This is a genomic window from Ancylobacter sp. 3268, assembly GCF_031456575.1.
GTDB lineage: Bacteria > Pseudomonadota > Alphaproteobacteria > Rhizobiales > Xanthobacteraceae > Ancylobacter.
Window position 1 is genome coordinate 113,669 of the sequence record NZ_JAVDUX010000001.1, and the last position, 54,883, is coordinate 168,551.

General features: G+C 67.5%; 55 protein-coding genes and 1 tRNA gene (2 of these 56 cut by a window edge). 28 read left to right on the plus strand and 28 right to left on the minus strand.

The genetic code is table 11. The annotated features are described in order from the left end of the window. On the plus strand, positions 1–690 hold the 3' portion of the coding sequence (locus J2X65_RS00510) for a DMT family transporter (RefSeq protein WP_310196474.1). 240 nt of this gene lie to the left of the window's left edge; only the last 690 of its 930 coding nucleotides appear in the window; its start codon lies off the left edge, out of view; it ends in the stop codon at positions 688–690. A 20-nt stretch (positions 691–710) separates the two neighbouring features. Here the strand turns inward: J2X65_RS00510 and J2X65_RS00515 are convergent, their stop codons facing one another. Beyond that, positions 711–971 (minus strand): DUF6455 family protein, encoded by a 261-nt coding sequence (locus J2X65_RS00515; RefSeq protein ID WP_310196478.1) that lies wholly within the window; start codon positions 969–971, stop codon positions 711–713. Positions 972–1,145: 174 nt separating this feature from the next. Here J2X65_RS00515 and J2X65_RS00520 point away from each other — a divergent pair, with 174 nt between their 5' ends. The 3 genes from J2X65_RS00520 to gatB all read left to right on the plus strand — a co-directional run bounded on the left by J2X65_RS00520 (position 1,146) and on the right by gatB (position 4,348). Next, positions 1,146–1,712, plus strand: coding sequence for a hypothetical protein (locus J2X65_RS00520; RefSeq protein WP_310196480.1), 567 nt, complete (start codon positions 1,146–1,148; stop codon positions 1,710–1,712). A gap of 221 nt (positions 1,713–1,933) precedes the next feature. Next, on the plus strand, positions 1,934–2,461 hold the full coding sequence (locus J2X65_RS00525; protein WP_310196483.1) for a GNAT family N-acetyltransferase: 528 nt from the start codon (positions 1,934–1,936) through the stop codon (positions 2,459–2,461). 399 nt (positions 2,462–2,860) lie between these two features. After that, entirely contained in the window at positions 2,861–4,348 is a 1,488-nt protein-coding gene (gene gatB / locus J2X65_RS00530; protein ID WP_310196485.1) for an Asp-tRNA(Asn)/Glu-tRNA(Gln) amidotransferase subunit GatB, read from the plus strand. A gap of 100 nt (positions 4,349–4,448) precedes the next feature. Here the strand turns inward: gatB and J2X65_RS00535 are convergent, their stop codons facing one another. After that, positions 4,449–4,751: a hypothetical protein gene (locus tag J2X65_RS00535; protein ID WP_310196489.1), complete on the minus strand. Its 303-nt coding sequence runs from the start codon at positions 4,749–4,751 to the stop codon at positions 4,449–4,451. Positions 4,752–5,080: 329 nt separating this feature from the next. Between J2X65_RS00535 and J2X65_RS00540 the strand changes: the two genes are divergently transcribed. The 3 genes from J2X65_RS00540 (at position 5,081) to J2X65_RS00550 (ending at position 6,967) form a co-directional block, all read left to right on the plus strand. Further along, positions 5,081–5,791, plus strand: coding sequence for a glutathione S-transferase N-terminal domain-containing protein (locus J2X65_RS00540; RefSeq protein WP_310196492.1), 711 nt, complete (start codon positions 5,081–5,083; stop codon positions 5,789–5,791). A gap of 121 nt (positions 5,792–5,912) precedes the next feature. Next, entirely contained in the window at positions 5,913–6,620 is a 708-nt protein-coding gene (locus J2X65_RS00545; RefSeq protein ID WP_310196494.1) for a hypothetical protein, read from the plus strand. A 255-nt stretch (positions 6,621–6,875) separates the two neighbouring features. Further along, positions 6,876–6,967: transfer RNA gene (locus J2X65_RS00550), tRNA-Ser, on the plus strand. A 109-nt stretch (positions 6,968–7,076) separates the two neighbouring features. Here the strand turns inward: J2X65_RS00550 and J2X65_RS00555 are convergent. The 6 genes from J2X65_RS00555 to phnA are packed head-to-tail and all read right to left on the minus strand — an operon-like array spanning position 7,077 to position 14,656. Then, positions 7,077–8,741, minus strand: coding sequence for an ABC transporter ATP-binding protein (locus J2X65_RS00555; RefSeq protein WP_310196497.1), 1,665 nt, complete (start codon positions 8,739–8,741; stop codon positions 7,077–7,079). Continuing rightward, complete coding sequence (locus J2X65_RS00560; RefSeq protein WP_310196501.1) at positions 8,738–9,661, minus strand: ABC transporter permease; 924 nt, start codon at positions 9,659–9,661, stop codon at positions 8,738–8,740. Before J2X65_RS00560 ends, J2X65_RS00555 begins: the two co-directional genes overlap by 4 nt. Beyond that, complete coding sequence (locus J2X65_RS00565) at positions 9,658–10,524, minus strand: ABC transporter permease (protein ID WP_310196504.1); 867 nt, start codon at positions 10,522–10,524, stop codon at positions 9,658–9,660. The genes J2X65_RS00560 and J2X65_RS00565 overlap by 4 nt, the downstream gene beginning before the upstream one ends. After that, entirely contained in the window at positions 10,521–12,080 is a 1,560-nt protein-coding gene (locus J2X65_RS00570) for an ABC transporter substrate-binding protein (RefSeq protein ID WP_310196507.1), read from the minus strand. Before J2X65_RS00570 ends, J2X65_RS00565 begins: the two co-directional genes overlap by 4 nt. Continuing rightward, positions 12,077–13,393, minus strand: coding sequence for an alkaline phosphatase family protein (locus J2X65_RS00575; RefSeq protein WP_310196510.1), 1,317 nt, complete (start codon positions 13,391–13,393; stop codon positions 12,077–12,079). The genes J2X65_RS00570 and J2X65_RS00575 overlap by 4 nt, the downstream gene beginning before the upstream one ends. Before the next feature lie 3 nt (positions 13,394–13,396). Continuing rightward, complete coding sequence (gene phnA / locus J2X65_RS00580; protein ID WP_310196514.1) at positions 13,397–14,656, minus strand: phosphonoacetate hydrolase; 1,260 nt, start codon at positions 14,654–14,656, stop codon at positions 13,397–13,399. Positions 14,657–14,811: 155 nt separating this feature from the next. Here phnA and J2X65_RS00585 point away from each other — a divergent pair, with 155 nt between their 5' ends. After that, on the plus strand, positions 14,812–15,711 hold the full coding sequence (locus J2X65_RS00585) for a LysR family transcriptional regulator (protein WP_310196517.1): 900 nt from the start codon (positions 14,812–14,814) through the stop codon (positions 15,709–15,711). Positions 15,712–15,911: 200 nt separating this feature from the next. Then, the gene (locus J2X65_RS00590; protein WP_310196520.1) at positions 15,912–16,817 is read left to right on the plus strand and encodes a LysR family transcriptional regulator; all 906 of its coding nucleotides are present in this window, start codon (positions 15,912–15,914) and stop codon (positions 16,815–16,817) included. Positions 16,818–16,940: 123 nt separating this feature from the next. Here the strand turns inward: J2X65_RS00590 and J2X65_RS00595 are convergent, their stop codons facing one another. After that, entirely contained in the window at positions 16,941–17,438 is a 498-nt protein-coding gene (locus J2X65_RS00595) for a lipocalin-like domain-containing protein (protein ID WP_310196521.1), read from the minus strand. A gap of 52 nt (positions 17,439–17,490) precedes the next feature. Further along, positions 17,491–18,324, minus strand: a complete 834-nt coding sequence (locus tag J2X65_RS00600) for an SDR family oxidoreductase (RefSeq protein WP_310196524.1) — start codon at positions 18,322–18,324, stop codon at positions 17,491–17,493. A gap of 350 nt (positions 18,325–18,674) precedes the next feature. Between J2X65_RS00600 and J2X65_RS00605 the strand changes: the two genes are divergently transcribed. The 3 genes from J2X65_RS00605 to J2X65_RS00615 all read left to right on the plus strand — a co-directional run bounded on the left by J2X65_RS00605 (position 18,675) and on the right by J2X65_RS00615 (position 20,094). Beyond that, positions 18,675–19,067, plus strand: a complete 393-nt coding sequence (locus tag J2X65_RS00605; protein WP_310196525.1) for a GFA family protein — start codon at positions 18,675–18,677, stop codon at positions 19,065–19,067. A gap of 85 nt (positions 19,068–19,152) precedes the next feature. Beyond that, on the plus strand, positions 19,153–19,701 hold the full coding sequence (locus J2X65_RS00610) for an N-acetyltransferase family protein (RefSeq protein ID WP_310196528.1): 549 nt from the start codon (positions 19,153–19,155) through the stop codon (positions 19,699–19,701). Positions 19,702–19,797: 96 nt separating this feature from the next. Continuing rightward, positions 19,798–20,094 carry a hypothetical protein gene (locus J2X65_RS00615; protein ID WP_310196529.1) on the plus strand — a complete coding sequence of 99 codons (297 nt, stop codon included), beginning with the start codon at positions 19,798–19,800 and terminating at the stop codon, positions 20,092–20,094. 158 nt (positions 20,095–20,252) lie between these two features. Here the strand turns inward: J2X65_RS00615 and J2X65_RS00620 are convergent, their stop codons facing one another. The 9 genes from J2X65_RS00620 to J2X65_RS00660 all read right to left on the minus strand — a co-directional run bounded on the left by J2X65_RS00620 (position 20,253) and on the right by J2X65_RS00660 (position 30,031). Beyond that, positions 20,253–20,969, minus strand: a complete 717-nt coding sequence (locus tag J2X65_RS00620) for an HAD family hydrolase (RefSeq protein ID WP_310197366.1) — start codon at positions 20,967–20,969, stop codon at positions 20,253–20,255. A gap of 5 nt (positions 20,970–20,974) precedes the next feature. After that, positions 20,975–21,655: a ribulose-phosphate 3-epimerase gene (gene rpe / locus J2X65_RS00625; RefSeq protein ID WP_310196530.1), complete on the minus strand. Its 681-nt coding sequence runs from the start codon at positions 21,653–21,655 to the stop codon at positions 20,975–20,977. 82 nt (positions 21,656–21,737) lie between these two features. Then, a complete protein-coding gene (gene cbbX, locus J2X65_RS00630) occupies positions 21,738–22,670 on the minus strand; it encodes a CbbX protein (RefSeq protein WP_310196532.1) in 933 nt (310 codons plus the stop codon). A 215-nt stretch (positions 22,671–22,885) separates the two neighbouring features. After that, on the minus strand, positions 22,886–23,305 hold the full coding sequence (locus J2X65_RS00635) for a ribulose bisphosphate carboxylase small subunit (protein ID WP_310196534.1): 420 nt from the start codon (positions 23,303–23,305) through the stop codon (positions 22,886–22,888). 29 nt (positions 23,306–23,334) lie between these two features. Next, positions 23,335–24,804 (minus strand): form I ribulose bisphosphate carboxylase large subunit, encoded by a 1,470-nt coding sequence (locus tag J2X65_RS00640; protein WP_310196535.1) that lies wholly within the window; start codon positions 24,802–24,804, stop codon positions 23,335–23,337. A 141-nt stretch (positions 24,805–24,945) separates the two neighbouring features. Then, positions 24,946–26,031, minus strand: a complete 1,086-nt coding sequence (fba, locus tag J2X65_RS00645; protein WP_310196538.1) for a class II fructose-bisphosphate aldolase — start codon at positions 26,029–26,031, stop codon at positions 24,946–24,948. A 10-nt stretch (positions 26,032–26,041) separates the two neighbouring features. Next, the gene (gene tkt, locus J2X65_RS00650) at positions 26,042–28,066 is read right to left on the minus strand and encodes a transketolase (protein WP_404977634.1); all 2,025 of its coding nucleotides are present in this window, start codon (positions 28,064–28,066) and stop codon (positions 26,042–26,044) included. A 14-nt stretch (positions 28,067–28,080) separates the two neighbouring features. Continuing rightward, entirely contained in the window at positions 28,081–28,956 is an 876-nt protein-coding gene (locus J2X65_RS00655; protein ID WP_310196540.1) for a phosphoribulokinase, read from the minus strand. Between the two features lie 10 nt (positions 28,957–28,966). After that, complete coding sequence (locus J2X65_RS00660; protein ID WP_310196542.1) at positions 28,967–30,031, minus strand: class 1 fructose-bisphosphatase; 1,065 nt, start codon at positions 30,029–30,031, stop codon at positions 28,967–28,969. Between the two features lie 184 nt (positions 30,032–30,215). On the opposite strand from J2X65_RS00660, the gene J2X65_RS00665 reads away from it, so the two are divergent. After that, on the plus strand, positions 30,216–31,157 hold the full coding sequence (locus tag J2X65_RS00665) for a LysR family transcriptional regulator (RefSeq protein ID WP_310196546.1): 942 nt from the start codon (positions 30,216–30,218) through the stop codon (positions 31,155–31,157). Positions 31,158–31,243: 86 nt separating this feature from the next. Here the strand turns inward: J2X65_RS00665 and J2X65_RS00670 are convergent, their stop codons facing one another. The 4 genes from J2X65_RS00670 to J2X65_RS00685 all read right to left on the minus strand — a co-directional run bounded on the left by J2X65_RS00670 (position 31,244) and on the right by J2X65_RS00685 (position 34,453). Continuing rightward, on the minus strand, positions 31,244–32,179 hold the full coding sequence (locus J2X65_RS00670) for a RimK family alpha-L-glutamate ligase (RefSeq protein ID WP_310196547.1): 936 nt from the start codon (positions 32,177–32,179) through the stop codon (positions 31,244–31,246). Next, positions 32,176–33,132 carry a methenyltetrahydromethanopterin cyclohydrolase gene (mch, locus tag J2X65_RS00675; protein WP_310196549.1) on the minus strand — a complete coding sequence of 319 codons (957 nt, stop codon included), beginning with the start codon at positions 33,130–33,132 and terminating at the stop codon, positions 32,176–32,178. The genes J2X65_RS00670 and mch overlap by 4 nt, the downstream gene beginning before the upstream one ends. 81 nt (positions 33,133–33,213) lie before the next feature. Beyond that, entirely contained in the window at positions 33,214–34,110 is an 897-nt protein-coding gene (locus tag J2X65_RS00680; protein ID WP_310196552.1) for a methylenetetrahydromethanopterin dehydrogenase, read from the minus strand. Between the two features lie 199 nt (positions 34,111–34,309). Continuing rightward, positions 34,310–34,453: a hypothetical protein gene (locus J2X65_RS00685; RefSeq protein ID WP_310196554.1), complete on the minus strand. Its 144-nt coding sequence runs from the start codon at positions 34,451–34,453 to the stop codon at positions 34,310–34,312. A 490-nt stretch (positions 34,454–34,943) separates the two neighbouring features. Here J2X65_RS00685 and J2X65_RS00690 point away from each other — a divergent pair, with 490 nt between their 5' ends. The 12 genes from J2X65_RS00690 (at position 34,944) to J2X65_RS00745 (ending at position 47,523) form a co-directional block, all read left to right on the plus strand. Continuing rightward, the gene (locus J2X65_RS00690) at positions 34,944–35,324 is read left to right on the plus strand and encodes a 4a-hydroxytetrahydrobiopterin dehydratase (RefSeq protein ID WP_310196557.1); all 381 of its coding nucleotides are present in this window, start codon (positions 34,944–34,946) and stop codon (positions 35,322–35,324) included. Between the two features lie 8 nt (positions 35,325–35,332). Next, on the plus strand, positions 35,333–36,568 hold the full coding sequence (locus tag J2X65_RS00695; RefSeq protein WP_310196560.1) for a formylmethanofuran dehydrogenase: 1,236 nt from the start codon (positions 35,333–35,335) through the stop codon (positions 36,566–36,568). An 89-nt stretch (positions 36,569–36,657) separates the two neighbouring features. Then, complete coding sequence (locus tag J2X65_RS00700; RefSeq protein ID WP_310196562.1) at positions 36,658–38,328, plus strand: formylmethanofuran dehydrogenase subunit A; 1,671 nt, start codon at positions 36,658–36,660, stop codon at positions 38,326–38,328. A 205-nt stretch (positions 38,329–38,533) separates the two neighbouring features. Next, a complete protein-coding gene (fhcD, locus tag J2X65_RS00705; RefSeq protein WP_310196565.1) occupies positions 38,534–39,439 on the plus strand; it encodes a formylmethanofuran--tetrahydromethanopterin N-formyltransferase in 906 nt (301 codons plus the stop codon). Further along, positions 39,436–40,230 (plus strand): formylmethanofuran dehydrogenase subunit C, encoded by a 795-nt coding sequence (locus tag J2X65_RS00710; protein ID WP_310196568.1) that lies wholly within the window; start codon positions 39,436–39,438, stop codon positions 40,228–40,230. Before fhcD ends, J2X65_RS00710 begins: the two co-directional genes overlap by 4 nt. 209 nt (positions 40,231–40,439) lie before the next feature. Beyond that, a complete protein-coding gene (locus J2X65_RS00715) occupies positions 40,440–40,838 on the plus strand; it encodes a cytochrome c family protein (RefSeq protein WP_310196569.1) in 399 nt (132 codons plus the stop codon). A 181-nt stretch (positions 40,839–41,019) separates the two neighbouring features. Further along, positions 41,020–42,009, plus strand: a complete 990-nt coding sequence (locus tag J2X65_RS00720) for a quinoprotein relay system zinc metallohydrolase 2 (protein WP_310196572.1) — start codon at positions 41,020–41,022, stop codon at positions 42,007–42,009. 440 nt (positions 42,010–42,449) lie between these two features. Beyond that, the gene (xoxF5, locus tag J2X65_RS00725) at positions 42,450–44,255 is read left to right on the plus strand and encodes a lanthanide-dependent methanol dehydrogenase XoxF5 (RefSeq protein ID WP_310196575.1); all 1,806 of its coding nucleotides are present in this window, start codon (positions 42,450–42,452) and stop codon (positions 44,253–44,255) included. Positions 44,256–44,544: 289 nt separating this feature from the next. Next, positions 44,545–45,126: a c-type cytochrome, methanol metabolism-related gene (locus tag J2X65_RS00730; RefSeq protein WP_404977647.1), complete on the plus strand. Its 582-nt coding sequence runs from the start codon at positions 44,545–44,547 to the stop codon at positions 45,124–45,126. Positions 45,127–45,247: 121 nt separating this feature from the next. Then, positions 45,248–46,045: a substrate-binding domain-containing protein gene (locus tag J2X65_RS00735; protein ID WP_404977648.1), complete on the plus strand. Its 798-nt coding sequence runs from the start codon at positions 45,248–45,250 to the stop codon at positions 46,043–46,045. Continuing rightward, entirely contained in the window at positions 46,042–46,731 is a 690-nt protein-coding gene (locus J2X65_RS00740) for a PQQ-dependent catabolism-associated CXXCW motif protein (RefSeq protein WP_310196581.1), read from the plus strand. The genes J2X65_RS00735 and J2X65_RS00740 overlap by 4 nt, the downstream gene beginning before the upstream one ends. Before the next feature lie 192 nt (positions 46,732–46,923). Then, the gene (locus J2X65_RS00745; RefSeq protein WP_310196583.1) at positions 46,924–47,523 is read left to right on the plus strand and encodes an HXXEE domain-containing protein; all 600 of its coding nucleotides are present in this window, start codon (positions 46,924–46,926) and stop codon (positions 47,521–47,523) included. Between the two features lie 17 nt (positions 47,524–47,540). On the opposite strand, the gene J2X65_RS00750 is transcribed toward J2X65_RS00745, so the two are convergent. The 5 genes from J2X65_RS00750 to J2X65_RS00770 form a co-directional block, all read right to left on the minus strand. Next, positions 47,541–48,191 carry a hypothetical protein gene (locus J2X65_RS00750; RefSeq protein ID WP_310196586.1) on the minus strand — a complete coding sequence of 217 codons (651 nt, stop codon included), beginning with the start codon at positions 48,189–48,191 and terminating at the stop codon, positions 47,541–47,543. Positions 48,192–48,217: 26 nt separating this feature from the next. Further along, positions 48,218–49,120, minus strand: a complete 903-nt coding sequence (locus tag J2X65_RS00755; protein WP_404977635.1) for an ABC transporter permease — start codon at positions 49,118–49,120, stop codon at positions 48,218–48,220. Next, the gene (locus J2X65_RS00760) at positions 49,117–49,926 is read right to left on the minus strand and encodes an ABC transporter ATP-binding protein (RefSeq protein ID WP_310196588.1); all 810 of its coding nucleotides are present in this window, start codon (positions 49,924–49,926) and stop codon (positions 49,117–49,119) included. Before J2X65_RS00760 ends, J2X65_RS00755 begins: the two co-directional genes overlap by 4 nt. A gap of 178 nt (positions 49,927–50,104) precedes the next feature. Beyond that, positions 50,105–51,109, minus strand: coding sequence for a PQQ-dependent catabolism-associated beta-propeller protein (locus tag J2X65_RS00765; RefSeq protein ID WP_310196591.1), 1,005 nt, complete (start codon positions 51,107–51,109; stop codon positions 50,105–50,107). A gap of 88 nt (positions 51,110–51,197) precedes the next feature. Further along, on the minus strand, positions 51,198–52,427 hold the full coding sequence (locus J2X65_RS00770; protein WP_310196593.1) for an ABC transporter substrate-binding protein: 1,230 nt from the start codon (positions 52,425–52,427) through the stop codon (positions 51,198–51,200). 257 nt (positions 52,428–52,684) lie between these two features. On the opposite strand from J2X65_RS00770, the gene J2X65_RS00775 reads away from it, so the two are divergent. The 3 genes from J2X65_RS00775 to J2X65_RS00785 form a co-directional block, all read left to right on the plus strand. Next, on the plus strand, positions 52,685–53,248 hold the full coding sequence (locus J2X65_RS00775; RefSeq protein WP_310196596.1) for a DUF3280 domain-containing protein: 564 nt from the start codon (positions 52,685–52,687) through the stop codon (positions 53,246–53,248). An 11-nt stretch (positions 53,249–53,259) separates the two neighbouring features. Further along, positions 53,260–54,288, plus strand: a complete 1,029-nt coding sequence (locus J2X65_RS00780; protein ID WP_310196599.1) for a transporter substrate-binding domain-containing protein — start codon at positions 53,260–53,262, stop codon at positions 54,286–54,288. Between the two features lie 85 nt (positions 54,289–54,373). Continuing rightward, positions 54,374–54,883, plus strand: partial view of an ABC transporter permease subunit gene (locus tag J2X65_RS00785; RefSeq protein ID WP_310197377.1) — the 5' portion only. It continues 216 nt past the right edge of the window; only the first 510 of its 726 coding nucleotides appear in the window; the start codon lies at positions 54,374–54,376; the stop codon falls past the right edge of the window.

The window sequence follows — 54,883 nt, forward strand, 5'->3', positions numbered from 1 at the left end:
ACCTATTTCGCCGCGATCTACTCCGCCGGCCCGCGCATCACCGCGCTGCTGTTCGCGCTCACCTCGCCCTTCGCGCTGGCCCTGGGCTATGTCGCGCTGGGCGAGACGATCAGCGCGCGGCAGGGGTTGGGCGTGGCGCTGGTGCTGGCGGGCGTGGCGCTGGCGGTGGGGGTGCCGCGGCGGCGGCGAGGCGAGGCTGAACGGCCGGCGCTTCCGGCGCCGGAAGGCGCGCCGCGCCCGAAGGGGCCGCGGGTCGGGCCGGCCTGGGCGGGCATCGGGCTCGGGGTGGTGACAGCACTCGGGCAGGCGCTCGGCAATCTGTTCGCCCGCCCGGTCATGGCGGCCGGTGTCGAGCCCTTCGCGGCGATGGCGGTGCGCTCCGGCCTCGCCGCGGCGTTTTTCGTGGCGCTGGCGGTGTTTCCCTTCGCGCGGCGCGACACCGCGCCGGCGACGCCGCGCAATGTGGCGACGGCGGTCGGCTCGGCCTTCTTCGGCACCGTGCTGGGCATGGCGCTGCTGATGGCGGCGCTGGCGGGCGGCAATGTCGGCGTGGTCTCGACGCTGTCCTCGATGGCGCCGGTGGCGATCCTGCCGATGGTGTGGCTGCGCTCGGGCGTCGCGCCGTCGCCGGCCGCCTGGATCGGCGCGGTGGTGGCGATCCTCGGCACGGGGCTGATGAGCATCGGTTGAGCGGGCGGCCCGGCGGGCGCTCAGCGCGGGGCGTCGATCTCCGCCTCGACCCATTGGCGGAACGTCGCGGCGTTGCGGCAGAACTCCGGCGGCGGGGCGTTCTCGGCCGCGCGGGCCAGCCAGTCGCGGCAGGCGGCGCCGGCGCGGCAGCCGAGGCAGCGCTCGGCGCCGGCGCGCAGTTCGCCGGGCGGGATCGCCGACGGATCGAGTTCGTGCAGGCCCATATGGCCGGCCATGTGCCGGAACAGCGTGAGCCTCTCGTCGATGGTGTCGATGCGCATCTTTCGCCTCCCTCACATCCGCCGGCAGCCTGCCGGACCGGGGGGCATCCGGCCTTGATCTGGCGCAAGTCGCTGCAACCGTTGCGCGACCGCCCTTTCCGGCGCACTCTCTCCCCGGAAACCCAGGGCGCGCGGGGGGCGCGCCGTGCCGTCGCCAAATGTGGGAGGCGTGGCATGGAGTGGTTGAATGCGCTGTTCCAGAACGGCCCGGCGATCATCCGGGCCGCGAGCGAGACGGGGCTCGGCATCGTCGCGCTGGTGTGCCTCATCATCGGCTGCGTCGGCGTGGTCTTTCTCGCCCGCACCCACAGCACCCATCCGTGGATCGGGTTCTTCACCTTCGCGCTGTTCCTGCTCGGCTCGCTGAGCCTGGCGGTGGTGGCGCTCTATACCGGCGCCAAGCGGCCGCTGGCGCTGGCCGATGCCCGCGTGATCAGCTTCAAGACCCCCTATTACAACGAGCAGACCAAGACGGTGCGACTGCTCGACGCCAGCGTGATCAATCTCGGCGACAAGGTGTGGCGCGAATTTCAGGAACGGCCGGACGGCAATGCGGAGTATTACCACCTCGTGAAGACCATCGAGCCGGACCGCATGCTGTTCATGCGCCGGCCCGGCCCGAATGGCGAGGAGGACCCGACAGAGCTGATCGTCGACCTCAGCCACAACGTGGTCTGCTGGCGCGACGGGTCGGATTCGCCGAACCTGCAATGCCCCTACGCGCTGATCTCGGTGCAGTGAGGGCGAGGGCTGCCGGCGGGGCTCCGAGGCTCCCGCCGCTCTCACCTTTCGACGCCCGAGCCGCGCTTGGGCCGCAAAGGATAGGGGCTTGTCGCGAGATGTCCCTCAGACCGAGGTGCGGAATCTTCGGCAGGGGACCCCGGTCAGCTTGATGGTCAGGACCGCATTTGGCGGACTTGCGCTGCCCAAATTCCACCCGGTGCGCAGCGTAAGTCGTTAGTATGGCAAGTGAACTGGTAACTCTCGTAACTACTCATCCCAGCGATCTCCCGACCTTCAAGAAGGAACTGCAAGACGCCTTTGCGGTGGCCGTCGTCGATGAGTTTGGAGCTCTGCCGGACGGGCCAATCCCATCCGACAAGAATCTGGAAGCCGCAATCGAAGCGCCCGGTGCTGTGGTTCTCCGCATCCTATCCGATGGTCGGAAGGTCGGCGGTGCCGTCCTGACCCTCGACATGAAAACCAATCACAACTCGCTCGATCTGTTCTTCATCAAGGTGGGCGAGCATGGCCGCGGTCTGGGCCATGAAGCGTGGCTGGCGATCGAGCGACGTTATCCAGAGACGGTCACGTGGCAGACGCATACCCCCTATTTCGAGAAGCGAAACATCCACTTTTACGTAAACAAGTGCGGCTTCAAAATCATAGAGTTCTTCAACCGGTACCATTCTGACCCGCACCAGCCGGCGGGCCAGGACGACTTACCGGGGGATGGTGACGCATTTCAGTTCGAGAAGATCATGAAGTAGCCGCAGTGGAGGCTGCGACCCTAGCTGGAGCGACCGCTTCCCTCCTGGCCGCCGCGCTGCTCGCAGAAGCGGAGGCGGTGGCCGAAGGGGTGGGGGGCCTCCATCCGCCGGCCTCAGGGCAGGGCCTCGACGCCCGACCGCATATTGGGGTTCCCCCGTGCGGGCAGTTCGGCCTTGTAGGCGGCCGGCGCCATCGCCGCGCTATGAGCATCAAGGACTGAAAACGCTCCTCCTGCAACTCGGCCAGCGCAGGAAGGCGTCCTTCGTCCTCGGCAGATCGGTACGGATGTTGATGTCCCTCCGCGCGCGCCGCCGCCGCGGCGGCTGTTCCGGTTGCCTTCCACACTGTCATGGGAGTAGTCAGGCTCCCACACGACCGCGCTGCGACGAGGCCCTCACATGAACATGCACACCCGCCCCGCCGACCCGAAGAAGCTGATCAAGGGCGCGACCGGCGATTGGGAAGTCGTCATCGGCATGGAGATCCATGCGCAGGTGACCTCCAACTCCAAGCTGTTCTCCGGCGCCTCCACCGAATTCGGCGGCGAGCCCAACTCGCATGTCTCGCTGGTCGACGCCGCGATGCCCGGCATGCTGCCGGTGATCAACGAGGAATGCGTCAAGCAGGCGGTGCGCACCGGCCTCGGGCTCAAGGCGCAGATCCACCTGAAATCGGTGTTCGACCGCAAGAACTACTTCTATCCCGACCTGCCGCAGGGCTACCAGATCAGCCAGTACAAGAGCCCGATCGTCGGCGAGGGCGTGGTGCTGGTCGACACCTCCGAGGGGCAGATCGAGGTCGGCATCGAGCGGCTGCATCTGGAGCAGGATGCCGGCAAGTCGATCCACGACCTGTCGCCGACCCAGTCGCTGGTCGACCTCAACCGCTCCGGCGTCGCGCTGATGGAGATCGTCTCCAAGCCGGACCTGCGCTCGTCGGAAGAGGCCAAGGCCTATGTGACCAAGCTGCGCACCATCCTACGCTATCTCGGCACCTGCGACGGCGACATGGAGAAGGGCAATCTGCGCGCCGACGTCAACGTTTCTGTACGCCGGCCGGGCTCCGATTTCGGCACGCGCTGCGAGATCAAGAACGTCAACTCCATCCGCTTCATCGGCCAGGCGGTTGAGGTCGAGGCGCGCCGGCAGATCGGCATCCTCGAGGATGGCGGGGTGATCGAGCAGGAGACGCGGCTGTTCGACCCCGGCCGCGGCGAGACGCGCTCCATGCGCTCCAAGGAAGAGGCGCACGACTATCGCTACTTCCCCGATCCGGACCTGCTGCCGCTGGAGTTCTCCCAGGGCTTCGTCGACGCGCTCGCCGCGCATCTGCCGGAACTGCCGGACGAGAAGAAGGCGCGCTTCGTGCGCGATTACGGGCTCTCGGCCTATGACGCCGACGTGCTGGTCGCGGAGAAGGCCACCGCCGATTATTACGAGGAGGCCGCGAAGGGCCGCGACGCCAAGGCGGCGGCGAACTTCGTCATCAACGAGCTGTTCGGCCGGCTGAACAAGGAAGGCCGGAGCATCGAGACCTCGCCGGTCTCCGCCGCGCAGATCGGCGCCATCGTCGACCTGATCGCCGACGGCACCATCTCCGGCAAGATCGCCAAGGACCTGTTCGAGATCGTGTTCACCGAGGCAGGAAACGGACCTTTGGACCCGCGCGCGGTGGTCGAAGAGCGCGGCCTGAAGCAGGTGACCGACACCGGCGCGATCGAGGCGGCGGTGGACGCGATCATCGCCGCCAACCCGGACAAGGTGGCGCAGGTGATCGCCAAGCCGACCATGCTCGGCTGGTTCGTCGGCCAGGTGATGAAGCAGACCGGCGGCAAGGCCAATCCGCAGGCGGTGAACGACCTGCTCAAGGGCAAGCTCGGCATCTGAGGCGGGCCGGGCGGCCGTGACCGCCGCGCCGCCGGGCGGCGAAGGGAAGGGCGCGCGGGGGAGGGCGCCGTTCCCTTCGCGAGCTCCGTCGGGGAAAGCGTCAGGCGCCCTTCACGCAGCTCGACAGGAACGCCTTGCGGTTCATGTCGTTGAGCTTGCCGCCCTTCTCGCCGGTCTTCCATTCCTTCTCGCAGGCCTTGAGCTTGGAGGTCTGCGCGACCTTGATCGGCTTGGCGGACGGGGTGGAGGCGGTCTGCGCCGGGGCATAGGCGCTGGCGGCGGGCGCCGGCGCCGTGCCGGCGGGGGCGGGGCTGGCGGCAAAGGCCGCGGCGGAGGTGACGACGAAGGCGGCGGTGGCGATTCCGGTGGCGAGGCGACGACCGGTGAAACGGGTGCGGTTCATGTCCTGATCCTCCATGGCGTCCGTCATCAGCGGCGGACGGTCGACAGGATAGCTCCGGCCCGATGTCGCAAATTCGGCCCGGCCAAGCAGAATTCGTGTCATTACATGAATGTAATCGACGAATACTTCCGCAGAGGCATCCCAATTCGTGGCGTTGCGGAAGGGGTGGCCGGCGGCGGCGTGGGTTTGCGCCATCAAACGCCCGCCATGCCGGTGTCTTCGGCACTGGCGGCACCCGGCGCGGCCCCGCTTGCAAGCCGGCTCGCGCGGCCCTAGTTCTGTTGGCGAGACGCCCAAAAGGGGGCGGGACTGTGGAGGGCCGCGTGCCCATGGCCGAACTTCAGACGAACCCGATCAAGCTCTATTACTGGCCGACGCCGAACGGCTGGAAGATCAGCATCATGCTGGAAGAGTGCGGGTTGCCCTATGAGGTCATCCCGGTGAACATCGCCAAGGGCGACCAGTTCAAGCCCGAATTCCTGGCGATCTCGCCCAACAACAAGATTCCCGCCATCGTCGATCCGCAGGGACCGGACGGTGCGCCGATCTCGGTGTTCGAGTCGGGGGCGATCCTGCAATATCTCGGCCGCAAGACCGGGCTGTTCTATCCCGCCACCGAGCGCGGACGGGTCGAGGTCGACCAGTGGCTGTTCTGGCAGATGGCCGGGCTGGGGCCGATGGCCGGGCAGACGCACCATTTCCGCATCTATGCGCCGGAGAAGCTGCCCTACGCCATCGACCGCTACACCAACGAGACCCACCGGCTGTACGGGGTGATGAACAAGCGCCTCGGCGACCGCGACTATCTCGCCGGCGACTATTCCATCGCCGACATCGCCTGCCTCGGCTGGGCGAAGCTGTGGGAGCGGCAGGGCCAGAACATCGAGGAATTCCCCAACCTCAAGGCCTGGCTGGCCCGCATGCTGGCCCGCCCGGCGGTGAAGCGCGGCCTCTCGGTGAACGCCGAGGACCGCAACAAGACCGACCTCGCCACCGACAAGGAAGCGCAGAAGGTGCTGTTCGGCCAGCGTGCCCGCTGACGCACCCGCAGCGGCGGATTCGGCCGTCTGCCGCCGGGGCCGGGCGAGCCGAGGTGCGTTCCGTTTTCGCACCGGATGATCTAACCTGCGGCCTGACGTGGCGTCACCCGAGGGGCGGGCGATGACGGACATGGACCCGGTCGGCGGCAGTCACGCCGCGATCTCCGACGATTATACCGAGGGAATCGTCGGCTCCATCGCCGCCGAGGCGGTGCGGCGCGCGGTGGTGGTCGCCTGGATGGCGGTGCTGCTCGGCCTTCTCGTGCAGCTGCTGATGCTCGCGCTCAATCTCGGCCTCGGCACCGGCTGGCCGGGCGTGGCGGTGCTCGGCGACGTGGCCCAGGGGGTGAGCTGGGCGGTGCTGGTGTGCATCGGCCTCGCCGTGGGCACGGTGGCCGGGCGCGACCGCGCGCTGGTGATGGGGCTGCTGGGGCTGGTCTCCGGCCCCGTGGCCTGGGGGATCGCCAAGGGCGCGCAGCGCACGGTGCAATCGGCGATGGACCTCGCCCCGGCGGGGATCGACCTGTTCTTCTATCTCGTCTGTGCCATCAAGGGCATTGAATATGCCGCTCTCGGCGCCGTGCTGGGTTATCTGTCGCAGCACGAGGTGACCCGTATCCGCAGCTATTTCCTGCTCGGCGTGGCGGTGGGCGTGCTGGCCGCCGGGGCGATGACCGGGCTGAACCTGTGGCGGGCGGCGCAACTCGGCACGGCGGTGACTCCGGCCCGGCTGATCGGCACGGCGGTGAACGAGTTCGTGTTCCCGATCGGCTGCGCGCTGGTGATCTGCATGGCGCTGAGGATGAAGCGGCTGGTCGGGCTGCGTTAGGGCGAGGGGGGCGCCGGCCGGCTCGTCGGTCGTCTCCCCGCCGAGGCGCGGAGCGTGTTGCCGCCGGCGCCCGCTCCGAGGACCGGCCTCACCTCCATGCCCGCCGGCGCGGCGGTTTGGACTTCCTGCGCGCGCATGGCGTGGGACGGGGCGGGCGAAAATGCTGTTGGGCCTTGACCAGACCCGTCGCGATACCTAGACAGGTCGCCGTCGCGGGGTGTGCTTCGTTGTTGAGGCGGGCAAGCTCGGCCGACCGGAGACGTGGCCGAGAGGCTGAAGGCACTCGTTTGCTAAATGAGCAGACCCCTAAAAGGGTCTCGAGGGTTCGAATCCCTCCGTCTCCGCCATTTCAACTCCATTTCCGCGATGGCGTCCGCTGTTGCTGCCGAATGCCGCCGGGCGTTGGGGGCGCTTGACGGCACGCCGAATGCCGATTGCCGGCATCCGGAGGTGGGATCAAACGACGGGCGTCGTTTCCGCGCCAGCCACCTCGCTGGACTGCGGGCGTTCGACCCGCGCTTCCTGCCATAAGCGCTCGAGTGGCGAGATAAGCCGGGCCGACAGCAGGCGCCGCGTGTAGGGATCGCGAACCTGCGCCAGGTTGAGGTCTTCGGGCCCACAATTCTCCACAATGCGCCCCCTGTGCATGACCAGCACCTCGTCGGAAATCCAGCGCACCGCGTCGAGGTCGTGGCCGACGAAGAGCATGGCGAAGCCGCGCTCCCCCTGCAGCCGCTTCAACAGTTCAAGGATCTGCACCTTCACCGTCATGTCGAGTGCCGAGATCACTTCGTCGCAAATCAGCACCTCGGGGTCACACAGCAGGGCGCGGGCAATGCAGGCGCGCTGGCGCTGGCCGCCGGAGAGCTGGTGCGGGTAGCGCGCGGCGTGTTCGGCATCGAGGCCGACTTCGCGCAGGCCCCGGGTAATGCGGCCAGCACGCGCGGGCGCCGGAACGCCCGCCAGAGCCAACGGCTCCGCCAGCGCCCGGCCGATGGTCAGCCGCGGATTGAGCGCGCCATAGGGATTTTGGAACACCATCTGGCAGCGGCGGCGCAGCGCGTTCGGCAGAGGCTTTCCGCCGGGCCCGATTACATGGCCAAGCAGGCGGATGCTCCCCGTGGAGGGCGTGCGCAGCCCGGCAAGAGCGGCCGCGAGCGTGCTCTTGCCGGACCCGGATTCACCGAGCAGACCGACGGTGCGGCGGGCCACGAGGAACAGCGAGGCATCCTGCACGGCGCGGAACGTGCTGCCGAACAGGCGGCGCGCGGTATAGTCGATACTCACATTCTCGGCTGTCGCCACGACATGGCGCAGCGGAATAGGCGATGCCGTCACGGCGTCGAACAGCCGCCCGGAACCGACGAGACGCGCTGTGTAGGGATGGCGCGGCTGGGCGATGATCTGCGCCGCCGGGCCGTCTTCGACGATGCGCCCGTGCTGCATCACCGCAATGGTGTGGCCGAGCGCGGCGGCAACCGCGAGGTCATGGGTGATGATCAGCAAGGCGAGGCGGCGGCTCGTCTGCAGCCGCGCCAGCAAGGCCACGATGTCGGCCTGCACGCAGGCGTCGAGCGCGCTGGTCGGCTCATCGGCGATCAGGAGGTCCGGCTCGCCGGCCAGCGCCATCGCGATCATCACGCGCTGCTGCTGCCCGCCGGATAGCTGGTGCGGGTAGCGCCGGGCGAGTGCCGCCGGATCGGGCAGCTCCACCTCGGCGAGGCCGTCCTCGATCCGCCGGCGCCGTTCGGAGGGAGACGTAATGCCGGCGCGCCGGAGCGTCTCGTCGATCTGGGCCGCCACCCGCATGAACGGATTGAGACAAGCCATCGGATCCTGGAACACCATGGCGATGCGCCGTCCGCGCAGCGCCCGCCAGCCGTGCTCGTCGCGCGGCGCGAGGGGGCGGCCCTCTATAGTGAGACGGGTCGCCGGATCGACGACGAGCTCCTCGGGCAGCAGGCCGAGCAAGGACAAGGCGGTGAGCGATTTGCCGGAGCCGGATTCGCCGATGATGGCGAGCGTGCGCCCGGCCTCGATGTCGAGCGAGACGCCGTCCACCAGGCGCCGTCCGCCCGCGCTGACAATGAGGTTGCGCAGGGAAAGAAGAGGCCCGGTCATGACGTCATCCTCGGGTCGATCAGGCGATGGAGGAGATCGGTGGCGGCATTGATCACCACCAGCGCGACGGCGATGACAAGGATCGCCGCCTGGATGACCGGGTAGTCGCGGCCATGGATCGCGTTGAGCAGCAGGCTGCCGACGCCCGGCAGGCCAAACAGTACCTCCATGGTCAGCGTGCCCGCCACGAGGCTGGTCAGCACGAGCCCGGACAGCGCGAGCATGACCGGCACGGCGGTCGGCAGCAGATGGCGCAGGGCGATGCGCCAGGGCGCCAGCCCCTTGGCGCGGGCAGTGCGCACATGGGCGGAGGTCGCCGCCTCGCGCAGCTCCTCGTGCAGCGGCTTGACGATCACCCCGGCACTGTCGATGCCGATGATGATGACCGGCAGGTTCATCGAGCCGAGGACCGGCAACCAGCCGAGCCAGACGGAAAACACCAGGATGCCGATCACGCCGACGCAGAAAGTCGGCAGGGCGATGGACCAGACGCTGAAGAGGTTGACCAGTTCCCGGAGAACGCGATTGCCGGTGGTCACCGCCCCGACCGCAAGGGCGAGGGCAAGGCCGAGACCGAGAGCGAAGCTGAGCGCGGCGAAGAGCAGCGTGGTCGGCAGGGCGGTGCCGAGCATGCCCGACACCGGGCGGCCGAAGCGGATGGAGTCGCCGAAATCGCCCTTAAGCGCCCGCCAGCTCCAGGCGACGAGCTGCTCGGGGACGCTTCGATCCAGCCCGAGCTCATGGCGCAACGCGACCTGCTGGGCGGCGGTGAGATCGCCCTCGAGGCCCTTCACGTCGACGGCGTCGCCGGGAACCAGCCGGGCGAGCAGGAACACGACGACGACGATGCCGGTCGCCTGCACCAGCATCCGCGCCAGCGCGATGGCAAAGGGCGAAAGACGGTGGAGAACGGTTTTCATAGCGCGGCCTCGTCCGCGGCGCGCAGCGGATCGAGCCTGCGGCGCACCGCATCGCCGATCATCGACAGCGACAGGGTCAGCGCCACGATGGCGAGCACCGGCGCCAGAATGGCATGCGGGGACGTCTCGATGTAATGGCTGGCATCGGCCACCATGCGGCCCCAGGTCGGCTGATCCGGCGAGGAGCCGAGGCCGAGGAAGCTGAGCACCGATTCCGTCACCACGCAGCGCGGCAGCAGGATCGCGGCCTGGGTTATGAGGCCGCCGACAAGGTTTGGCGCGATGTGCAGGCGCAGCACGTGCAGTCGTCCGCCCCCGAACAGCCGTGCGGCCGTGACATAGTCCTTCACCGCCTCGCGGTGGAAGGTGGCACGGGCGACATAGGCGAAGAAGGGGGCAAAGGCGATGCCGAGCGCGATCATCACCGGCTGCGCCCCGGCGCCCAGCGCCACGATGAGCAGCAGCGCCAGCAGGACGTCCGGCATGGCGCGCACGAGATCGATCAGCGCGAACATCGCCGTCTCCGCGGCCCGCCCGAAGGACAGCGCGACGAGGCCGAGACCGGCGCCGAGGATGAAGGCAACCAGCGCCCCGCCGAAGCCGACCACCAGCGTGGTGCGGGCGCCCATGACGAGACGGGAGAACACGTCCCGCCCCATATGGTCGGTGCCCAGCCAGTGCTCCGCGCCGGGAGGCTGGTTCAGCGCCAGCAGGTCCTGGTCGAGCGGATCGAACGGGGTGATCAGCGGCGCGGCGAGGGCGAGCGCGATGATCGCCGCCAGCACCAGCGCCGCGATCACGGTGCGCGGGGAAAGCCCCCGTCGCACCGCTCCGCCCACCTCGGAGGGGAGCGCGAGGCTCACGACCGGCCCGCGAGCCAGGTCTGGGCCACGCCGCCATCCACCCGGTTGGGCGACCAGGTGAAGCCGGGCTCATAGCCCTCGACGCCCTTGCGGATGACGATCTGGTCGGCATCCATGCCGAGCGCGACGACATAGTAGTTGTCCATCACCATCTTCCAGGCGTCGAGATAGTGCTGGCGGCGGGTGGCGAGGTCGGTTTCGGCCACAGCCTTCTTCACCAGCGCGTCGAAGGCCGAATCCTGGATGCCGCCCCACAGCACCGGGTTCGGCCCGTCGCTCATCAGCCGCACATAGCGCAGGAAGATGTCGGCGCGCGGACCTGAGCTCATGCAGTTCATGTCCCAGTCATACTGACCGAGCCGCTTCTGCGTGCCGATGTCGTCGAGCGCGACGTGGTTCACGTTGAAGCCGAGCTTGCGCACCATCTGCACCACCACCTGCGGGTAGCTTTCCTGCCAGGAGACGAACTCGATGGTTTCCTTGCTGGGATCGACGCCCGCTTCCTTCAGCAGCGCCTTGGCCTTGCCGAGGTCCGCCTTGGCATGCGGGTCGGCCTTGAACAGCGCGTCATCGAAATACAGATTGCCGGGGCCGACCATCTGGTTGGAGACCACGCCGGTGCCCGCCGAGGCGAAGTTGATGAATGCCGCCTTGTCGATCGCGTAGGCGAGCGCCTGGCGCACGCGCACATCGTTGAAGGGCGGGCGCGGCTTGCGGTTGTTGAAGGCGACGAAGTACCAGCCGGCATCCTTCAGCTGGGAGACGCGCAGGTTGGGATCCTTGGCGAGCTGCTTGGCGATGTCCGCCGGCACGCTGGCAATGTCGATCTCGCCGGCGCGCAGGGCGAGCTGACGGTCCGCACCGTCGCGCAGATCCGCCTCTATGGCGCTGAGATAGGGCATGCCGCCGCGCCAATAGGCGGGGCTGGCCGGCGCGGTCAGCTTCACCTTGGGCTGCCACGTGCCGAAAGTGAACGGGCCGGTGCCGATCGGGGTGGTGATGGTGTCGTCCCAACCCGGGGATTTCGGCGAGAGAATCCAGAGTTCGGACATCAGGTTCACCAGCGGCGCATAGGGCTCGTGCATGGCGATGACCACGGTGCGGGCGTCCTGGGCGGTCACGGTTTCCACCAGCTTCATCGCCGAGGCGAGCCAACCGCCCTTTACCTTGTCCTTGACGCGGATGATGTTGGCGACGACGTCGTCGGCGCCCATCACGTCGCCATTGTGGAACGTCACGCCCTCGCGCAGCGTGAAGGTGTAGGTCTTGCCATCCGGCGAGACGGCGAAGCTCTCGGCAAGGAAGGGCGCCGCCGCGCCGTCGTCACCGATCGAGGTCAGGGCTTCGGCATAGATCTGCTGCACCGCGATCGAGCCGGTGTGTCGGTGCGGGTCTGCGGTGTCGAGACCAAGCGTCGCGTAGCGCAGCACGCCGCCGCGCGTGGGGTCGGCGGCGGCAAGCGCGCTCCGCGGCTGGAAGGGTACAAGCCCGCCGGCAAGGCCAACAGCGGCGGTGCCGGCAAGGAAGGTGCGGCGGCTGAGACTGAGCGAGGTCATCGGCGGTTCTCCGAAACGGGGATCTGAAGGGAGAAGGGGGCGGCGGCTAAACGCGGCGCGGCCTCCTGCAGGGGCCTGCCGTCGAGATCGTTTGCCGGCAGTCCGAGATGGGCGAGCAGCGTGGGCGCGATGTCGACCACGGCGGCCGGGGCGGGCGGCGCGCCGGTGCTGAAGCCGGGCCCGTCGATGACGAGCACCGGCGACTGTTCATGGATATTCAGCCCGCCATGCTGGCCGAAGCCGAGCCGGTCGGGCTTGCCGCCCTGGGGTTTGACCGCGAGACAAGAGCCGGGAATGCCGAACGCGTTGGGAGCGTCGTCGCCCCTCATGGACACGGCGAAGGCGAGGGCGCCGACCGGGGCCTGTCCGACCTTTCCGAGCTCGTCGCCGCCGAACACCGCGCCGGCCCAGGGGCGGCTGCGCAAGAAATCGTCCAGCCGGTCGTGCCGACGGCTATGGTCGGGATGCAGGTAAACCAGCGCCGAGGTGCCGTTGGCGGCGACGACGACATCATCGGAGTGGAGTTCAGCCTTGAGGCCGGCGGCGACCAGTTCGTCCTCGATGTCGATGACGCCGACAATCGTCTCATGGCCATGGTCGGACCCGGCGATCAGCAGCACCTCGTCGCCCTGCTCCCGCAATGCTTCCACGGCGGCGATGACGCGCCCGAGATTGGCGTCGGCGGCCTTGAGCACGGCCAGATGAGGCGGCGAGCCCAGCGGCGTTTCGTGCTGGATATGGTCCGGCTCGCCCATCCACAGCACCGCCAGCGCCGGGCCACCGGGCGCCAGCGCTTCGGCGATGAAGCGGGTCGTCATGGCCGCATCGCCGGCCGCGTCCAGCGTGACATCGAGGCCGTCGGCGAGGGGCGCCCGCCCGGGGCCGAAGGAGCCGGCGCGGTGGAACACCTGGCCGTGGCCGTCCGGATCATGGGCATAGGCGGCGCCGGGCGAGACATTGTTGAAGATCATCGCCCCGCCCCGCCTCGCGACCCGCTCGGCAAGGGTGGGCATGGCGAGGGAGTGGCCGGTGACGCGGCGCTTATGCTGCAGAAAGCCGGGATGTCCGACATCGTGGCGCACCAGCCGGCCGTCCTCGACCAGCACCATGGAATTGCCCTGCAGGCCGTGCCGCGCCGGCCAGCAGCCGGTCGCCAGCGTCGAGGACACTACCCGCGTCGCGGACGGAAAGGCGGAGCGATAGCTGGGAAAGAACGTGCCGCGCTCCCGCAGCGCCGCCAGATGCGGCATGCGCTCGGCATCGACGAAATCGCGACGCAGGCCGTCGAGGATGACGAGAACGGCGCGGCGCATCGCTCAGCCCACCCTGTTCAGCGCGAAGTCGAAAATGTCGAAGTTGCGCAGGCGGCGGTTCTCGTCCGACTTCGCCACCGGGTGCGACAGCAGAAACGGCACCCGCTGTTCCGACAGGCCGCCATGGGAGCGCAGCCGCTCGCCGGCAAGCTGGCTGATGTCGTGGTCGGTCGCACAGGCGCCGAGCGCGACGCCGGCGTCGCCGACAGCGATGAAATCCGCCTCACGGTCCTCGGGCATCTCGAAGCGGGCGGCAGCCTCCGCGCCTCTCAGGACCAGCGCGACACCCGGCTGGCCGGCGAGGAGGTCCTGCACCGCCCGGTGGGACACGCTGCCATCCAGCACATGAACCCGCACGAAGCCGCCGAGGGCGCCGTGATGGCGCACGAACGGGTCGGTGATCGGGCAGATCACCCGTGTCGTCCCCTTGCCGAAGGCGGCGTCGAGCACGTCGCCGAGATAGGTCACGTGCGGCACGCCGTCGGGCCGGGACATGTCGGTCATGCCGTGATCGGCGGTAATGCCGACAACGGCGCCGAGCTCGATCAGCCGCGCCACCCGGGCATCCACCGCCGCCATGAAGGCCAGGGCTTCCGGGGCGTCCGGCGCGTGCTTGTGCTGCACATAATCGGAGAGCGAGAGATAGAGCACGTCGGCACGGCCGGCCTCGATCAGCCGGATGCCGGCATCGAGCACGAAGAGCGACAGCTCGGCGGAGTACTGGTCGGGCTTGTCGAGGCCGACGAAGCCAGCGGCATCGGCAATGCCGTGCTCCTCGTCGGTGGTGCCCTGCGCGCATTCGGCGGAGAAGGCGATGCCGTCGAGCCCGAAGGCCAGCGCCTTGCGCAGCTTGTCCTTGGCGGTGACCACGGCCACCTTGCTGCCGATCTCGGCGAGGCCGGCCAGGATGGTGGGCGCGCGCATCATGGCGGCATCGAGCATCATCACCGTCTCGCCGGTGGTGAGGTCGAGATAGAAATTGCCGGCGACGCCGTGAACCGCCGGCGGCGCGCCGCAGACGATCGACACGTTGTTCGGGTTGGTGAAGGTCGGCATGACGGCATCGGCGAGGGCGAAATGCCCGCGGCTGCGCATGGCGTCGAGCGCCGGGGTGACGCCGGCCTGTGCGGCGGTCTCGATATAGGTCGGATCGCAGCCGTCGAAGCAGATCACCACGGTCGTGCGCTGCGGCCTGTGGTATTGCCGTCCATTCACGACGATGCGGTCGCGCGGCGCGTGGGCGCCGGTCGTCATCATATTCATTTTACGCATTCCGTTATTAAATTGTCACACGCGAAAGCTATTATTTCTGTTTTGTTATTTCAAACTCTCGTCTCTATTGCCGTTATTATTTACTATCATCTGTGTGAGTAAAGCGATATTAGTTCTGTCATCGTGTGAGAATTTGGAACAGGCGCATGCGGCGTAGTCTTCCGCCTTTGAAAGCAGTCGTGGCGTTCGAGGCGGTGGCGCGTAGCGGCAGTGTAACCGCGGCGGCGGCGGAGCTCGGTGTCACCCACAGCGCCGTCAGCAAGCAGGTCGCGGTGCTGGAGGCCTGGCTCGGCACACCGCTGTTCGAAAGCAACCGGCGCCACATGACGGCGACGCCGGCGGGATTGCGGCTCGCCTCGACCACCGGCGCGGCGCTCGACCTCCTCGCATCGGCGGTGGACAGCTTCATGCCGGTGGACGTCGCGGAGGTTCTGGACGTCATCGCCCCGGCGACCTTTGCCATGCGTTGGCTCATTCCGCGCCTGCCGGCCTTCGAAGCGGAGTTCCGCCGGGTCGACGTCCGCGTGCGGCCGATCCACACCGGCGAGGAGTGGCGCGACATTCCGTTCGATGTGGTGATCCGGCGCGGAGAGGCCCTGCAAAGCGACCTGCGCAGCGCAACCTTGCTGCGCGAGGAGATCGGCCTGTTGGCGCGGCCGGAGGTTGCCGCAACCCTGAGACAGCCGGCGGATCTCGCCGGCGTGGCGCTGCTGGAGGCCACCACCCGGCCCGGAGAACTGGCGCGATGGCTGGTCGCGGCCGATATGTCGGTCGATCGCGCCGTCGAGGCTTCAAGCTTCGGCCATTTCTACATCGCGCTGGAAGCCTGCCTCGCCGGCCAGGGGGCGCTTGCCGCGCCGATCGAGGTGGTCGCGGACCTGCTGGCGCGCGGCGAACTCGTCGAGCCGTTCCGGGGCATCCGTGTCGCAGGCCCCAATTACCGGCTCGGATATGCACCTGCCGGCGCCCGCGCCGCGCTTGCCGCCTCCTTCGCCGAATGGGCCGTGCGTACGGCGGCGAGCGATCCAGGACCGCCAGCGCAATAACGGGTTTCGCGAACCCCATTGTCTTCTTTGCCTCCGCTCGCGCCAATGCTGGCGGCGGCACGAATGTTTCGCCGGTGTTGACGCCCGGATCACCGGGCGGGTGTTTGGACCGGGTGTAACCGGCGTCCCGGACCATGACGCTCAATGATTGATCTGATAATCTGAGTAGACATGATCGGGTTGATTAGGTCTGCTTCTCAATGGTTCCGGTCCGGCTGGATAGTTTTGATGTGTTCGTCGCGATCGTCCGCTGCGGCGGTTTCCGCGCCGCGGCCCTTGAGCGCGGCGTCTCTTCATCGGCGCTGAGCCAGACCATGAATGCCTTGGAGGAGGCTCTGGGTATTCGGCTCCTCAACCGGACGACGCGGAGCGTCTCGCCGACGGAGGCAGGACAACGCCTCCTCGAACGTCTGACCCCTGCATTGAGCGATATTCGGCTGGCTATCGCGGAGGTCGATGAATTAAGGGATCGTCCCTCCGGAACTCTACGGATCAATGCGCCGGCGCCTGCCGTCGATCATCTTCTCTGTCCGTTGGTGTTCGACTTCATGACCACCTATCGCCAGGTGAAGATCGAGATCGTGAGCGATGCGGCGGTAATCGATATCGTCGAGCAGGGGTTCGATGCCGGGGTCAGGTTCGGCAAGCAGCTGGCGCAGGACATGATCGCGCTCCCGCTTGGACCCGCACTTCGATATGCGATCGTCGCTTCACCGGATTACATCAGGAGGCACGGCCAGCCGCGGGTGCCGCACGATCTCGTAGGTCATGACTGCATCAAGCGCCGATTCCCCGGCGGCACTCTGGTAACCTGGCGATTTGCCCAGGGGGGCGAAGAGATCGAAATCTCACCCACGGGCCGCCTGACGGTCAGCGCGGCGCATAACGAACTGCAGGCGGCGCTGGCCGGCACGGGCATCGCACATGTCCTCGACGACTATGCCAAACCCCATGTTCTGAGCGGCCGGCTGGTGGAGCTTCTCTCCGACTGGAGTCCGATTTTGCCGCACTGGTTTCTGTATTACCCCAGTCGCCGCCTTCCGAGCGCTGCCATGCGCGCGTTCCTCGACTACATGAAGAACTATGACTGGCAGGCCAGTGACTGATCTGCACCCGCTGCGCCGGCAGGCAAGGCGGAAGCTCGGCTCACTCCGGTCGTGTCATGGTCCGCAAGGCGGAAGCTCGTCCGCGCAGGTCGGGCGGTGTCGAAACCCTCCATCCTTCCGGCCTCATTTGACGCGCTGGAATTCGATCCTGATTCTGGTCCCGTCGGGCCGCCGAAAATTTTCGGTCATGCGGTCGCCGGAAACGACCAGCGTCAGATCATCACGGGTGCGGACGCTGCCGACCCAGTTCGGAAACGTTGCCCCCTCGACGCGATTTCCGCTGAATTCGCCGTTCTCATCAACGGTGTAGGTTCCGAAAAACCCGATACTGCGTGACATGGCCAGGCGATTCTCATCATCCGTTCCTTCACCGCGGGCATTGGAAGCGAAGCGCGGGATGTCGGCATCGGTAAGAACTTCCACGAAGTGCATGTCGGGAGTGAAGACGAGAAGACCGTTGGGTTTCGCTCCATAGGCGGGGGTGTTTTTCCCGCCGGGGTCGATCGTCGCCGAGATCATCCGCCAGGTGCCTGCCACCTGGTTTTTTGCGACGTCCTGCGCGACGGCAGGCCAGGAGGAAATGCTGAGGGCGAGAGCGAATAATACGGGTCGAATGGACATATGGTTTGCTTCCCGATCCATGATGGCGGTGCGCCCGGGCGGTTGCCGCGGCTCACACATTCCGTCGGTCGGCGGAACCCGCCGCTTCCTGCTGCGCCTTGACAGCGGTCAGGCGCGCGGACAGCGCCTGTGAGATGGAGGAATAGGCGGTGCTGCCCAGCACCAGCCTCAGCGGCGGCGCTGCACTTTCGGAGGCGGAAATGAGCGCGGCCACGGTGCGCGCCGCGTCGCCCCTTATCTCGAAGCTTCCGTCGCTGATCGCGCGGCGAACGGCGCCGGCAGGGGTTTCCTCATAGGCCGCCAGGGGTTCCGCGCGGTCGAGATTGGCTCCAAAATTCGTGCCGGTCGGCCCTGGCTCGGCGATGATGAAGTCGATGCCGAAAGGGGCCACTTCCTGGGCGACGGATTCGACGAAGCCTTCGATCCCCCACTTGGTCGCGTGATAAAGGCTGAAGCCCGGATAAGCGATCTGCCCGCCTTCGGAAGAAACCTGGACGATCCGCCCGCCGCCCTGGCGTCGGAGAGGGGGCAGCGCGGCGCGGATCAGATGGATGGATCCGGCAAGGTTGGTGGCGATCTGCCGCTCGATCTGAGCGTTCGTCAGCTCTTCCGCAGCACCGAACAGGCCATAGCCCGCATTGCTGACGACGACGTCTATCCGACCGTGCCGCTGGAACGCGCCTTCGATGGCCAATTTAATGCTGTCCGGCTCGGCCAGGTCGAGCCGGACGACGTCCAGGTCGTCGCGGTAATCCTGCTTCAATTGGGTCAACGCATCGGAACGGCGCGTTGTCGCTGCCACCTTGTGCCCCTTGGCGAGCAGCTGCCGCGTCATCTCGAGGCCGAGCCCGGAGGAAGCGCCTGTGATGAACCATGTCTTGGACATGTGAGCTCCTCATCGGTCCATCTCCAATGTAGATCGGCGATATTGGTGGCATAAGGACTTCAATATGAGATGGCATGGTGAGGATTTTTCACGAATGCTGCGGCCCGGCCTGAACGATCTGGCCGCCTTGCGGCGATGGCCGGCCATCGCTGCTTCCGCAGGGCGGCTTCCTGCCATCGGCGCGCATGAACGAAGTTGCCGGCCGCTGCGGATCGTTCCAGGCATTGCGCCATGTTCGCAAGGACGCGATTATCGACCCGTCGGCAACCGAAGACTGATAGGTCCGCACTCGTCATAGGAGATCGTGGGGCCGTTGTTGTTCGCTCCGCGACTTGAAGAGGAAACGCGGCATGGATGGGTTCACGGGTGGGTGCCTGTGTGGCGACGTCCGGATTTTGGCGACGGGACACCCCTACCGGGTCGGCCTTTGTCACTGTCTCGACTGCCGCAAGCATCATGGGGCACTCTTCCACGCCTCCGCCGTGTTTCCGGAGAGCGCGGTGAGGGTGGAGGGCGAAACACGCGACTATGCCGGGCGGTTCTTCTGTCCGCGCTGCGGCTCATCCGTTTTCGCACGCACCGCAGACGAGATCGAAGTGAACCTGGGATCGCTGGATGCTCCCGACCAACTGAGGCCAACCTACGAAAGCTGGATCATCCGCCGCGAGTCCTGGTTGCCGCCGTTTCCCCTCACCAGTCGCTACGCCCGCGACCGCGATCCCACGAGCCGCTTCGAGGAATAGGTTGCCCGAATGGGCATGGCGGGGGAGGGCGGCTTTCAAGAGGGGACAGCGCGATGCACGAAGCAGGATCGGGGGCCAAGGCAAGATGATCGTGAACCCGGTGATCATTCGCGATTCCCGCGATGGCGACATGGAGGCCGTCCAGGCCATCTATGCTCATCATGTTCTCACCGGCCTTGCCAGCTTCGAGACCACGCCGCCCTCGACGGCGGAGCTGGCCTCCCGGCGTCAGGCGGTGCTGGCGGCGGGGCTGCCTTATCTGGTCGCGGAAAGTGGCGGGCGCATTCTCGGCTATTCTTACGCGACGGCCTATCGCCCGCGGCCGGCCTATCGGCACACGGTCGAGGATTCCGTCTATGTGGCCGAAGGCAATGGCGGGCGTGGCATGGGGGCCGCCTTGCTGGCGGAACTGATCGTGCGCTGTGAGGCCGGTCCTTGGCGGCAAATGCTCGCGGTGATCGGCAATAGCGGCAATGAAGCCTCGATCGCGCTGCACAGGCGATTGGGCTTCGAGACCGTCGGCACGTTGAAGTCGGTCGGTTTCAAATTCGGACGATGGGTGGACACCGTGCTGATGCAGAGGTCCCTGGGCGAGGGTGACCGGACCTTGCCGATTGCCAGCTCCGGGATTTAACCACGCCGGTCGCGGCCGCTCGGCTAAGGGGTAGGGGAACGTCGTTGCGCGTCAGGCGTTGAGTTTCCTGGTCCAAGCAGAGCAGGAGCGTCTGCCATGCCCAACGACGATCACGCGCTCGATTCACCCGCCGTCATCTCAGCTGTCCGCGTTCGAGCCGGATCGGCGGAGTTCGACATCACGACACTCGACGAAGCCCTGGCCTTCGCTCAGGCCAACCCGCATGCCAAGGGCGACTATGACGGCCTCATCCGTCGGCTGCAAAGTGCGGTCGACCCGGACGACGTCACCGAAGCCGGCAATGCGTTCCGGTGGTGGGCCGAGTCCAATGGCATCGCGGTGGAGGCGGGTAGCCGCCAAAGGGGACAGACGGCGTCGGCGCCACCCCGTTGATGCCGTCCTGACCGGGACGAATCGGGCCCGCCACCTCAAAGCGTGCAGGGGGCTTTCGACGCTGCCGCTCGCGCGGCGAGATCATTGACGGTCCCGCCTATGGGGTTCCTTGGCACCAAGGCCAGGGCGTCTATCCGCCCGATGGCTCTTCCCGACGCCTACCAGCCGGCATCGGCGGCCCGCCATCTGGCGATGGTCTCCAGCGAAACCGGCGGCGTATCGAGGTCAGGCACCACCGCCAGCGCGCCGGGAAAGGACTGATGGCTGGTGTAGACGCTGGGTGTCACCAATGTGGGCAGCCCGGCGGCCCGCGCGGAATCGAGCCCGTTGCGCGAATCCTCAATGGCAATGCAGGCAAAGGTCGGCATGCGCAATTCGTCGAGCACGTGCCGGTAAATGTCCGGCGCCGGCTTTTTCGCGGCCACGATGTCGCCGGCGCCGATCACCTCGAAGATGCTCGAAGACGGCACTCCGAACGCCGATTGCAGCAGCGCCTCCACATTGGCAAGGCTGGTCGTGGTGGCGATGGCGAGGCGTACGCCCTTGTCCTTCGCCTCGGAGATGAGCCGAAGCACACCGGGGCGCAGGCGCGCGGCGCCCTCCGCCACGAGTTGGGTATAGATCTCCGTCTTCGCCGCATGCATCTCGGCCACCTGCTCCAGCGCACGGGTGCCCTCGGCGGGCCGGCGGCTGGCGACGAAGGCGCGGATCCGCTCCTTGCCGCCGGTGATGTCGAGCAACTCGCGATAGAGCGGACGGTTCCAATACCAGTCGAGGCCGAAGCGGATGAAGGTCTCGTTGAAGGCCAGCCGATGGATCTCCTCCGTCTCGGCCAGCGTCCCGTCGACATCGAAGATGATCGCCTCGGCGCGCATCGCCGTCACGCCGCCTTCGCGCGCGCCTGTTCGCCGGCCGAACGAATGGCGGCGATATTGGCACGGTAGCCCTCTATTCCGCCCTTGAACACCGCCGAGCCTGCCACCAGCACGTCGGCACCGGCGGCGACGCAGCGGGCGCCGGTCTCGGGATTGACGCCGCCGTCGATCTCCAGATGGATGGGGCGGTCGCCGATCATGGCACGCAACCGCTTCACCTTCGGCAGCACGTCGGCAATGAAGGCCTGGCCGCCGAAACCGGGATTGACCGTCATCGGCAGGATGAGATCGACCTTGTCGAGGATGTACTGCACCGCGCTCTCCGGCGTTGCCGGGTTGAGGGCGACGCCAGCCTTCTTGCCCAGCGAGCGGATCACCTGCAGGCAGCGGTCGAGATGGTCGGTCGCTTCCGCCTGTATGGTGATGATGTCGGCGCCGGCCTTGGCGAAGGCCTCCAGATAGGGCGCGACCGGCGCGATCATCAGATGCACGTCGAACGGTTTGTCGGTATGCGGGCGCATCGCCTTGATGACGTCCGGTCCGAAGGTGATGTTCGGCACGAAATGGCCGTCCATCACGTCGAGATGGATCCAGTCGGCGCCGGCCGAGACGACGTCCCGCACTTCCTCGCCGAGACGGGAAAAATCGCTCGCGAGCATCGAGGGGGCGATCAGCGGAAAGGTCATGGCGTGTCCTCATCACCCGCCCGGACGAGGGCAGGGCACCTTAAAAGAAGTGGGATCACCGGCGCGTCCGCCGGCGCCGGGGTCAGCCCCGGATCGGCGGATAGCTGTCGATACCGCCGGAGAATACGCGGCTCGCCAGGATATCCTCGGCCTCGATGGTCACGAGGTCGTCGGCGGTGACCGGCCTGCCGGCGGCGAACAGGCGATTGGCCTGGCGCAGCCGGGCGCGGTCGAGCGCATTGCGCACCGAGCGGCCATTGGCGAAATGCGGCTGCAGCGACCGGAGCTCGATATAGCGGGCGAAGGCCTCGCCGGCCTCCGGCGCGAGCTTGTAGCTCATGCCGGCGAGAATCCGGTCTCCGATCGCAAAGAGCTCGCCATGCGAATAGTCGGGAAAGTCGATGTGGTGGGCGACACGCGAGCGGAAGCCTGGATTGGCCATGAAGAAGCGCTCCATGCGGTCGGCATAGCCGGCGAGGATGACGACGAGATCGTCGCGCTGGTTCTCCATTACCTGCAGCAGGATCTCGATGGCCTCCTGGCCATAGTCGCGCTCGTTCTCGGGGCGATAGAGATAATAGGCCTCATCGATGAACAGCACGCCGCCCATGGCGCGCTTGAGGATTTCCTTGGTCTTCGGGGCGGTATGGCCGATGTACTGGCCGACCAGATCGTCGCGGGTGACGGTGACGAGATGGCCTTTGCGGACATAGCCGAGCCGGTGGAGGATTTCCGCCATGCGCAGGGCAACCGTGGTCTTGCCGGTGCCGGGATTGCCGGTGAAGCTCATATGCAGCGTCGGGCTCACCGCATTGAGCCCGAAGCGGGCGCGCGCGCGGTCCACCAGCAGCAGCGCGGCGATCTCGCGCAGGCGCTGCTTTACCGGCACCAGGCCGACGAGGTCGCGGTCGAGTTCGTCGAACACCTCGGGCAGGCCGGAATTTTCGAACTCCGCCGCAAGATCCACGGTCTCATTAGCGTTGGTCGTCTTAGCGTCGTCGATCAGGGCATCCATGGGACATTTCTCCGTTCCGCTTGGTCCGGAAGGTGCAACCGCGTCTTGGGGGCCGAAGCCCATGTCGCCCGACGCCGGGATCGGCGGCGGCCGCGAGGGAAGAAAAGAGACCGGCCCGGGAGCGCGGGATCCCGGGCCGGTCGGTTCGCTGCCGTGGGAGGAACGGATCAATCAGCGAACCAGTCGGCCATGAAGACGAACCTGCCGGGTCGTCTTCAGTAACGGGTGCCCTCGGGGCGCTGGGCGGCATAGGAGCGGGTGGTGTAGCGGATGGCGCGGCCATCCACTTCCTGACGCTCCAGCGAGAAGCCGGGTTCCTCCGCCGGGCGGTCCGTGATGAAGGACAGCCGGAGAGATTCCCACGTATGGGTCGAGTCGAAGGCGCTGATGCGGATGTAGTTGTGGCCCGCGTGCGCCTTGCGGCACTCGTTCAGCTCGAACACGACGCCGGCGGCATCCTTCACGTCGAACATCGGCATGCCCCACATTTCCCAATAGGTGTTGCGGGGGTGCGGGTCGTCGGTGAACTCGATGTTCACCGCCCAGCCCTTGTCGATGCAGTACTGGATCTGCTTGGCGATCTGCGCGTCGGTCAGATCGGGCAGGAAGGAGAAGGCTCCCTGGGTCAGTCGCATGATGGTCTCCCTTTGGTCTCGTGTTGTCGTCACTCGGCCGCGGTGACCTGCGGGACGAAGTCGGGGGTGTCGGTGGACGAGTAGTTGAAGGTGACGTCCTTCCAGGTATCCAGCGCCTGCTGGAGCGGCAGGCAGTGCCTGGCGGCGGCCTTCAGAATGTCCGGCCCTTCATGGACGATGTCGCGGCCCTCGTTGCGGGCGAAGATCATCGCCTCCAGCGCGACGCGGTTGGCGGTGGCGCCGGCCTGGATGCCCATGGGGTGGCCGATGGTGCCGCCGCCGAACTGCAACACCACGTCCTCGCCGAGCAGGTCGATGAGCTGGTGCATCTGGCCGGCATGGATGCCGCCGGAGGCCACCGGCATCAGTTTGCGGGTCGAGGCCCAGTCCTGGTCGAAGAACACGCCATGGGCGAGGTTCTGCGGCACGAAATCCTCGCGGCAGATATCGTAATAGCCCTTGGTGGTGTGGGGGTCGCCCTCGAGCTTGCCCACCACCGTGCCGGCATGGATGTGGTCGACGCCGGCGAGGCGCATCCATTTGGCGATGACGCGGAACGACACGCCATGGCTCTTCTGCCGCGTATAGGTCGAGTGCCCGGCGCGGTGCAGATGCAGGATCATGTCGTTGCGCCGCGCCCATTTCGCCATGGACTGGATCGCGGTGTAGCCGATGATCAGGTCGATCATCACGATGGTCGAGCCGAGGCTTTTCGCGAATTCGGCGCGCTCGTACATCTCCTCCATAGTGCCGGCGGTGACGTTGAGATAGGTGCCCTTCACCTCGCCGGTGGCGGCCTGCGCCTTGTTCACCGCCTCCATGCAGTAGAGGAAGCGGTCGCGCCAGTGCATGAAGGGCTGCGAGTTGATGTTCTCGTCGTCCTTGGTGAAATCGAGCCCGCCCTTCAGCGCCTCATAGACGACGCGGCCATAGTTGCGGCCGGACAGGCCGAGCTTCGGCTTCACGGTGGCGCCGAGCAGCGGACGGCCGAACTTGTCGAGCCGCTCACGCTCCACGACGATGCCGGTGGCCGGGCCGTCGAAGGTCTTCACATAGGCGACCGGCAGGCGCATGTCCTCAAGGCGCAGCGCCTTCAAGGGCTTGAAGCCGAACACGTTGCCGATGATCGAGGCCGAGAGGTTGGCTATCGAGCCGTTCTCGAACAGGTCGAGATCATAGGCGATGTAGGCGAACCACGAGCCGGGCGTGTTCGGCACCGGGTCGACCCGGTAGCACTTCGCCCGGTACTTGTCGCAGGCGGTCAGGCGGTCGGTCCACACAACCGTCCAAGTGGCGGTGGAGCTTTCGCCGGCGACCGCGGCCGAGGCCTCGATCGGGTCGACGCCGTCCTGCGGGGTGACGCGGAACAGGGCGATGACGTCGGTGTCCTTCGGCTCGTAGTCGGGCTGCCAGTAGCCCATCTTGCGGTATTCCATCACGCCGGCGCTGTAGCGGTCGCGCTTCTTCTCGCCCGGTATCGTTTTGTCGATCGCGTTCATCGATCTGCTCCCATGGGTTTCCCGTCGACGCGCAACGAGGTTGCGCGCCTGAAGGCTTCACTGATTGGTTCGTCGAATGGCAGGGGCGGAGAAGGCCCCTCACCCAGCCCTCTCCCCGTCGGGGAGAGGGAACAGCGCCGTCTATTCCGCCGCCACCCGCGCGCCGCCGATCACCGGATCGAGGGAGCCCGAGGCATAGCGCTTGGCCATTGCCGCGAGCGGCAGGACCTTGATCTTCGAGGCATGGCCGGCGGTGCCGAACTGCTCGAAACGTTCCCGGCACAGGTCGCGCATGGCGTCCATTGCCGGCTTCAGGAATTTCCGCGGGTCGAACTCCGACGTGTTGGCCTGCGCCACCTTGCGGAACTGGGCGGTCATGGCGAGGCGGCAGTCGGTGTCGATGTTCACCTTGCGCACGCCGTGGCGGATGCCGCGCACGATTTCCTCCACCGGTACGCCCCAGGTCTGGGGCATCTCGCCGCCGGAAGCGTTGAACAGGTCCTGCAGGGCCTGCGGCACCGAAGAGGAACCGTGCATCACCAGATGGATGCTCGGCAGGCGGCGGTGGATCTCCTCGATCACATTCATGGCGAGGATGTCGCCATCGGGCTTGCGCGAGAATTTGTAGGCGCCGTGCGAGGTGCCCATGGCGATGGCAAGCGCGTCGACGCGGGTCGCGGCGACGAAATCCACCGCCTGGTCGGGGTCGGTCAGCAGCTGGTCGTGCGACAGCGCGCCTTCCGCGCCGTGGCCGTCCTCCTGCTCGCCGGCGCCGTGCTCCAGCGAGCCGAGCACGCCGAGCTCGCCTTCCACTGAGGCGCCGACCCAATGCGCCGCATCGACCACGCGCCGGGTGATGGCGACGTTGTAGTCGTAGTCCGCCGGCGTCTTGGCATCCTCTTTCAGCGAGCCGTCCATCATCACCGAGGTGAAGCCGTGCTGGATCGCCGACAGGCAGGTCGCCTCGTTGTTCCCGTGATCCTGGTGCATGCAGAGCGGGATCGACGGGTACATCTCGGCCAGCGCGTCGATCATGCGCGAGAGCATAATGTCGCCGGCATAGGAACGGGCACCGCGGCTCGCCTGCATGATGACGGGGGCGTCGACGGCCTGTGCCGCCTCCATGATGGCGATGCCCTGTTCCATATTGTTGATGTTGAAGGCAGGCACGCCATAGCCATGCTCGGCCGCGTGGTCGAGAAGCTGGCGAAGGGTGATGCGGGCCATTTCTATCTCCTCAGGCGCAGGTCAGGAGGTCGCAGGCGGCGGCAACCACCCCCTCGGGCGTAATGCCGAAATGCTCGTAGAGAGCGGCGGCGGGGGCGGAGGCGCCGAAGCCCTCCATGCCAACGAAGCGGCCACGGTCGCCGATCCAACGGTCCCAGCCGAGCCGGGCGGCGGCCTCGATGGCCACGCGGGGCGCGGTGCCGAGAACCTGGCGCCGATAGTCCTCGCTCTGCTTCTCGAACAGCTCCCAGCACGGCATCGACACGATGGCCGCGTCGACCCCTTTGGCGGCGAGCAGGTCGGCCGCCTTGAAGGCGATGTCGAGCTCGGAGCCGGTGGCCAGCAGGGTGACATCGCGCCATTTCTGCGGCTTGCGCACGACATAGGCGCCGCGTGCGCTCAGATTGTCGTCGGTGTGCTCGGTGCGAAAGGTCGGCAGGTTCTGGCGCGAGAGGGCGAGAACCGTCGGGGTGCCTTCCGAGGCGAGCGCGATCTGCCAGGCTTCCAGCGTTTCCACCGCGTCGGCCGGCCGGAACACCTGCAGGTTCGGCGTCGCCCGCAGCATGGCGAGATGCTCGATCGGCTGGTGCGTCGGGCCATCCTCGCCGAGGCCGATCGAGTCATGCGTCAGCACATAGACGACGCGCTGGCCCATCAGCGCGGAGAGCCTTATGCCGCCGCGGGCATAGTCCGCGAAGACCAGGAAGGTGCCGCCATAGGGAATGAACCCCTTGTGCAGGGCGATCCCGTTCATCACCGCGCTCATCGCGTGCTCGCGGATGCCGTAATGGATGTAGCGGCCGGCATATTTGCAGGGCGCGACCGAGGCGAGGCCCTTGGTGAGGGTGAGGTTGGAATGGGTGAGGTCGGCGGAGCCACCCACCGTCAGATCGGTGGCCTCGTTGATCACCGCCAGCGCCATTTCGGACGCCTTGCGGCTTGCGACATTCGGTGCGCTCTCGGAAAGGCCGCGCTTGTAGCCGAGCAGCTTCTCCTCGAAATCGGCCGGCAACCGGCCGGCGATGGCGATTTCGAACGCCTGCGCCTTCTCGGACACCCGCAGCCGGTCTTCCCACGCCTCGCGGGCCTCGCGGCCGCGGTCGGCGATCTGTTCCCAGGCGGAGCGGATGCCGGCCGGGATCTCGAAGGGAGCATGCGGCCAGCCGAGCCGGTCGCGCGCGCCCTCGATCTCGGCGGCACCGAGCGGCGCGCCGTGCACCGCCTCGGTGCCGGCCTTGTTCGGGGCGCCGAAGCCGATGGTGGTGCGGCAGGCGATCAGCGACGGCCGCTTCGAGTTGCGCGCCTTGGCGATGGCGTCGATCAGCGCGTGATGCGAATGGCCGTCGACGCGGAACACGTCCCAGCCCGCCGCCTCGAAGCGCGCCAGCTGGTCGGTCGAGGTCGACAGCGAGGTCGAGCCGTCGATGGAGATGCCGTTATCGTCCCACAGCACGATCAGCTTGCCGAGCTTCAGATGTCCCGCGAGGTCGATCGCCTCATGCGAGATGCCCTCCATCAGGCAGCCATCGCCGGCGATCACATAGGTGTAGTGATCGACCAGCTCATCGCCGAAGCGGGCATTCATCATGCGTTCGGCCAATGCCATGCCGACGGCGGTGGTCAGCCCCTGGCCGAGCGGGCCGGTCGTGGTCTCGACCCCGAGCGTGTGGCCGTATTCGGGATGGCCGGCGGTGGTCGAGCCGAACTGGCGGAACCGCTTGATCGCCTCGATGTCCATATCGGCATAGCCGAGCAGATGGTTGATCGAATACAGCAGCATCGAGCCGTGCCCGGCCGAGAGCACGAAGCGGTCGCGATCCGGCCAGTGGGGCCGCATCGGGTCGATCTTCATGAAGCGGGTGAAGAGGACGGTCGCCGCATCGGCCATGCCCATCGGCATGCCGGGATGACCGGACTTCGCCTTTTCGACGGCATCCATGGTGAGCGCACGCAGCGCATTCGCCATGTCGGCATAGGGGATCTCGGTCGCCCCTTCCTGCGGGCACAGGACCGGAACGGTGGTCTTGGTCAGCATGGTATCCTCCGGGGTCACGCGGCACGCCGCTTCTTGTCGACGAGGTTGAGGATCATCGGCGTCAGGATCAGCTGCATCGCGATGTCGAGCTTGCCGCCCGGGATCACTATGGAGTTGGCGCGGCTCATCCAGCTGCCCTGGATCATCGAGAGCAGGTAGGGAAAGTCGATGCCGCGCGGGCTCTTGAAGCGGATGACCACGATCGATTCGTCGGCCGTCGGGATCCAGCGGGCGATGAACGGGTTCGAGGTATCGACCGTCGGCACGCGCTGGAAGTTGATGTCGGTGTGGGTGAACTGCGGGCAGATATAGTGCACGTAGTCCGGCATGCGCCGCAGGATGGTGTCGGTCACCGCCTCCGTCGAATAGCCGCGATGCGAACGATCGCGATGGATCTTCTGGATCCACTCCAGGTTGATCACCGGCACCACGCCGATCTTGAGATCGGCATAGCGGGCGACGTCGATATTGCCGCTCACCACCGCGCCGTGCAGGCCTTCGTAGAAGAGCAGGTCGGTCGGTCGGGGAATGTCTTCCCAGGCGGTGAAGGTGCCGGGCGGGCCGCCGAATTCCTCGGCCTCCTTGGCATCGTGCACATAGTGACGGGTCTTGCCGGTGCCGGTGTTGGAGTAGCTGCGGAAGGTCTCCTCCAGCTCCTCGAACAGGTTCGAATCCGGCCCGAAATGGCTGTAGTGGTGATTGCCGCGCGAGGCTTCCTCGGCCATGACGCGCTTCATCTCCGCACGGTCGTAGCGATGGAAGGCATCGCCCTCGATATAGGCCGCCTCGACCTCTTCGCGCCGGAAGATTTGCTCGAAGATGCGCCTCACCGAAGTGGTGCCCGCGCCGGAAGAGCCGGTGACGGAGATGATGGGATGATGGATCGACATGCCGGCCCCCTTACGCGCGCAACAGGCCGCGCCGTCCGAAGAGCGGCGAGCGTTCGGGGAGCTGGCTGGGATCACAGTGATAGCGGGCGATGCGATCGACCTCCGCCCGCGAACCGAACACCAGGGGAATCCGCTGGTGGAGCTCGGAGGGGATGATGTCGAGGATGCGCCGCCGGCCATCGGTGGCGGCGCCCCGCGCCTGCTCCATGATGAAGGCGATCGGATTGGCCTCGTAGACCAGCCGGAGGCGCCCGTTCGCGTAGCCCTTGCGGGCGTCGCCCGGATAGAGATAGACGCCGCCGCGTGTAAGGATCCGGTACGCCTCGGCGACCATCGAAGCCGTCCAGCGCGTGTTGAAATCCTTGCCGCGCGGGCCCTCGGCCCCGGCCTGGCAATCCTCGACATAGTAGCGGATCGCATGGTCCCAGTGGCGCGCATTGGAGCCGTTGATGGCGTATTCCGTCGTCTCCGGCGGCACGACGATGCTGTCGCGCACCTTCAGGAACACGGGATTGCGCAAGACCGGATCCTGCACCTTCACGAAGCGATAGGAGGCCGGATCGAGAATGAAGATGTGGGTGCCGGCGCCGAGGGTGAGCACCAGCGCGACCTGCGGCCCGTAGACCAGGAAGCCGGCGGCGAGCTGGCGAGACCCCGGCTGCAGCAGCGCGTTGGGGCCGGTGAAGGGCAGGATCGAGAAGATCGTGCCGACCGAGATGTTGATGTCGATGTTGGAGGACCCGTCGAGCGGATCGACCGCGACAGCAAGCGTGCCGCGGGGATCGAGCGCCACCGGCTCCGGCAGCTCCTCCGAGCCCAGCACGGCGACCGGCGCCGTGCGCAGGGCGTCCATCACCAGCTGGTCGGCGAGGACGTCGAGCTCCTTCTGGCTGTCGCCATCCTCGTGATAGCCGCGCACGGCGGCCATGGCGCCGGCGAGCGGTCCGGCCGCGATGAGCTCGGATATGGCGATGCCTGCTCCCGCCAGGGCAAGCACGGTGGCAGCGACTCCCTGACGCAGGGAATCGGTCTCGGCCCACCTCTCGAGGTGGTCCTGCAATGTCTCGTGTGTCACGGCGTTTCCCCAGTGCTCGATTGGTCTTCGGACCTTTTTGGCGTGTCGTTTCCGTATGACCTTCGAGGGGGGACCCGAAGCGGCGGACGCCTTTTATTGAGATGACCTTGCCTGACTTTTCGGCGTAAGGAAATTCGAATATTCTTTCTTGTGCGTTTAGTAGTTCTGAATGCTGGAATACATCATGCGAAATGTCACGCTGAAGCAGTTGCGCGCCCTGGCGGCGGTGATCGACACCGGCACCGTCACCGCCGCGGCGCGTCAGCTCAACGTCACGCCGCCGGCGGTCACGATGCAGATCCAGCTGCTGGAGGAGCAACTCGGCCTGCCGCTGCTCGATCGCGCCGGCGAACGTTTCCAGCCCAGCGACGCCGGCCGCGAGGTGCTGGCCGCCGTGGCGCGCATAGAGCGGGCGCTGGCCGACTGCGGCGCGTCGCTCGATGCGATGAAGGGGCTGGACGCCGGGCGGGTCTGCGTCGGCATCGTCTCGACCGCCAAATATTTCGCGCCGAATGCGCTCGGCGTGTTCGCCCGCTCCCATCCCGGCATCGATGTGGCGCTGGTGGTCGGCAACCGGGAGGAGATCATCGCCGCGCTCCGCGGCGATGTTATCGATGTCGCGGTCATGGGGCGGCCACCGCTTGACATCGATGTCGACAAAACCCTGCTCGGTCCGCATCCGCATGTCATGATCGCTCCCACCGACCACCCGCTGCTCGGCCGGCGAATCACGCCGGACCGGCTCGCGGGCCTGACCTTTCTGGTTCGCGAACCGGGCTCGGGCACGCGCACCCTGATGGAGCGCTACTTCCAGGATGCGGGGGCGGAGCCGCGAATCGGCATGGAGATCGGGTCGAACGAGACCATCAAGCAGGCGGTGATGGCGGGGCTCGGTCTCTCCTTCATCTCCGCCCACACCATCGCGGCGGAGGTGGCGGACGGCCGCCTTGCCGTGCTGGATGTCGAAGGCATGCCGGTGGTGCGGCAGTGGTTCGTCGTCAAGCGCTCGGCCAAGCGGCTGACGCCGCCGGCCGCTGCATTGAACGACTTTCTCGCCGACCGCGGTTCGGAATTCCTGCCGCGGTCGATCACTCCTTCTCAAGCGCTGCTTCCGGCCGGCGGCTAGGTCTGGCCGCTAGTGGGGCCTCGCGCGGAGGCGGCCCGATCCGCTGGCCGGTGCTGTCTAGCGACGTGATGTCGGTTGGCGGATCTTCAGGCGGCCGGTGCCGGTTGCAGGCAGCCGGCGAGATGGCCCGCCATCGCGGCGGCGATGTCGGTCTCGGTGGTTTTCTGCAGGCCCTTCCAGGCCGGCATGGAGTTGACCTCCAGCATGGCGAAGCTTCCGTTCGCCTCCTGGATGAGATCGACACCGGCATAATCGGCGCCGACGGCGGCGGTCGCCGCGACGGCCATCTCGGCCGCCGGCCCTTCAAGCGAAGCGGGTTCGCCCTCGGCTCCCTGATGGATGTTGGTGATCCACCGTTCCGATCGCCGCACCATCGCCGCCACGGCGCGGCCGCCGATGACGAAGACACGCCAATCCTGATAGAGGCCGGCATGTTGCCGCCCCTCGACGAATTCCTGCAGGTAGTACACGCCGCCGACCTTGGCCGCATCGGGAAGGAGCTCGCGAGGCGCGAGGCGGCGCAACCCCTTGCCCTGGGCGCCGAAAAGCGGCTTCAGCACGGTGTCGCCCGGCGCCGAATCGATCAGCGCCTGCATCGCCGACGGGTCTTCGCGTACGAAGGTGCGCGGCGTCGGCAGCCCGGCCCTGGCGATGAGGAAACTGGTCATGCTCTTGTCGACGCAGCGCTCGATCGCGCGGGCGTCGTTCATCACCTTGACGCCGAGTTCGCGCAGCGCGTGCAGCACCCCGAGCCGCATGGTGATCTGCTCGGTCGTACCCTTGGCGATCACCCGGACGAAGGCGGCGGCCGGTAAGCCGCCGTCGAGACCGGGCAGCAGCAGCCCGTGCGACGTCTCGCCGATGGCGAAGCCGCAGTCGTTGAGCGAGAGCACGAGTACCCGCAGGCCCTCGCGCTCCAGCGCGCGACGCAGCATGCGGGTGTGCCAGTCGGCGTCTTCGGTGAAGACGACCACCAGGTCCCGCACGATATCCGGCGTCACGTCCGACACGTCCCGCCTCATGCGAAGGACCGCTCCAGTATCTCGTCGTGGAAGGCGCCGAAGGTGAAGCTTCGGCCGGTTTCCAGCGCGGTGACGGTGACGCGGGCCGGCGAGAACAGCATCGGGTCCATGGCGTAGAAATCACCCTTATAAGCGGTGAAGATCTCGGCGAAGGTGCGTCCGTGGTCACGCGAGGACGACGAGGGCAGGCCTTCGGCGAGATCGCGCGCCTCGCTCTCCGGCCCCGTCACGAAGAGCTGCACATCGCCGCCATAGAGCGTGGCGTCGTTGGTGCGGCCCATCGCGGCGACGAAGTCGGGTGCGGGCGGCGGCAGCGGCGAGGAGCCGATGCCGTCCACCACCCGGTCCAGCGGAAAATGCAGCGCATGGGTCTTGTGAAGCGCGACTTCCAATACACGTGCGACGATTTGCACCGTTCCGGCAAGACTGGATGTCGGCGTCAGGATGAGGGTGAGCCGATCGGCGGAGATGCCGCACTCCTCCGCGATCCGGGCGACGAGGCTGTCCGGCGGCGTGCGGTCGACCTCCAGCACCAGCGCGGCGTGATCGGCGCTGTCGCGATAGCCGAGCTCCTCATAGAGCTTCTCCCGCGCCCACAGCGCACGGCCGGGGCCGGAGCCCAGGGCGAAGAAATCGCCTTCGGCAAGGCTCCAGCCGGCATACTGGCTGCCGAGGCAGGCGGTGACGGGATCCAGGGTGGTCACCGTGATCATGGTGCCCCAGCGCGGGAACCTGCCGCTGGTGGCGATGCCGACGCGGCCGAGGCCCCCGAGGCAGATTTCGGCGATCCGCCGGCCTGCCTCGATGCCCCCGCGCGCGGCAATGCCGCCATCGATGATGCGGGCGCCGCAGGGGCTGCGACTTACGCCCAGCCTCAATATCTCCGCATCGGCGACAAGCGCCTCCACCATGGGCGCGGATAGCGCAGCTACGCTCGGGCGGCGCTCGCTCATGTTTCTCTCCCTCTTAGGCGACAGTTCGGCTCGTTTGTTTGTATGTCCGCCTGCCGGCCAGCGGGCGGCGATGTCCGATCGCTAGATGGCGAGCGATCGGGCGAGCTCGAACGCATCCTCAAATCCGATGTTCAGTGCGGTGTCGGTCGCGCGCATCCGCTTCAGCAGCTCATGCTGCACGCGGTATTTCAGGTGGCCGATGGCAAGCGCGCCGATGCCGAGCGCGCCGCCGCCGATCGGCTTGCCGTCATCGAGCGCGTCGATGCCGGCAATGCCCGAGGGGGGCACGGCATTGACGTCGGCGGCCACCAGCAGTCCATGCGCCTCGGCGAGATGATCGGCGGTGAGAATCTGCACGCCGGCTTTGCCGCACGCCAGCACCACCTCGGCGGCCGGAAGCAGCTTCAGCTTCTCGCTGTCGTCGCGGGCGACGGCGCTCAGGAGGTCGACGTTGAAGCGGACCTTGAAATCCGCCGCCTTCAGCCGGACGGTATAGATGTCGCGATGGCTGACCAGCGTCACCTCGGCGCCGGCCTGGGCGGCGATGACCGCGGCGATGCCGCCGACGACCCCGGTGGCGCCGTAGACCTGCACCTTGGCACCCTTGAGGCCGCCCGACCGCCGGCCGCGAAGCTTCCGCTCCACTTCGGCGATCATCGCCGCCGCGGTGGTGAAGGAGCCCGCCGGATCGACGAAGACGGAAATCTGGAAGGGCGGAAACAGCGCCGCGCGGACTTCCTTGGCCATATCGAGCGCGAGGCTGGCGTCCTTGCCTCCGATGAAGAGGCCGGTGCGGGAGGCATGATCCGGCGGACGCGAGAACATCATGTCCTGCGTCAGGTCGACGATTTCCTCCAGCTTCACGCCGGAATAGGGCAGGATGGTCGTGTAACCGGCATCGACGGCCATGTTCACGTCGAAGGGGCTGACGTGCCGAAGCGGCGAGACGATGTGAAGAATCGGCGCTATGTCCGCCATGGCGTTTCATTCTCCTAGGTGGAATCGGGCCGTTGCGGCCTCTGGTCGGGAGAGAGGAATAGCGACGCGGGCTTCTGCCAATCCGCCGCTCGGCGCTGCTCGTCGCAGGCAAGCCTTTCGATCCGCGCCCCGGCATTGCTGCCGCGCAAGCAGTCGAAGGCCAAGGAGGCGACGCGCGGGGCTGCGCGCGCCTCGTTCGTCAGTCTCTCAGCTCTTCCAGCATGCCGATGAAGGCAAAGCCGGCAGGGTCCCAGGAGCTCAGCTCGATTCCGGCACGGCCGGCATCGACGAGACACGGCACCAGCTTGGCGAGCCGACGTTTCGTATAGCGGCCGCCCCGCATTGCTGCCTAGTGCTCGCCGGGAATTCTCTGCATTTCTCCAGCGGCTTTGCCGAAATGCCGCAGGTTTTCTTGCCGTCTGGCATCCGGCGGTGCAGGCCAAGCCGACGTGCGGCATTTTCGACCGTCACCTGCGCCCAAGCGGCATTTCGCGCGCCGGCGCCGGGCCGGGGGCCGGCCGCGAACGCAAAGGGGGCGGCCGCCATGCCCGAGCGCCGGTCCGGCCTTCCCGTGGGAGCGACGAATCCAAGCCGCGGACAGGGCGGGGCGGTGATTCGCACCACCTCATTCCGACCGGTCTCGCGTGCCGCCTCTAAGCTGAGCGTTGTGCTGATCACGAGCGTTTCCTCGCCGCCATGGTAAAACCAGCTGGCTTCCGCCGACAAGCGGAACTGAGCGGAAGAGGGTTTGCGGCGACGGCCTCCGGCATGGTACCGAATCAGAAAATCGGTTCGCGACAGAACGGGCCGGAAGACCGGGAGGACGGGACGCGATGGCGGTCGATCCTAAAAAGACATTCTCCGACAAGGAGATAGAGGAGCGTCTGAAGATCGAGCTGCCCAAGTGGCGGCTGGAGGACGGATGGATCCGGCGAACCTACCGCACCTCGAGCTGGAAGGGCACGCTGATGGTGATCAATGCCGTCGGCCATCTTGCCGAGACCGCGTGGCATCATCCCGACCTCACCGCCTCCTATGCCTGGGTGGAGGTGCGGCTGATAAGCCATGACGCCAAGGGTGTCACCGAACGCGACTTCCAACTGGCTAGAAAGATTGAGGAATTCATCTCCTGGCGCCCCGGCTCGGAAGAGGGGAGCGCGCTGTCGGGGACGCCGGAGGGCGATCTCCGTTTTGCTTACATCAAGCATGATTGAGCGCAGCGATGAACGGTGAAATCGGTGCGGGTGCTCCGCTTGTTGTGAAGGACGTGGTCTGCGGCTTCTGCGGGCTCGGCTGCGACGATCTGGCGGTCGAGGTGACGGGGCGCGAGGTGCGGCCGGCGGCTTCGGTCTGCCCGGAGGCGGCGCGTCTTCTACGGCGTCTCGATACCGGCGCCGGCACCGGTCCGGCGTCCGGTGAGGTGTATGATCGTGCCAGAACCCTGCTCGCATCGGCGCGGGCGCCGGTGTTCGCCGGTCTCGGCGCCGATATCGAAGGTGGCCGCGCCCTGCTCGACCTCGCCACCCGCACCGGCGGCGTGCTGGACCACGCGGCCTCCGCAGGGTTGTTTGCCAACTATGCGGCGGTGCAGCGCACCGGCTGGCTGGCGACGACCCTGGCGGAGATTCGCAACCGCTGCGACGTGCTGCTGGTGATCGGCGAGGATCCCACCGCGGCTTTCGGCCGCTTCTTCGAGCGGGCCTTGCCGCGCGAGGCGCTGTTCGCGGCCGCCCGCCATGTGATCATCCTCGGCGGTGCCCTGGGCGCACAGGCTCGCCGGCAGCTCGGCACCGCCCGGGTGACGGAACTGGCGGCCGGGGACCCGGTCGCGGCGCTGTCGGCCCTCGCGCAGCTGGTGGCCGGCCCGCCGCCGCGCGGCTCCTCCTTCGGCGGGGTGGCGGCGGAGGCGCTGGCGGAAGCGGCGGCGGCGCTCAAAGGCGCGGCCTATGCGGTGGCGACCTGGAACGCCGCGTCGCTCGATCGGGCGGACCTGGTGGCGGAGCGGGCGACGCGGCTCATCGACGCGCTGAACGCAACGACGCGGGGAGGGGTGTTCCCGCTGGGCGGCCGCGACAACATCATCGGGATCAACCAGCTACTGCTGTGGCGGCTCGGCTATCCGCTGCGCACGGCAATACGCGGCGAGGGGTCCGAGCACGATCCGGCGCTCTACGCCACCGCGGCGGCGCTGGAGGATGCCGACCTCATGATCTGGGTATCGGCGTTCCGGCCGGAGCCGCCGCCGGCATTCGACGGGCCGGTGATCGTCATCGGCCATCCGGATACCGAATTCGCCACGCCGCCGGATGTGTTCATCCCGGTCGGCACGCCGGGTGTTGACCACGCCGGTACCGTGTTCAGAATGGATTCAATTGTGAGCCTGCCGCTCGGCGCCTTGCGCGTCGCGACGCTCCCCAGCGTCGCCGAGGCTGTGCGCCGGCTGGTGCCCGCCCGCTAGGGGTAGGTCCCGGCCGTTCAACCGAGAGTTCCGCTTTCCGTCCGGCGTCCGCGCCGGCGGGGCAGGGACTCCGAGCGGGAGGGGACGACATGCGTATCAGGCTGAGAGGCGGGCGGGTGCTCGACCCGGCGAACGGCGAGAACGCCGTGGCGCGCGACGTCGAGATTCTCGACGGGCGCGTCGTCGCGGCGACGCGCGAGAAGGCCGATGCCGACTACGATCTCGGCGGCGCCATCGTGATGGCCGGAGGTATCGACCTGCACAGCCACATCGCCGGCGGCAAGATGAACCTCGCCCGCCTGCTGATGCAGGAGGACCGGCGGGCCTATCCCGAGCCGGCCCTGCCGCAGCTTTCCGGCGGCTTTTGCGGCTGCGGCGGCGGGCGGGCGGTGCCGACCGCCCATGCCACGGGCTGCCGTTATGCCGAACTCGGCTACACCACGGTGTTCGAGCCGGCGATGCTGGGCGCCAATGCCCGCGCTGCGCATCTGGAGATGGCCGACATCCCCAATCTCGACACCGGCGCCTATCTGGTGCTCGGCAATGACGACTTCATCCTGCGGCTGATCGCGGCCGGCGCGCCGCAGGAGGAGATCAACGCCTATGTCGGCTGGATGCTGAAGGCGACGCAGGCCTTCGCCATCAAGATCGTCAATCCCGGCGGCATCAACGCCTTCAAGTTCAATGCCCGCTCGCTCAATCTCGACGAGCAGAACCCGCATTACCCGGTGACGCCGCGCAACGTGCTGACCACGCTGATCCGCGCGGTGACCGAACTCGGCGTGCCGCATCCGATCCATCTGCATGGCTGCAATCTCGGCGTGCCGGGTAATGACGAGACGACGCTCGCCACCATCGCCGCCACCGAGGGACGGCGGCTGCATCTGACGCATCTGCAGTTCCACTCCTACGGCACCGAGGGCGACCGGCGATTCTCTTCCTCGGCGGCGCGCATCGCCGCGATGGTGAACGCCAACCCGAACATCTCGGTGGATGTCGGGCAGGTGATGTTCGGCCAGACGGTGACCGCCTCGGCCGACTACATGGCGCAATATCGCAATCGCGGCTTCGCCTCGCCGAAGAAGTCGATCGGCATGGACATCGAGCTCGATGCCGGCTGCGGCGTGGTGCCGTTCGAATATCGCGACAAGAACTTCGTCAACGCGCTGCAATGGGCGATCGGGCTGGAACTGTTCCTGCTGGTGGAGGACCCGTGGCGGATCTTCCTGACCACCGATCACCCCAATGGCGGGCCGTTCACCACCTATCCGCACCTCATCCGGCTGCTGATGGACCGCGACTTCCGCAACGCCCAGCTGGCGACGCTGAACAAGGCGGCGCAGGCGCACACGCTGCTGGCGCAGATCACCCGCGAATATTCGCTGGAGGAGATCGCCATCCTGACGCGGGCCGCGCCGGCGCGCATCCTCGGGCTGACCGACAAGGGGCATCTGGCGCCGGGCGCGGTGGCCGATATCGCGGTGCATGATGAGGATGCCGACCGCGAGGCGATGTTCTCCAAGGCGCGGCTGGTGTTCAAGGATGGCCGGCTGATCGTGAAGGACGGCGAGGTCGTCGATCTGGCGCCGGGCACCACCCATGTGGTGCGCACCGATGTCGACAGCGCGATCGAGGGCAAGCTCGACGCCTGGTTCGACCAGACGGTGGGGCTGAAGGCCAAGCATTTCGCCATCGCCGATGGCGAGCTTCGCGGCGGGCGCGGGCCGAGCGTGCTGAGCTGCGTGGGAGGTGCGTCGTGAGGACCTCCACAGCGGCGTGGCCCCTCACCCCAGCCCTCTCCCCGACGGGGAGAGGGAGCAGGGCGCCCGGCTGCATGAAGGCCGGTAATCTCGGCTTGTGCGCCTCCTTCACCTCTCCCCGCCGGGGAGAGGTCGCCGCGCAGCGGCGGGTGAGGGGGGAGGTCGGTGGCAATTTTCCTTGCAAGGCCGGCCGGAGGCCCAATCGATGATCATCAACGGCGTCGAGATCCGCGACAGTTTTGCCGAAGCCTTCCCGATGGTGGGTACGCGGCTGATCATCACCGCCGACACGCCGGACTGGGCGATGACGGCGGCACGCGTCACCACCGGCTTCGCCACCTCGGTGATCGGCTGCGGCTGCGAGGCCGGGGTGGAACGGGTGATCGCGCCCGAGGACACGCCGGACGGGCGGCCGGGGGTGGCGATCCTGATTTTCGCCATGGATTTCAAGGGGCTGAAGACCGTGGTGCCGCTGCGGCTCGGCCAATGCATCCTCACCTGCCCGACCACCGCCTGCTATGCCGGCGTCGAGGGCGGCAAGCGGGTGCCGCTGGCCAAGACCATCCGCTACTTCGCCGACGGCTACCAGATTTCCAAGAAGTTCGGTGACGAACGCTTCTGGCGCCTGCCGGTGATGGATGGCGAGTTCGTCTGCGACGAGGACACCGGTTCGGTGGAGGGCGTCGGCGGCGGCAACATCCTGATTCTCGCCCGCTCGCGGCCACAGGCGCTCGCCGCCGCCGAGCAGGCGGTGAAGGCGATGAGCGCGGTGAAGGGCGTCATCCTGCCCTTTCCCGGCGGGGTGGTGCGCTCCGGCTCCAAGGTCGGCTCGAAATACAAGGCGCTGTTCGCCTCCAGCAACGATGCCTATTGCCCGACCCTGCGCGGCGTGGCGGCCTCGGCGTTGCCCGAGGAGGTCGGCAGCGTGATGGAGATCGTCATCGACGGGGTGAGCTTCGACGCGGTGGCCGCGGCGACGAAGGCCGGCATCGAGGCGGTGTGCGCGGTCGGCAGCGCCGGCGGGGTGGTGGCGATCGATGCCGGCAATTACGGCGGCAATCTCGGCCCGTTCCACTTCAGGCTACGCGACATCATGGGAGGCGGCGCATGAGTATCGTGCTGCGGCTGAAGACGCCGCTCGCCGCGCGGCTCGACCTCGGTGGGCTGACGCCCTCCGCCCTCGCCGGCAAGGCGCCGGGCGAGGTGGAGGCGATCGAATGCCCCTATGGCGGGCGTCTGGTGGCGCTGGGCGAGCTGTTCGCCGTGCGCGCCGGCGGCGAGGGGCGGCTGGTCATCGAGGCCGGCGACGCCCGGCTCGACGGCGTCGGCGCCGGCATGGACGCCGGCGAGATCGTCGTCGAGGGGGCGGTCGGCGCCCATGCCGGGCGCGGCATGGCCGGCGGAGTGCTGCGAATCGCCGGTGACGCCGGCGACGAGCTGGCGGCCGGCATGACCGGCGGGCGGATCGAGCTCGGCGGCAATGCCGGGGCGCGGCTGGGCGCGGCGCCTTCCGGCGCGCGGCGCGGCATGGCGGGCGGCGCCGTGGTAATCCGCGGCAATGCCGGCGCGCGCGCCGGCGAGCGGCAGCGCGGCGGGCTGATCCTTGTCGAGGGCGCCGTCGGTGCCGAGGCGGCGACCGACATGATCGCCGGCACGCTGGCGGTGGCCGGCGGGTTCGGCCCGGGGGCGGGGCGGGGCATGAAGCGCGGCACGCTGATCGTGCGCGCGGAGCCCGCCCTCGCCGAGGGATTCGCCGATACCGGCACCCATGATCTGGTGGCGCTGCGGCTGATGGCCCGCCGCGTTCCCGACCTCGCGACGCTGATCGGCACCGCCGTCCGGGCGCGCCGGCTGGTCGGCGACCGGCTCCAGGGCGGGCTGGGCGAGGTGCTGGTGCTCTAGGAATCGCCGCCGCATCCACCTGCGTGACGCCGTGCCGCACCTAGGCGCAACCGGCTGACGGAGGGATATGCGGCGAATTGTCGAGTGCCTGCCGGCGACATGAACCATCCTTAGTCTAGGATCGTTCCAGGCAAGGCGCTAAGCTGCAACCGGGTCAAGTGCCGCATCTGACGGCGCCGTTCAATGACAAGCACTTAGGAAGGAATCCGATGAACCGTCTTCTCGCCGCTGCCGCCCTTGTCGCCCTCGGCTCCACCGCCGCGCTCGCCGATGGCGACGCCACAAAGGGCGCCAATGTTTTCAAGAAATGCATGGCCTGCCATGCGGTGGGAGAGGGCGCCAAGAACAAGGTGGGCCCGGAGCTGAACGGCATCATCGGCCGCAAGATGGGCGCGGTGGAAGGGTTCAACTACTCCGACACGCTCAAGGAGCACGGCGCCAAGGGCGACACCTGGACCGCCGAGCAGCTGAGCACCTATCTCGCCAATCCGCGCCAGGCGATGCCAGGGGTGAAGATGGTGTTTGCCGGCCTGCCGAAGGAAGACGATCGCAACGACCTGATCGCCTATCTCTCGCAGTTCGACGCCAGCGGCGCCAAGAAGCCCTGAGCCCGGCCGCCCCGATCGGCGCTGCCGCTGGGGCTCACGCCTTGAAGCCGTGAGGGCGGCCCCCGATCCGCTGGCCGCCCGATCTTCCGGCGCCGGCCTGCCGGACCGGAGGGCCGGCACCCGTGGATGGGCCTCCCGGATCGGGCGCGCGAGGAGGACAGGGAGGCGAGGTGGCAGGCCGATGGCCACGGTGTTTCCGCCGAGGTTTGGTGCGCCGAACCGCCGCACCGCGCTCGCCTTCGGGGCGTTCGCGGCCGGCGGCATCGTCGCGGGCGGGCTGCCGCTGACCTGCGGCTGCGCCTTCGCCGCGCCGGCCGTGGACATGTCCCTTGAAGAGGTCGCGGCCGGGGTCTTCGTCCACCGTGCCCCCTATGAGCTGTTGGCGCCGGACAATGATGGCGCCATCGCCAATGTCGGCCTTGTCGTCGGCGACGAGGCGGCGGCGGTGATCGACACCGGCAACAGCCATATCGCCGGCGCGCGGCTGCGCGAGGCGGCGCGGCGCGTCACCGACCGGCCGCTGCGCTATGTCATCAACACCCACATGCATCCCGACCATGTGCTCGGCAATTCCGCCTTTGAGGCGGAGGGCGTGCAATTCGTCGGTCACCGCAAATTGCCGCGGGCGCTTTCCATGCGGGCCGAGACCTATCTCGCCCAGGTGAAGCGCCTGCTCGGCCCGGCGGCGGAGGGCACGCGGATCGTGCTGCCGGAGCTGCTGGTGGAGAGCCGGCTCACCATCGATCTCGGCGGCCGGGCGCTCGAACTCGAGGCCCACCCGACCGCCCATACCGACAACGACCTGACGATTCGCGATTCGGCGAGCGGCATCTGGTTCCTCGGCGACCTGCTGTTCGTCGGCCATGTCCCGACGCTCGACGGCAGCCTGAAAGGCTGGCTGACGGTACTCGACGATCTCGCCGCCCGCCCGGCGGCCCGCGCCGTGCCTGGCCACGGGCCGGCCGGCGTCGACTGGCCGGCGGCGGCGGCGGCCGAGCGTCGGTATCTCCAGGTGCTGCGCACCGACGTGCGGCGCTTCATCGCAGATGGTGTCCCGATGGGGGATGCCGCCGAGCGGGCAGGGCAATCGGAGCGGCGCTCCTGGGCACTGTTCGACGCGTTCAACGCCCGCAATGCCATTGCTGCCTATCACGAATTCGAGTGGGAGTGAGCCGGCTTGCGGCGCGCCGGCGCGGACGAGCGCATTGCGGGGTCTGGATTTCCCGCGGAATCGATCGAAATCGATGGAAAATTCAAGTATTCCTCTCTGGTATACAGTACATCAATTCGCAGATGCAGCATAAGATAAGCGCCTGCAGCAAAATCATAATAAGAGAGTTTTGGCGGCGCGGTTCTTATTGCGCGTTGTTCAAAATCGGTCTAGGGTCATGACATCTCCGGCTTCAATGAATTTTCGGGGCCCAAAACCTCGAAATTCACTTCGTAGGCCAGCTTGGGGCGAGGGCCCCCGTGATTTCCGGCTGTTCTCCTCCCAGTCGGTCGTGACACGCTGTCGGAGACGAACGTAAAACGAGAATAATAAACCGATCGCAGCTCGGCTGAAGACAAGCCCCTGTGGCCGGAGGAACGCGTTGAGGAGGAGATTTACGCATGCGCAAGCTCGCCTGTGCGGCGCTGCTGTTGGGTGTTGCCGTCTATGCTTGGCCTGCCGCGGCCAATGACGGACTGACGAAGATCATTAAGGACCCCAAGCAGTGGGGTATTCAGACCGGTGATTACGCCAACACCCGGTATTCCAAGCTCGATCAGATCAATGCCGGCAATGTCGGCAAGATGCAGGTGGCGTGGAGCTTCTCCACCGGCGTGCTGCGCGGTCACGAAGGTGGCCCGCTGGTGATCGGCGACGTGATGTACGTCCACACGCCGTTTCCGAACATCGTCTATGCGCTCGATCTCAATGATGACGGCAAGATCCTCTGGAAATACGAGCCCAAGCAGGATCCCAACGTCATCCCGGTGATGTGCTGCGACACGGTCAACCGTGGTCTGGCCTTCTCCGACGGCATGATCTACCTGCACCAGGCGGACACCACGCTGGTGGCGCTCGATGCCAAGACCGGCGAGAAGAAGTGGTCGGTGGTGAATGGCGATCCCAAGAAGGGCGAGACCAACACCGCCACCGTCATGCCGGTGAAGGACAAGGTCATCGTCGGTATTTCCGGTGGTGAATTCGGCGTGCGCTGCCACGTGACCGCCTATGACAGCAAGACCGGCAAGCAGGTGTGGCGCGGCTATTCCATGGGCCCCGACAACGAGATGCTGGTGGACCCCCAGAAGACCACGGCGCTCGGCAAGCCTGTTGGCCCCGACTCGTCGCTGAAGAGCTGGGAAGGCGACCAGTGGAAGATCGGCGGCGGCTGCACCTGGGGCTGGTATTCCTACGATCCCGAGACCAACCTCGTCTATTACGGCTCGGGCAACCCCTCCACCTGGAACCCGAAGCAGCGCCCCGGCGACAACAAGTGGTCGATGACCATCTGGGCGCGTGACGCCGACACCGGCATGGCCAAGTGGGTCTACCAGATGACCCCCCACGACGAGTGGGACTATGACGGCGTGAACGAGATGATCCTCACGGATCAGCAGTTCAACGGCGCGCCGCGCAAGCTGCTCACCCACTTCGACCGCAACGGCTTCGGCTACACGCTGGACCGCGTGACCGGCGAGCTCCTGGTTGCCGAGAAGTATGACCCGGCGGTCAACTGGGCCACCAAGGTCGACATGGACAAGAACAGCCCGACCTATGGTCGCCCGCTGGTCGTTGCCCAGTATTCGACCGAGCAGAATGGCGAAGACGTGAACTCGAAGGGCATCTGCCCGGCGGCGCTCGGCACCAAGGACCAGCAGCCGGCGGCGTTCTCGCCCAAGACCAACCTCTTCTACGTGCCGACCAACCATGTCTGCATGGACTACGAGCCGTTCCGCGTCAGCTATACTGCGGGCCAGCCCTATGTCGGTGCGACCCTGTCGATGTTCCCGGCTCCCAACAGCCATGGCGGCATGGGCAACTTCATCGCCTGGGACAACACCAAGGGCAAGATCGTCTGGTCGCTGAAGGAACCGTTCTCGGTGTGGTCGGGTGCGCTCGCCACTGCCGGCGACGTGGTCTTCTACGGCACGCTGGAAGGCTACCTGAAGGCGGTCGATTCCAAGACGGGCAAGGAACTGTACAAGTTCAAGACCCCGTCGGGCATCATCGGCAACGTCACCACCTATGAGCACAAGGGCAAGCAGTACATCGCCGTGCTCTCCGGTGTCGGCGGCTGGGCGGGCATCGGCCTTGCGGCCGGCCTGACCGATCCGAATGCCGGCCTCGGCGCCGTGGGCGGCTATGCCGCGCTGAGCAGCTACACCAATCTGGGTGGCCAGCTCACCGTGTTCGCCCTTCCCAACTGATGGAGTGCGCCGTCCCTTCGCGGGGCGGCGCCTCTGACCCGACTGACGGCAACGGGGCCTGGCCATCGTCGAAGCGATGTGCCGGGCCCCGGCGTCTCGGGTGCTCGAATCTTATTAGATATTTAGAATCATCCCAGGTCGTGTGCCGGCCGCCGTCCGCATCACGGCACATTCCGCCCCTCCATTCTGGCCTGGTGCCTTCGGGAGTGACTCCATGACGAATTACGCTTTCGGACGGTCGAACCCCAGCCCGGCGCAGGCGCGCCCTGTCGGGTTCAAGCCGTCCGCGCTGCTGGCCAACGGCCTGCTGGTCACGAGCCTTGCGCTCACCTGCCTCGTGCTGCCGCCCGCCGGCGCCGTGGCGCAGGAACAGCCCGCCGCGGCCAACACCGTCGGCACCGCGCCCGATGGCTCCAAGACCCATGGCGGCCAGGAGGCGACCAAGGACGACATGGGCAAATACACCTTGCCCGACGGCACGCCGACCTACCGCATCGCTCCCGACGGCACGATGGACTGGTACACCTATTCCGGCTATCGCCGCTATCACGCCGAATGCCATGTCTGCCACGGCCCCGACGGCATGGGCTCGACCTACGCGCCGGCACTGGCCAACTCGCTGAAGACGCTGAGCTACGAGCAGTTCACCGAGATCGTAGTGAACGGCAAGAAGACGGTCGGCGTCGGCACGGCGGACCAGGTGATGCCGGCCTTCGGCGAGAACCTCAACGTCATGTGCTACCTCGACGACCTCTACATCTATCTCAAGGCCCGCGCCGACGGGGCGCTCGATCGCACGCGCCCCAGCAAGCGCGAGGACAAGACGAAGGCCTATGGCGACAATGAGAACCAGTGCTTTGGCCGGAAATAGCCCGGCGATGCGCGCCACCGGCCGGGCATACCGCGCCGGTGGCCGGACGTACCGCGCCAGCGGCCGGATATACCGCGCCAGCGGCGCCAGGGCGGCAGCACTTGCGGGCCTCGTCCTCGCCATGCTGCTGCCGGGCGCGACGCGGCCGGCGCTGGCGCAGGTCTCCGACCTCGTCGACCGCTCGACGCTGAGGGTGTGCGCCGATCCGGCCAACATGCCCTTCACCGACGAGAAGGGCGAGGGCTTTGAAAACCGGATCGCCGAGCTTCTCGCCAAGAAGCTCAACGTTCCGCTCGACTACACCTGGTTCCCGCAGGCCACCGGCTTCTACCGCATGACGCTCGGCATGAAGCGCTGCGACATCGTCATGGGCTATGTCGCCGGCGGCGACCCGGTGCTCAACACCAATCCCTATTACCGCTCCGCCTGGGTGCTGATCACCCGCAAGGGCGGGCCGCTCGACGGGGTGGACACGCTGGCCGACCCGCGCCTCAAGGGGCTGCATATCGGCGTCATCGCCGGCTCGCCGCCCGGCGACCATCTGCAGCGGAACGGGCTGATGGGCTTTGCCCGGCCCTATGCGCTGATGGTCGACCGCCGCTACGAAAATCCGGCCGAGCAGATGATCGCCGACGTCAATGCCGGCACCATCGATGCCGGCATATTGTGGGGGCCGATCGGCGGCTATTACGCCCGAAGGTCCGAGAGTCCGCTGACCGTGGTGCCGCTCACCAAGGAGCGCGGCGACCCGCAGATGGTCTACCGTATCACCTTCGGCATCCGCCCCGGCGAGCTGAACTGGAAGCACCAGCTCAACGAGTTCATCACGGCCGAGCAGCCGGAGATCAACCGCATCCTGCTGGATTTCGGCGTGCCGCTGCTGGATGAGCGCAACCAGCCGATCGAGGCCGGCAAATGACCGTGCGTGCGGCCCGGGAAGAGGAGCCGGCCCGCGCGCCGGCATCGCTTCCCGGCTGCCTGTTTCCCCGCTCGCCGATGGTGCGGATCGCCTGGCTGGGCATGGCTGGGCTGGCGGTGGCGCTTATCGCCTTCACCCCTGCCAAGGCGCAGAATCCGGCCGGCCCGGCGCCGGTCGTGCCGGCAGACGGGCAGAAGAGCGGATCGGCAGAGGTTGCCGAGCCGGAAGGCTATCGCATGGATGCCTACCGGGCGCCGACCCCGGCGACGCTGAAGGGCGCCCGGGTGATCGACACCAGCGAGGCGGAGCGACTGTGGCGGGCGAAGGCGGCGCTGTTCGTCGACGTGCTGCCGCGCGACATCAAGCCGGCCAATCTCGCCCCCGGCACCGTCTGGCGCGACAAGCCGCGCAACCATCTGCCCGGCAGCGCCTGGCTGCCCAATGTCGGCTATGGCGCGCTGAGCGAACCGGCGGATAGCTATTTCCGCCGCAACCTGGAGGCGCTGACGGCCGGTCGTCGCGCCGCGCCGCTGGTGTTCTACTGCCTCACCGATTGCTGGATGTCGTGGAACGCCGCCAAGCGGGCGATGGCCTATGGCTATTCCGACGTCGCCTGGTATCCGCAGGGCAGCGATGGCTGGGCCAAGGCCGGCCTGCCGCTGGAAAAGGCCACGCCGCTCGAATGAGCGGGCCCGGCCGGGCCGGAGCCGCTGGCTTTGCCCCGCGAGCCGGTGCTTTTCATCTCCCTCCACCGCGCTAGACTGGGCCGTCCGTGGAACGGATCGACGGCGCGACTATGAAGCGCGGCTTGAGGCGCCCGGCCGGCGGGCGGGGCCGCGGGCGGGATATCGCCGGGCGGGCAAGGTGTGGGGCTGCGCATGAATCGGCAACTCGGCGGCTTTGTCGTCATCGCCTGGCTGGCGCGCCACTGGGTGGCCGGGGCCGGCTTCATGGCCGCCGCGCTGCTGGCGCTGGCACCGGCGCTGGCGCACGGGCTCGATCTGCCGGTGCTGCTGATCCTGCTGCACAGCCCGGTCTACATGGTGCATCAGGTGGAGGAGCATGCCGGCGACCGCTTCCGCCGCTTCGTCAACGACCGGCTGCTGCACGGGCGGGATGGGCTGAGCGTCGCGGCGGTGCTGGTCGTCAATCTGCCGCTGGTGTGGGGGGTGAACCTCGCCGCCTTCTACGCGGCCGTCCTGTGCGGTCCGGCGGCCGGGCTGGTGGCGCCCTATGCGGTGCTGGTCAACGGCGTCATCCACCTGGGGGCCGCCCTGCGGCTGCGCGCCTACAATCCCGGTCTCGCCACCGCCGTCCTGCTGTTCCTGCCGCTGGGCCTCGCGACGCTGGCGGCGGTCGAGGCGCCGGCGGGGGCGCATCTGTTCGGGCTGGGCTTGGCGGTGCTGCTGCACGCGCTCATCGTCCTGTATATCGGCTGGCGCCTTGCCTCCCGCCGGGGCCGGATCGTCTCCGGCTGACCGGCGGGCGTGCCGCCTCAATCCATCTGCGCGCGTATCGCCCGGGCGAGGGCGAAGGCGCGCTGCTCGAGGATGACCGGGCTCTCGCACACCGCCGTCACCGCCTGGGTGCGGGTGTCGTAGATGCGGGTATCCCACAGCAGCTGCTTCTCGGCATCGGCCGCCTTGGCCTTGTCCGCCTCGCTGGTGGCCGCCTTCTTCAGCCGGGCGAGCTCGAGGCTTTCCTGCCGGATACGGTCGGAAAGGTCGATCTGATGCTTCGAATAGCGCTCGATGCCGGTGAGGATGCGCGAGCGCAGGCTGTTGATCTGGTCGAACACGCCGGCGAAGAGCAGCGTCAGCCGGGCGTCCTTGTCGGCGCCGGCCTGCTTGGCGAAGGCCTCGACCTTGGCGTCGGCCTCCTCGATCGGGGTGCGGCGGGCGGCGAGCACCGGCACCAGCTCGGCCACGCCCGCATCGGCGCGCCAGTCGAGCCCGTCTATCGCCGGGCCGTCCCACATCTGCGCCGCGGCGAGGCTGGCGACGCGCGGCTGGATGCACGGCCACAAGCCGGCGGGGCTGGCAGCCTGGGCCGCCGGGATGGCGGCGAGGAGGAAGGCGGCGGCGGCGAGGCCGGCGCGCAGGGACGGGGAAGGCATTCCCTTCAGGGGCATCCGCGTCGAATTCATGGGCGTCTCCCGGACATTCATTCTTGTCATTTGGCGGCTTCCGGTCCGCCGCGGCGGGCCATCAGTCCGGCAGAAGGATCATAGGCGACAATGGCGGCGAGAAGGAATGCGACCGCGCAGCCCGCCACGACGAGTGCCGAGAACGGCTCGAACTGGCCGTAAAGCGCGAAGCGGATCAGTTCCACCGCGTAGGTGAACGGATTGAACAGACAGACATAGTACAGCGGCAGGCTGCTCTCCTGCACCTTCCACAGCGGGTAGAGCGCCGAGGAGGTGAAGAACATCGGGAAGATGACGAAGTTCATCACGCTGGCGAAGTTCTCCAGCTGCCGGAACAGCGACGACATCAAAAGCCCCATCGCCCCGAGCATCAGCCCGGAGAGCAGCAGCGCGGGCAGCACGGTGAGATAGCCGATGGGCGGTGCCTCGACCTCCCAGAACCAGGCAATGGCGAGGAAGGCATAGGCCTGCAGCAGCGACACGCCGATGCCGGCGACCAGTTTCGACAACAGCAGGAACCAGCGCGGATAGGGGCTGACCAAGAGGATGCGCATCGCCCCGACCTCGCGGTCATAGACCATGGACAGCGAGGATTGCAGCCCGTTGAACAGCTGGATCATCGCCACCAGCCCCGGCGCCACATAGACCTCGTAGAGGATATAGGTCTCGTAGGGCGGGATGATCGACACGCCGAGCACCGAGCGGAAGCCGGCGGCGAAGATGAACAGCCACACCAGCGGGCGCACCAGAGCGGAGAGGAAGCGGCCGCGCTGGTTGAGGAAGCGCAGCGCCTCGCGCCAGCAGATGCCGGCCATGCAGATCGCATAGCCGGAAAGCGGCAGGCGGGCGCGGGTGGCGATGCGTGCCGGCGCCGCGGAGGAGGGCAGGCGCGCAGGCGTTTCGGAGGGGGAGCCGGGCGTGGAATTCATGCTTGTCCCTCGCGCCGCTCGGCCTCTTCGCTCGCGCTGGTGAGCGCGAGGAAGGCGGCGGGAATATCCGGCGCCCGCCCGGCCGCCAGCACCTCCGCATGCGCGCCCTGCGCCCGCACGCGGCCCTGGTGCAGGACCACGATCCGGTCGCCGGCCTCGATCTCCTCGATGATGTGGGTGGCCCACAGCACGCCGATGCCCTCGCGGGCGATGAGGCGTCTCACCTCGGCGACCAGCGCCGCGCGCGAGCCGATATCGAGCCCCACCGTCGGCTCGTCGAGCAGCAGCAGTTCCGGCCGGTGCATCAGCGCGCGGGCGATCTCGACCCGGCGCATCTGGCCGCCGGAAAGCTGGCGCACCTTGTCGCGGGCACGGTCGGCAAGGCCGACGCTCTCCAGCACGTCCAGCACCTGCCGCCTGGCCCGGCCGAAGCCGATGCCGTGCAGCGTCGCGTGATAGACGAGGTTCTGCGTCACGGTGAGGTCGAGATCGAGGGTGCGGGCCTGGAACACCACGCCGAGGCGCGACAAGGCGGCCGCCGGCTCGCGGCGCACATCGTGCCCCAGCACCCGGATCGACCCGCTGCGGTTGTCGTAGAGCCGGGTGATCAGCGAGAACAGCGTGGTCTTGCCGGCGCCGTTGGGCCCCAGCAGAGCGGTGAAGCTGCCGCGCGGCACCGTCAGGCTGACATCGTCCAGCGCCTTGCGCGTGCCGAAGGCGTGGGTCACGCCTTCTACCGCCAACGCCGGCGGCGCCCCGGCGGGAGAGGGCGGATCGCGCGGGGCGGGGATGGCGAGGTCGATCATTCCGGCATGTTCCGCTGCGGAAGGGGGCAGGTTCCAAACGATCATCCCCGGCGCATGCCGGGGATGAGAAGGGGCGGCGGCCCGCCCGGGCTTCGTCCTGCGGCTCGTGCCGTGGTCTCGCCGATTCCTGCGTGGGCGGGAGGCGAAAGGCCCGCTTTGCCGGGCCGGTCCGGCGGCGCTACGGCACCACCACGGCCCCCCAGGGCGAGCGCCCGACCGCGACCGACTTCGTCACCTTCTCGCTGGCGACATCGATGATCGAGATGTCGTTGGAATTGCCGTTGGTGGAGATCAGCAGCTTTTCGTCCGGTGTGAAGGCGAGCTGCCAGACGCGCTGGCCGACCAGCATGTATTTCTCCACCTCCAGCGTGCCGGTGTCCACCACCGCGACGCGGTTGGCCGGGCCGAGAGCGACGAAGGCCTTCTTGCCATCCTTGGTGATTCGCACCCCGACCGGCTGGATGGCATCCTTGTTCACGCCGGGAATGTCGAAGGAGATCTTCTTGACGATCTTCCAGGTCGCCGGATCGATCACTGCCACGGTGCCGCCCACCTCGGCCGAGACCCAGAGCTGCTTGCCGTCCTTGCGGAACTCGGCGATGCGCGGGCGGGAATCGACCAGGATGTTCTCGATCACCTCATTGGTCTTGGTATCGACCACATGCGCCATGTTGGTGGTCTCGGACGTGTTGACCATGTAGCGCCCGTCCGGGCTGACGCCCATGCCCTCCGGCTCGACGCCGACCGGGATCTCGGCGATCAGCTCGTTGTTCTCCACATTGACGACGGTGACCATGTTGTCGTCTTCATTGGCGATGTAGAGCGGGTTGCCGGAGGGGGCCAGCACGAACAGCTCCGGATCCGGGCCCGAGCGCAGCGTCTTCACCAGCTTGAACGTGTTGGAATCATAGACCTCGACGCGGTTGTCGTCGGAGGCGGCGACATAGATCAGCTTGCCGTCCGGGCTGGCGGTGATGCCGCGCGGCCGGCGGCCGGTCTTGATGGTCTCGATGACCTTCAGGCTGCCCATGTCGACGACGCTGACCGTGTGGTCGCGTTCGTTCGAGATGAAGGCGCGCGGAGAGGTTTGCGCCGATTGCGCCTGCGCCGGCAGGGTCTCCCCCAGCACCATCAGTCCCGCCATCGTGGCGAGGCCGGCGCTCAGCAAGTTACGGCGTGTCATCGTTTCCTCCTTTGGGCGGCGGGCGCTCTCGACGGCGCCTCGTCCTGCGGTTCTTCAGTTGAAGGCGAAGACCGGCCGAGCCGCGGTCTCAGTTGAACGTGCACTTGCTCTCGGGCTGGTCGAAGCCGAGCGTATCCAGCGGCGTGCGCTGGTGCAGATAGGCCTGCTGCGGCGACAGGGTGACGGTGTTGGTGGCGTGGGTGAGCAGGATCGGCTGGCGAAGCTGGTGGTCCCAGGGGCGGAAGCTCGCCGCCACGCCCTTGAACACCGGCAGGTCGTATTCCGGCGACAGGATCTGCGCGCGGATCTTCTCCACCTCGCTGGAGCGGGTCTTCATGCCGGCCGAGGCGATGGAGAACACCCCCTCCCACATCTGGAAATCCAGCGGCAGCATCATCCGCTGGTGCTGCTTGAAGAAGCGGCTCTGCAGCTGCGAGGCGCCCCAGTTCTCCATGGTCGGGTGCCAGGAAAGCGACATCAGCCCCTGGGTGCCGGCGGTCGGGCGGGCGAGCCAGGTGTTATAGGGCAGGATGTCGCCGAACTCGCCCTGTTCGTCGGCGATGATGAGGATGTCGTACTCGCCGACCTGGGTGGCGCGCGGCACTTCCGACTGCGCGGTGGCGCGGGCATCCGGCCCGTAGTCCCACACCTTCTCGGCGACGATCTTGGCGCCGAACTTCCGCGCCGAATTGCGCACCGCCTCGGCATAAAGCTTGTCGCCGTCGGTGCGGCCGACGAACAGGAACCAGTTGCGCCAGCGCTTGGTCATCAGGAACTGCGCCAGCGCATCGGTGAGCATGCCGCGGTTGGGGGCGACGTGGAACACATTGGCGCGGCAATCGGCCTGGCGCAGGCTGTCGTCCGGCGCGCCGACATTGACCAGCAGCACGTCCTTGGCCTTCAGCGCGTCGGCGATGCGCAGCAACTGATCGGCCGGGACGTCGAGCAGGATGTAGTTGTTGCCGGCGTCGACCAGCTTCTGCGCCGCCGGGAGGGGATCGCCTTCGGTCGGTACCACCTCGGTGGCGAGCGTATAATCGAGCTTGAGGAAGCGCCCGGAGGTGAGGGCGTCGCGAATGCCAAGCTCGGCGCCGGCGACGCCGAGATTTTCCGGCGGGGCGGTGAGCGGGGCGATCCACGGCGGCTGCGGCGGGATCTGCCGGACGAGACCGATGCGGAAGGTCTGGGAGGCGGGAATGGCGGCCGCCGGCTTCGGCGCGGCGGGCACGGGCGCCTCCTGCTGTGCCGCGGCGGGCAGGGGCAGGCCCGCCATCGCCAGCACGGCGACGGCCGTCGCGGCGTGGACCATCCGTCTCATGAGCGTCCGTCCCGTATTATGCTGGCCGGGCGTTCGAGCGCCTGACCTTTGGTTATGTTTGAAAGAAGACTACCAAACACATCGCAGTCTTCAACAGTTTAAGTTCCATAAGAAATTAATAAGCGGGAAGTTTTTCCGTTCTCTACTAGGAAGTTTAACGACGGCCTGACGGAAAAGTGAAGCGGATGTCTTGCCGCCGGTCGGCGCCGGGATATGATCGCCGCGACAACAGGCGCAGCAGAACGGGAGGTCGCCCGATGACCCGTCAACGACCATCCGGCCGTCGCCGCGGATGGCACCTCGTCACACCGGCAGCGGCGGCCGTCGCTCTCCTGCCCTTCCTGTTCGCCGCCGGACCAGCCGCCGCGGCAACCCGCGTGGCGGTGTTCGGCTTCGAACTGCTCGACACCAGCGGCGAGGCCGGCCCGGGCGGGCCGAAGCCGGCGGAGCAGCACCGGCTCGACCTCATCACCGGGGAGGTGCGCCAGCGCCTCGCCGCCGCCGGCTACGAGGTGATCGACCTGGCCCCCCAGGCGGCGCGTATCGAGGAGGCGACGCCGTTCCGCAACTGCAACAGCTGCGAGCTGCCGATCGCCCGCGCGCTCGGGGCGCAGATCGAAGTGATCGGGCTGGTGCAGAAGGTGTCGAACCTCATCCTGAACATCAATTTCCAGCTGCGCGACGTCGAGACCGGCAAGGTGCTGCGCGCCGGCAGCGCCGATATCCGCAACAACACCGATGAATCCTGGCTGCGGGGCATCTCCTATCTGGTACGCAACCGGCTGCTGGATCCGCCGCTGACCGGAAAGGCGGCGCCGTGAGGAGTGCAGGCATGACGGGCGAAGGCAGCCACAGGGAAGGCCTGCGACCGAACCGTCGCGCCGTGCTGGCGGCTCCGCTGCTGCTGGCGCTGGCGCTGGCGCCGCGGGAGAGCCACGCCGCCGAGGCGCCGCTGCGGATCGGCTCGCTGAAGTTCGGCACCCTCAACTGGCTCACCGAGACCATCCGCGCCGAAGGACTGGCCACGCGCGAAGGACTGAGCTTCGAATCCATCGACTTCGCCGGCGGGCAGGCGACCACGGTCGCCTTGCAGGCCGGCGATATCGACCTGATCGTCAGCGACTGGCTGTGGGCGATGCGCCGCCGCCAGGAGGGCGAGGATTTCCGCTTCGCGCCGTTCTCCACCGCGCTCGGCGCGCTGATGGTGGCATCGGGCGGCCCGGTGCGCACCGTCGCCGACCTGAAGGGCCGCAGGCTCGGCGTCGCCGGCGGAGCGCTGGACAAGAGCTGGCTGCTTTTGCGCGCCTATGCCCAGCAGACCGCGGGAATCGACCTCGCCAAGGACGCCGAGTCGGTCTACGGCGCGCCGCCGCTGATCAACCAGCAATTGTCGCTGGGGCGGATCGATGCGGCGCTCACCTTCTGGCCGTTTGCCGCCCGGCTGGACGCACAGGGCTTCGCTCGGCTGCTCGACATGAAGGAGGTGGTGGCCGGGCTCGGCATCGCACCGCCGCCGCCGCTGGTCGGCTTCGTCTGGCGCGAGCGTATCGCCGCGACCAAGGGCGCGCAGATCGCCGCCTTCTTTCGTGCCGCGGCGGCGGCGAACCGCCTGCTCGCCGGCTCCGATGCCGCGGCGACCCATGCGTGGGAGCGGCTGCGCCCGCTGATGCAGGCGGCGGACACGGCAGAGTTCGACAAGCTGCGGGACTATTACCGCGCCGGCATTCCCGGAGCCTTCGACACGGCGGACGTGGCTGCCTGCGCCAAGCTCTATGACGTGCTGGCGCGGGTCGGAGGGGCCGAGTTGGTGGGGCCGAAGCCCGGTTTCGATCCCCGCCTGTTCGCGTTGTCGAAGGGCTGAGGCCGTGGCCTTCCTGCGCAGCGGCACCGCGACCGCCGGTGGCTCCGGCGGCGAGGCCACCCGTTCCGGCCTCGCCGGCTTGACGATGACGCTGATCTCGCTGGCGCTGCTGGCGCTCGCCTGGCAGGCGGCGGCGTGGCTGGTCGCCTCGCCGCTGCTGCCGGGCCCGCCCGAGGTCGCCGCGGCGCTGGTGCGCGCCAGCGCCGACTTCGCCCTGCCGCGCAACATCCTGATCACGCTGGGACGGGTGGCGGCGAGCTTCCTCATCGCCATGGTGGTGGGCGCGGCGATCGGCATCGTGCTCGGCCGTTCCAAGGCGCTCGACCGGGTGTTCGGGCCGTGGCTGATCGTGCTGTTGAACCTGCCGGCGCTGGTGGTGATCATCCTCTGCTATGTCTGGTTCGGCCTCACCGAGGCGGCGGCGATCACCGCGGTGGCGGTGAACAAGATCCCCAATGTCGCGGTGACGCTGCGCGAGGGCGCGGCGGCGTTGTCGCGCGAGCTCGACGAGATGGCGCTGGTGTATCGCTTCGGGCCGCTGCGCACGCTGCGCCATGTGGTGCTGCCGCAACTGGCGCCGTTCTTCGCCGCCGCC

Coding starts and splice junctions, on each gene's coding strand:
- J2X65_RS00515 (WP_310196478.1), bottom strand. CDS start 971: ATGCGCATCGACACCATCGACGAGAGGCTCACGCTGTTCCGGCACATG.
- J2X65_RS00520 (WP_310196480.1), top strand. CDS start 1,146: ATGGAGTGGTTGAATGCGCTGTTCCAGAACGGCCCGGCGATCATCCGG.
- J2X65_RS00525 (WP_310196483.1), top strand. CDS start 1,934: ATGGCAAGTGAACTGGTAACTCTCGTAACTACTCATCCCAGCGATCTC.
- gatB (WP_310196485.1), top strand. CDS start 2,861: ATGAACATGCACACCCGCCCCGCCGACCCGAAGAAGCTGATCAAGGGC.
- J2X65_RS00535 (WP_310196489.1), bottom strand. CDS start 4,751: ATGAACCGCACCCGTTTCACCGGTCGTCGCCTCGCCACCGGAATCGCC.
- J2X65_RS00540 (WP_310196492.1), top strand. CDS start 5,081: ATGGCCGAACTTCAGACGAACCCGATCAAGCTCTATTACTGGCCGACG.
- J2X65_RS00545 (WP_310196494.1), top strand. CDS start 5,913: ATGACGGACATGGACCCGGTCGGCGGCAGTCACGCCGCGATCTCCGAC.
- J2X65_RS00555 (WP_310196497.1), bottom strand. CDS start 8,741: ATGACCGGGCCTCTTCTTTCCCTGCGCAACCTCATTGTCAGCGCGGGC.
- J2X65_RS00560 (WP_310196501.1), bottom strand. CDS start 9,661: ATGAAAACCGTTCTCCACCGTCTTTCGCCCTTTGCCATCGCGCTGGCG.
- J2X65_RS00570 (WP_310196507.1), bottom strand. CDS start 12,080: ATGACCTCGCTCAGTCTCAGCCGCCGCACCTTCCTTGCCGGCACCGCC.
- J2X65_RS00575 (WP_310196510.1), bottom strand. CDS start 13,393: ATGCGCCGCGCCGTTCTCGTCATCCTCGACGGCCTGCGTCGCGATTTC.
- phnA (WP_310196514.1), bottom strand. CDS start 14,656: ATGAATATGATGACGACCGGCGCCCACGCGCCGCGCGACCGCATCGTC.
- J2X65_RS00585 (WP_310196517.1), top strand. CDS start 14,812: ATGCGGCGTAGTCTTCCGCCTTTGAAAGCAGTCGTGGCGTTCGAGGCG.
- J2X65_RS00590 (WP_310196520.1), top strand. CDS start 15,912: ATGGTTCCGGTCCGGCTGGATAGTTTTGATGTGTTCGTCGCGATCGTC.
- J2X65_RS00595 (WP_310196521.1), bottom strand. CDS start 17,438: ATGTCCATTCGACCCGTATTATTCGCTCTCGCCCTCAGCATTTCCTCC.
- J2X65_RS00600 (WP_310196524.1), bottom strand. CDS start 18,324: ATGTCCAAGACATGGTTCATCACAGGCGCTTCCTCCGGGCTCGGCCTC.
- J2X65_RS00605 (WP_310196525.1), top strand. CDS start 18,675: ATGGATGGGTTCACGGGTGGGTGCCTGTGTGGCGACGTCCGGATTTTG.
- J2X65_RS00610 (WP_310196528.1), top strand. CDS start 19,153: ATGATCGTGAACCCGGTGATCATTCGCGATTCCCGCGATGGCGACATG.
- J2X65_RS00615 (WP_310196529.1), top strand. CDS start 19,798: ATGCCCAACGACGATCACGCGCTCGATTCACCCGCCGTCATCTCAGCT.
- J2X65_RS00620 (WP_310197366.1), bottom strand. CDS start 20,969: ATGCGCGCCGAGGCGATCATCTTCGATGTCGACGGGACGCTGGCCGAG.
- rpe (WP_310196530.1), bottom strand. CDS start 21,655: ATGACCTTTCCGCTGATCGCCCCCTCGATGCTCGCGAGCGATTTTTCC.
- cbbX (WP_310196532.1), bottom strand. CDS start 22,670: ATGGATGCCCTGATCGACGACGCTAAGACGACCAACGCTAATGAGACC.
- J2X65_RS00635 (WP_310196534.1), bottom strand. CDS start 23,305: ATGCGACTGACCCAGGGAGCCTTCTCCTTCCTGCCCGATCTGACCGAC.
- J2X65_RS00640 (WP_310196535.1), bottom strand. CDS start 24,804: ATGAACGCGATCGACAAAACGATACCGGGCGAGAAGAAGCGCGACCGC.
- fba (WP_310196538.1), bottom strand. CDS start 26,031: ATGGCCCGCATCACCCTTCGCCAGCTTCTCGACCACGCGGCCGAGCAT.
- tkt (WP_404977634.1), bottom strand. CDS start 28,066: ATGCTGACCAAGACCACCGTTCCGGTCCTGTGCCCGCAGGAAGGGGCG.
- J2X65_RS00655 (WP_310196540.1), bottom strand. CDS start 28,956: ATGTCGATCCATCATCCCATCATCTCCGTCACCGGCTCTTCCGGCGCG.
- J2X65_RS00665 (WP_310196546.1), top strand. CDS start 30,216: ATGCGAAATGTCACGCTGAAGCAGTTGCGCGCCCTGGCGGCGGTGATC.
- J2X65_RS00670 (WP_310196547.1), bottom strand. CDS start 32,179: ATGAGGCGGGACGTGTCGGACGTGACGCCGGATATCGTGCGGGACCTG.
- mch (WP_310196549.1), bottom strand. CDS start 33,132: ATGAGCGAGCGCCGCCCGAGCGTAGCTGCGCTATCCGCGCCCATGGTG.
- J2X65_RS00680 (WP_310196552.1), bottom strand. CDS start 34,110: ATGGCGGACATAGCGCCGATTCTTCACATCGTCTCGCCGCTTCGGCAC.
- J2X65_RS00685 (WP_310196554.1), bottom strand. CDS start 34,453: ATGCGGGGCGGCCGCTATACGAAACGTCGGCTCGCCAAGCTGGTGCCG.
- J2X65_RS00690 (WP_310196557.1), top strand. CDS start 34,944: ATGGCGGTCGATCCTAAAAAGACATTCTCCGACAAGGAGATAGAGGAG.
- J2X65_RS00695 (WP_310196560.1), top strand. CDS start 35,333: ATGAACGGTGAAATCGGTGCGGGTGCTCCGCTTGTTGTGAAGGACGTG.
- J2X65_RS00700 (WP_310196562.1), top strand. CDS start 36,658: ATGCGTATCAGGCTGAGAGGCGGGCGGGTGCTCGACCCGGCGAACGGC.
- fhcD (WP_310196565.1), top strand. CDS start 38,534: ATGATCATCAACGGCGTCGAGATCCGCGACAGTTTTGCCGAAGCCTTC.
- J2X65_RS00710 (WP_310196568.1), top strand. CDS start 39,436: ATGAGTATCGTGCTGCGGCTGAAGACGCCGCTCGCCGCGCGGCTCGAC.
- J2X65_RS00715 (WP_310196569.1), top strand. CDS start 40,440: ATGAACCGTCTTCTCGCCGCTGCCGCCCTTGTCGCCCTCGGCTCCACC.
- J2X65_RS00720 (WP_310196572.1), top strand. CDS start 41,020: ATGGCCACGGTGTTTCCGCCGAGGTTTGGTGCGCCGAACCGCCGCACC.
- xoxF5 (WP_310196575.1), top strand. CDS start 42,450: ATGCGCAAGCTCGCCTGTGCGGCGCTGCTGTTGGGTGTTGCCGTCTAT.
- J2X65_RS00735 (WP_404977648.1), top strand. CDS start 45,248: ATGCTGCTGCCGGGCGCGACGCGGCCGGCGCTGGCGCAGGTCTCCGAC.
- J2X65_RS00740 (WP_310196581.1), top strand. CDS start 46,042: ATGACCGTGCGTGCGGCCCGGGAAGAGGAGCCGGCCCGCGCGCCGGCA.
- J2X65_RS00745 (WP_310196583.1), top strand. CDS start 46,924: ATGAATCGGCAACTCGGCGGCTTTGTCGTCATCGCCTGGCTGGCGCGC.
- J2X65_RS00750 (WP_310196586.1), bottom strand. CDS start 48,191: ATGAATTCGACGCGGATGCCCCTGAAGGGAATGCCTTCCCCGTCCCTG.
- J2X65_RS00755 (WP_404977635.1), bottom strand. CDS start 49,120: ATGAATTCCACGCCCGGCTCCCCCTCCGAAACGCCTGCGCGCCTGCCC.
- J2X65_RS00760 (WP_310196588.1), bottom strand. CDS start 49,926: ATGATCGACCTCGCCATCCCCGCCCCGCGCGATCCGCCCTCTCCCGCC.
- J2X65_RS00765 (WP_310196591.1), bottom strand. CDS start 51,109: ATGACACGCCGTAACTTGCTGAGCGCCGGCCTCGCCACGATGGCGGGA.
- J2X65_RS00770 (WP_310196593.1), bottom strand. CDS start 52,427: ATGAGACGGATGGTCCACGCCGCGACGGCCGTCGCCGTGCTGGCGATG.
- J2X65_RS00775 (WP_310196596.1), top strand. CDS start 52,685: ATGACCCGTCAACGACCATCCGGCCGTCGCCGCGGATGGCACCTCGTC.
- J2X65_RS00780 (WP_310196599.1), top strand. CDS start 53,260: ATGACGGGCGAAGGCAGCCACAGGGAAGGCCTGCGACCGAACCGTCGC.